This is a genomic window from Streptomyces vulcanius, assembly GCF_042653945.1.
Lineage (GTDB): Bacteria > Actinomycetota > Actinomycetes > Streptomycetales > Streptomycetaceae > Streptomyces > Streptomyces mangrovi.
Map to the genome: position 1 here is coordinate 1 of NZ_JBHSFK010000012.1, position 55,553 is coordinate 55,553.

Here is a 55,553-nt window from a genome sequence, read left to right on the forward strand (position 1 = left end):
CTGGCGTTGATTTTTGGCACGCTGTTGAGTTCTCAAGGAACGGACGCTTCCTTTGTACTCACCCGAGACACTCTCAGGCTTTCCTCCGGGCGCTTCCCTTCGGTCTTGCGTTTCCGACTCTATCAGATCCTTTTCGGTGTCTGATTCCCTGTCGGCGGGGCCTTTCGACATTCACTACGTTAACCGATTCCCTCGGCAACTCATAATCGAGTTCCTGCGAGTTCGAATTCGGGCATGCGGGCACGCCGAATTTGCTCCCGCTGAGGGATGTCGTAGGTAGTGGGTGGCCGCTTCCGGCTGCTGGCGAATGCCGTACCCGGTTCAAGCGGCTCGGGCCACGTTACGCGCCCGTCATGGGCGAGTCAACTTCGGCGACGCCTGGGGACATGGGCCCGATACGGGCTCACTGTGGGGTCGTCGGCGACCCAGTAGCGCCAGGGATGGACGGCTCCGTCGCCGGAGACTCCGGTGCGTGGGCCGTTGCGTACCTGGTCGGAGGGGACCGGGGTGCCGGTCATGACGCGGAGGGGGGTGTCGGTTGTGGTGCACGCGTCCGTGCCGTCGAGGGTTCGGTCGACGTCCAGGGCCGTGGCCAGGCGGGCCGGTCCTTTGGCGAGTTCCTTGTCATTTCGGGCCGAGAGTCGACGTTTGCGGGCCAGTTCGGCACCCTCGGTCACCTCGCCGGCGCGGAGCAGAACGGCGCTCGCCCTGCCTTCGGGACCGCAGACGAGGTTCATGCAGTGCCACATGCCGTAGGTGAAGTAGACGTACACATGACCGGGCGGACCGAACATCACTTCGTTGCGGGCGGTGCGGCCACGGTAGGCGTGTGAGCCGGGGTCGTTCGGGCCGTCGTAGGCCTCGACCTCCGTGATACGGAGGGTGATCGGACCGTCGGGGGTCGTACGGACCAGGAGGCGGCCGAGGAGGTCGGGGGCGACTTCCAGGACAGGGCGGTCGAAGAAGACCCTGGGCAGGAGCGTACGGTCGGGGGTCGCGATCATGGCCTCCGAGCGTAGTGGAGAACGGTCGGTGCGTCGGGGTGTTCAGCGGACGCTCGGCTTGCCAGGGTGTGGGCACGGAACCGGCCAGGGCCGGATCGCGTTTGTAGGGATCAAGGGATCCCGGAAGCAAGAAGTTCGAGTAGGGAGAGTCATGGCGTTCAAGAAGCTGCTCGCGAGTCTGGGGGCCGGCGGGGCTTCGGTGGAGACGGTGCTGACGGAGGTCAACGTCGTACCGGGCGGTGTCGTCCAGGGCGAGGTGCGGATCCAGGGCGGGTCCGTGAACCAGAACATCGAGGGGCTCTCCGTCGGGCTGCAGGCCAAGGTCGAGATCGAGAGCGGTGACCAGGAGTACAAGCAGGACATCGAGTTCACCAAGCAGCGGCTGGGCGGGGCGTTCGAGTTGCAGGCGGGCGCGGTGCACGCGGTGCCGTTCGGCCTGGAGATCCCCTGGGAGACGCCGATCACGATGATCGACGGGCAGGCGCTGCGCGGGATGAACATCGGGGTGTCGACCGAGCTGGCCATCGCTCGGGCGGTGGACTCCGGCGACCTCGACCCGGTCAACGTGCACCCGCTGCCGGCGCAGAAGGCGATCCTGGACGCTTTCCTCCAGCTGGGCTTCCGGTTCAAGAACGCGGACATGGAGCGCGGGCACATCCGCGGTACGCGGCAGAAGCTGCCGTTCTACCAGGAGATCGAGTTCTTCCCGCCGTCCCAGTACCGGGGTCTGAACCAGGTCGAGCTGAGCTTCGTGGCCGACGAGCAGGCGATGGACGTCATCCTGGAGATGGACAAGAAGCCGGGGCTGTTCAGCGAGGGCAGTGACACCTTCCGCTCGTTCCAGGTGGGGCTGCACGACTACCAGGGGACAGACTGGGCGGCGTACCTCAACCAGTGGCTGTCCGAGGTCGGCAGCAAGCGCAACTGGTTCTAGGCTCGGAGTCACTGACTCCACTGTCTCCAGTGGCTCCATTCAGGATCGTTCAGGAGGTACCGAGGTGACCGAGCTCAAGCGGCGGCCGCTCCCCCATGACTTCCACCCGCCCGTGCCGTCGTTCACGGTGACGAGCGAGGACGTCGCGGCGGGCGCGACGCTCAGGAGTGCTCAGGTCTACGCGGAGGGGAACACCTCGCCGCAGCTGCGGTGGGAGGGGTTCCCGCCCGAGACCAGGAGTTTCGCCGTGACGTGCTACGACCCGGACGCCCCGACGGGCAGCGGGTTCTGGCACTGGGTCCTGTTCGACATCCCGGCCTCGGTGACCGAGCTGCCGGCGGGCGCGGGCAGCGGCAAGTTCGAGGGGCTGCCGGAGGGTGCCATACAGGCGCGTAACGACTACGGCAGCAGGGACTTCGGCGGGGCGGCGCCGCCCGCCGGGGACGGGCCGCACCGGTACGTCTTCACGGTGTACGCCGTGGATCAGGAGAAGCTCGGTCCGGATGCGGATGCCAGCCCGGCCTTTGTGGGCTTCAATCTGCGGTTCCACGCCATCGCGCGTGCCCAGTTGGTCGGTGAGTACGAGGTGCCCGCCGAAGACTGACGTTCATTGAACGTTTGCCCGCCTCTGGTCTTGGAAGTGATCAGAGGCGGGCATTTTTTATTTCGTTGTCCATCTCGGCGTGCCCGGCCAGAGTTGATCCCAGCCCGCCAGGGAGTGGGCCGGTGCGCACAGGAGGTGGGCAGGTATGCGGGACACGCTGGTGCTGAACGCGAGCTTCGAGCCGCTGTCGACGGTGACGTTGAACCGAGCCGTCGTTCTGGTGCTTCAGGACAAGGCCGTCGTCGAGCAGGCCCACCCCGAACTGCGTATGCGCGGCGCCGAGGTCGACATACCGGCGCCGCGGGTGATCAGGCTGTGCAGGTACGTACGGGTGCCGTTCCGAAGACAAGCTCCGTGGTCGCGGAGGGGTGTGCTGGTCAGGGACCGGCACCGGTGCGCGTACTGCGGCAGGCGCGCGACGACCGTGGACCATGTCGTGCCGCGGGCGCAGGGTGGTCAGGACTCCTGGCTGAACACGGTGGCCTCGTGCGCGGAGGACAACCACCGCAAGGCGGACCGGACTCCGGAGCAGGCGGAGATGCCGCTGCTGCGGAAGCCGTTCGAGCCGACTCCGCAGGACGCGATGCTGCTGGCGATGGCTGCGGACGACCTGGCGGCGCTGCCGGAGTGGCTGACGGTCGACGCGGCGTGAGCCGTATGTGAAGTGGGGCCCGACTCACGGGAGTCGGGCCCCACTTCACATACGTCGGATCAGTCGATGGACGGCTTCTCGCGGCGTTCCGGTGCCTTGTCCGATCCTCCGCCGTTCGAACCGCCGCCCAGTCCGCCGAAGTTGCCCATGGCGCCGGAGAGGCCCTTGAGGGCGTCGCCGATCTCGCTGGGGACGATCCAGAGCTTGTTGGCGTTGCCCTCGGCGATCTTCGGGAGCATCTGGAGGTACTGGTAGGAGAGCAGCTTCTGGTCGGGGTCGCCGGCGTGGATGGCCTCGAAGACCGTACGGACGGCCTGGGCCTCGCCCTCGGCACGCAGAGCGGCGGCCTTGGCCTCACCCTCGGCGCGCAGGATCTGGGACTGCTTCTCGCCCTCCGCGGTGAGGATCGCGGCCTGGCGCGTACCTTCGGCGGTGAGGATCGCGGCGCGCTTGTCACGGTCGGCGCGCATCTGCTTCTCCATCGAGTCCTGGATGGAGGTGGGCGGTTCGATCGCCTTGAGTTCGACGCGGTTGACGCGGATGCCCCACTTGCCGGTGGCCTCGTCGAGGACGCCGCGCAGGGCCGCGTTGATCTCCTCGCGGGAGGTCAGGGTGCGCTCCAGGTCCATGCCGCCGATGATGTTGCGGAGCGTGGTGACGGTGAGCTGCTCGATCGCCTGGATGTAGCTGGCGACCTCGTAGGTCGCGGCGCGGGCGTCCGTCACCTGGTAGTAGATGACCGTGTCGATGTTCACGACCAGGTTGTCCTGGGTGATCACCGGCTGCGGCGGGAAGGGGACGACCTGTTCACGCAGGTCGATGCGGTTGCGGATGGTGTCGATGAACGGGACCACGATGTTGAGGCCCGCGTTCAGTGTCCGCGTGTAGCGGCCGAAGCGCTCGACGATCGCGGCGCTGGCCTGTGGGATGACCTGGATCGTCTTGATCAGGGCGATGAAGACCAACACCACCAGAATGATCAAGACGATGATGACCGGTTCCATCGTGCTTCCCCGTCCCCTTCTCCGCTTCCGCTGTCGCTTCTCCGCCTCGAGCGCTTTCGGAAGATCCTATGGTGTTGAAGATCTTGCTGGTCGAGTCTGACAGACCGTCGCCTACCTCGGGAGGCCTTCGGTTCACTTGCGCCGTGCGGGAGTTGTGCAAGGTCAGATCACGATCGCCGTGGCCCCCTCGATCTCCACGACATCGACCTCCTCACCGGCTTCGTAGGACCGGCTGGTGTCCAGGGCGCGCGCCGACCAGATCTCTCCGGCGAGTTTGATCCGGCCGTTTTCGGAGCCGTCCACGCGCTCCAGTACGACGGCTTGCTTGCCCTTCAACGCGTCCACTCCGGTGGCGAGTTGGGGGCGTTGTGCGCTGTGGCGGGCCGCGATGGGCCGTACGACGGCGATGAGCGCGACCGAGACGACGACGAAGAGGAGCACCTGGGCCACGACGCCGAGGCCGAGGCCCGCACCGATCGCGGCGGCCACCGCGCCGACTGCGAGCATGCCGAACTCCGGCATCGCGGTGACCACGAGCGGGATTCCGAGCGCTGCCGCGCCGACCAGCCACCACACCCACGCGTCGATGTCGTTCACATCGTCATGGTAGGGCCGTAGGTCCTGCCGGGACAGGGCGCAATGGGTCGGATCGGACGTCAGGACAGCGGGAGGCCCTGGGCGGTCCAGCGGTCGCCGACCTGTTCCACGAGGAGCGGGAGGCCGAAGCAGAGGGAGAGGTTGCGGGAGGTGAGTTCGAGCTCGACGGGGCCGGCGGCGAGGACCCTGCCCTGGCGGATCATGAGGACGTGGGTGAAGCCGGGGGCGATCTCCTCGACGTGGTGCGTGACCATGATCATCGAGGGGGCGATGGGATCGCGGGCGAGGCGGCCGAGGCGGCGTACGAGGTCCTCACGGCCGCCGAGGTCGAGGCCGGCGGCGGGCTCGTCCAGGAGGAGGAGCTCGGGGTCGGTCATCAGGGCGCGGGCGATGAGGACGCGCTTGCGTTCGCCCTCGGAGAGGGTGCCGAACTTCCGGTCGAGGTACTCGCTCATGCCGAGGCGGTCGAGGAAGGCGCGGGCGCGCTGCTCGTCGATGTCCTCGTACTCCTCCTGCCAGCCGGCCGTCATGCCGTAGGCGGCGGTCAGGACGGTCTGCAGGACGGTCTGGCGCTTGGGGAGCTTGTCGGCGAGGGCGATGCCGGCCATGCCGATGCGCGGGCGCAGCTCGAAGACGTCGGTACCGGGCTTGCCGAGGGTCTCGTCGAGTACGGAGACGGTGCCCGAGCTGGGGAAGACGTAGGTGGAGGCGATGTTCAGGAGGGTCGTCTTGCCGGCGCCGTTGGGGCCGAGGATGACCCAGCGCTCGCCTTCCTTGACCGACCACGAGACCTGGTCCACCAGAGCCCTGCCCTCGCGGACCACGGATACGTCCTGAAGCTCCAGAACATCGCTCATGAGCGCGTTGTCTCCCCTTGCAGTGTGGCCGGTCTCGGTTGTCGCGGGTGCCGGTGCTCGAACCGCCGCGCGCGTGGGTGGGCGCGGCCCCTCGGGAAAATCTACGCCACCGGCCGGGTGGGCCGTTCCATCGGTCCGGTCCTTAGGGTGGAGGCATGCTTTCGGAACCGCGCGCTGGTCGCCTTGCCGCTTGGGGAAATGCCCTTTTGGCCGGACTTGTGTCTCCGGACGACGCCGTGCTCGCCGTGGTCGGTGAGGACGCCGTGCACCGGGTGGAGGGGTTGCCCGGTGAGTCGGCGCCCGTCGGACTCACGCTGGCGCTGGGCCGGTTGCGGGCGCTGGCGGTGACGGGGCTGCGGGTGGCGTTGCCGGCGCCGGGGCATCCGCTGGGGCTGAGCGGGCCGCCGGAGTTCAACGCGCGGGCGCTGGAGGCGGAGGAGGCGGTGGTCTGTCACGGGGCCGCGCTGGGGCTGGTGCCGGAGGTGTCCGAGGCCGGGCCCGCCGGGGACGTGCACGTCGAGGTGGTGTGGCACTGTCTGCCGGTGCGGGAGGCTCCGCCGGCCGATGTGCCGTCGCTGAGCGAGGCCGAGCGGGAGCTGGCGGAGGCGCTGCAGGAAGCCACGGCGGTGCTGTCGCGGCTGGACGTGGCGGGGTCGGGGCCGGCGGCGGAGGCGGCGATCGACGCGTACCGGGCGCGGGCCGAGCAGGGGCGGGAGGTGCTCGCGCCGGGGTATCCGCCGCGGGCGGTGCGGGTGCTGGAGCTGGCACGGCGGGTGGGGCTGCTGGTGACCCTCGCCGTGGAGAACGGGCACGGGGGTGCGGTCAGCTCCGCGGAGATGGCGGCGCGTGCCGAGGCGTTGCGGCCGGTGGAGCGGACGGCCCGGCGGGCGCAGGTCGCCGCGTACAACGCGTATGTGGAGGAGCGGGAGCGGGGGTGACCATGCGGAGGGGCTCCGTACGTCGTCCTCGACGTGCGGAGCCCCTGCGCGGATCGACGGGCCTCTCCCGATGGGGGCCGGGGGAAGCCGTGTCCTCAGCGGTTGAGGCCCAGGTTGCCGAAGGCCGGGTTCAGCGCGCCGATCACGTTGACGCTGTTGCCGACGGCGTTGACCGGGACGTGCACCGGGACCTGGACGGTGTTGCCCGAGGCGACGCCCGGCGAGCCCTTGGCCGCGCCGTGGGCCGAGGCGCCGTCGTGCGCGGAGGCCATACCGGCGCCCGCGGCCAGCAGTCCGCCGGCCACCATCGTCACGGCCGCTGCCTTCTTCAGGTTCTTCACTTCTCAAGTCCTCCCAGCGATCGCCGCGGCAGCAGGATCGGCCGCGGCACGCACTGGAGAACGGCGGAGCCCCCGAGAGGTTGCGCCATCCGGGGGATATTCCCACTACGGTATGAATCTCAGCCCGGAAGGGAACCCTCCGAATTGCCGTCTCAGCCGACCACGCCATGGCGTACGGCCCACAGCGCGGCCTGGGTGCGGTCGGCGAGGTCGAGTTTCATCAGGATGTTCGAGACGTGCGTCTTGACGGTCTTCTCGGAGAGGACGAGGGCGCGGGCGATCTCCCGGTTGGAGCGGCCGTCCGCTATCAGGCTCAGTACCTCGCGCTCCCGTTCCGTGAGCGAACCGCCTCTGCCCTGGCCCGAGTTGGCCTCCTCCTGGGAGAGCAGCGCACCGGCGACCTCGGGCTGGAGGAGGATGTGCCCGGCGTGCACGGAGCGGATGGCGCCGGCGAGGGCGTCGGGATCCACGTCCTTGTAGACGTATCCGGCGGCGCCGGCGCGCAGGGCCGGGACCACCGTGCGCTGTTCGGTGAAGCTGGTGACGATCAGCACGCGCGCGGGGTTGTCCAGTTCGCGGAGTCTGCGCAGGGCCTCGACGCCGTCCATGCCGGGCATCTTGACGTCCATCAGGACGACGTCGGGCTTCAGTTCCTCGGCGCGCTCGACTCCCTCGGCGCCGTCGGCGGCCTCGCCGACGACCTCGATGTCGTCCTGGACCTCGAGGAAGGTGCGCAGACCGCGCCGGACGACCTGGTGGTCGTCGACGAGCAGCACCCTGATTGCGTCAGCCACCGGGGGCCTCCATCTCGATCGTGGTGCCCTTGCCGGGCGCCGATTCCACCGTCAGGCGGCCGCCGACGCCGCTCGCGCGGTCGCGCATGGACACCAGGCCGAGGTGGCGGCCGGCCCGGCGTATGGCCGTGGGGTCGAAGCCGGTGCCGTCGTCCGTGATGCGCAGGACCGTGGCGGCGCCGTTCTTGTGGAGGGTGACGTCCACATGCCGTGCGCCGGAGTGCCGCAGGGCGTTGTGCAGGGCCTCCTGTGCCACCCGCAGCAGGGCCTCCTCCTGGGCGGCCGGCAGGGCGCGGACGCCGCGGCCGGTGAAGGTCACGCGCGCGGTGTGGGCGCGGTCGAGGACCTGGACCTGGGTACGCAGGGTGTTGACGAGACCGTCCTCGTCGAGGGCTGCGGGGCGCAACTCCACGACAGCCGCGCGCAGTTCGTCGGCGGCCTCGGCGGCGAGCGCGGCGACCTGCTGCAACTCCCCCTTGGCGCGGGAGGGGTCGCGGTCGACGAGGGCGGCGGCGGCCTGTGCGGTGAGGCGCAGGGAGAACAGCTTCTGGGCCACCGCGTCGTGCAACTCGTGGGCCAGGCGGGAGCGTTCCTCGGCGATCGTCAGTTCGCGGCTGCGCTCGTACAGGCGGGCGTTGGTGAGGGCGATCGCGGCGTGCTGGGCGAGGATGGAGAGCAGTTCCTCGTCGTCCTGGGTGAAGCCGCAGCCACCTTCGGGCTTGTCGCAGTTCTTGTTGGCGAGGAAGAGGGTGCCGATGACCTCGTCGCCGTCGCGGATGGGCAGGCCCAGGAAGTCGGACATCTCGGGGTGGGTGGACGGCCAGCCCTCGAAGCGGGGGTCCTCGCGCACATCGGCCAGGCGCTCGACACGGGCCTCCTGGAGCATCGCCGCCAGGATGCCGTGCTGGCGGGGCAGCGGGCCGATGGCCTTCCACTGCTCGTCGCTGACGCCGTCGACGACGAACTGGGCGAAGCCGCCGTGGTCGTCCGGGACGCCGAGTGCGGCGTACTGCGCGTCGAGCAGCTCGCGTGCGGAGGCGACGATCGTCTTCAGGACGTCGCGCACCTCCAGATGCCGGCTCATGGCCAGCAGCGCGGAACTCACCGCTGCGAGGCCGGACCGGGGAACTTGACTCATGTCCTCACGGTACCGGCGGGGTGTGACAGCGCGGATCGGACCAGTGACGGCCGGGACCGGGACGGAAGACCTAGGACCGAGGTCCCCGGTACGGCGACGTAGGGGCGCGGGCGTACGTCGAAGGGACCCGGTGGTTCCCGTCCGGCGTCCGAGGCGGGGCCGGGAGAGCGTTCCTAGGTTGGGTGCACCGCCGACGGAGGCGGTCGGACGAGGGGACGGTTGTCATGCCGGTAGCGATCATCACGGGGGCTTCCAAGGGGCTGGGGCGGGCACTGGCCGAGGCGCTGTCCGCGCGGGGCTGGGATCTGGTGCTGGACGCCAGGACCGAGGGCGTGCTCAAGGAGACGGCGGCCGTGGTCGCGGGGCACGGGCACGACGTCGAGGCGCTCGCGGGCGACGTCACGGATCCCGCGCACCGGGCGGCGCTGGTCGCGGCGGCCTGGCGGCTCGGCGGGTGCGACCTGGTGGTTAACAACGCGAGCGCGCTGGGTGCCGAGCCGCTGGTGCGCCTCGAGGAACTGCCCCTGGAGGGGCTGCGGCGGGCCCTGGAGGTGAACGTGGTGGCCGCGCTGGGCCTGGTCCAGGAGGCGTTGCCGCTGCTGCGCGGGGCGCGGGCGGGCGCGGTGATCGCCGTCAGCTCGGACGCGGCCGCCGAGGCCTACGGCACGTGGGGCGGTTACGGGGCGTCCAAGGCGGCGCTGGACCAGCTCGCGGCGGTGCTCGGGGAGGAGGAGCCGGCGCTGCGGGTGTGGGCGGTGGATCCCGGGGACATGGCGACGGACCTGTACGCGGCGGCCGTACCGGACGACGGCGATCCGCGTCCGGAGCCGGACAGTGTGGTGCCGGGCTTCCTGCGACTGCTGGACGAGCGGCCGGCGAGCGGCCGGTACGCGGCTCCGGCGCTGCTGGAGGGACGGCTGTGACGCTGGCGGTGAGCGTGCCGGACGAGCTGTCGGCGCGGGTGCCGGCCGAGCAGCGCGGGCCGGGGCGGGGCCGGGACGACGTACGGCTGCTGGTGTCGCGGGGGACGGATGTGACGCATCACGCGTTCCGGGAGCTGCCGTGTCTGCTGCGGGCCGGGGACCTGCTGGTGGTGAACACCTCGCCGACGCTGGCGGCGGCCGTGGACGGGCGGATCGGGCACGCGCGCGTGGTGGTGCACTTCTCCACGCGCGGGGACGACGGGCGGTGGGCGGTCGAGCTGCGGGATCCGGACGGCGGGGGCACCACACACGCGCGTACGGGCGGCCCCGCGGGGACGGAGGTGCACCTTGCCGGAGGAGTACGGCTGACCCTGGAGGAGCCCCTGAGCCCGGGGAGCGGGCGGCTGTGGTGGGCGACGGTGACGGGGGGATCTGTGCCCGCCGGGGCGGCGGCGGTCGGAGCCGGGCCGGACGCGGCGGCGCCCGGCGGGGTGGCGGCGGATGGGGTCGTGGTGTGGCTGTTGCGGGAGTACGGGCGGCCCATTCGGTACTCCTACACGGAGCGGGATCAGCCGCTGTCCGTCTACCAGACGGTGTTCGCGCTGCCGTCGGCCGACGGGGCGGGGAGTGCGGAGATGCCGAGTGCGGCGCGGCCCTTCACGGCGCGGCTGGTGGCGGAGCTGGTGAGCCGGGGGGTGCAGTTCGCGCCGGTGACCCTGCACACCGGGGTGGCCTCGGCGGAGGCGCACGAGCCGCCGTATCCGGAGCGGTTCGCGGTGCCGGAGGCGTCCGCGCGGCTGATCAACGCGGTCGGGGCGGGCGACGGGCGGGTGATCGCGGTCGGGACGACCGCCGTGCGGGCGGTGGAGTCGGCGGCCGGGGCGGACGGGGTCGTACGCGCGCGTGCGGGGTGGACGGACCTGGTGGTCACCCCGGAGCGCGGGGTGCGGGTGGTGGACGGGCTGCTGACCGGGCTGCACGAGCCGGAGGCCTCGCATCTGCTGATGCTGGAGGCGGTGGCGGGACGGGCGGCGGTCGACCGGGGGTACGACGAGGCGCTGCACGGGCTCTACCTGTGGCACGAGTTCGGGGATGTGCACCTCGTCCTCCCGGCGGAGGACCCTCACACAGAGCATTGCTCCAGCAACTAGGGGTGAGAACGGCCCGGGCGCCATGTGAGCCCGCACATAGGGTGCACATCACGTACGAAGGAGCATAGGAGATAAATAGGGCGCGCATGAACGGGACAGACGTGTAGGTCTGTCCCGTTTTGCCCCTCCCGGGTCCACTACCGGGGATCGTACGTCACACCTTTGCGTGGCGATTTTGCGGCCGCTAACAATGGCTGCGTCGCTCAGCGCCGTGGGTTCTTCCGCGGCCTTCGTTCGTGCCCAGCGCACCGTGTCCACCGTCGGACGAGCGACCTCCGTCTATTCGAAGAGGTCCTTCCGCCATGCCCAAGAACACTCACAAGATCGCGATCACCGGCGCCGCTGCCCTCGGTGCCGCCGCCATCGCCTTCTCGGTAGTGCCGGCCGACGCGCAGACGACCGCAACGGACGCCGTCTCGTCCTCCCGCGTCGCCTCGGAGCAGGTGCGGGAGGTGAAGGGCAGTGTGACCGACCAGCTGGCCGGCTCGAGCGTGAAGGTCGACGCGATCGAGGCGAAGAAGAAGGCGGCCGCGGACGCCGCGGCCAAGAAGAAGGCCGCCGCCCAGGCCGCCGCGAAGAAGAAGGCCGCCGCCGAGGCAGCCGCAAAGAAGAAGGCGGCTGCCAAGAAGGCCGCCGCCGCGCACAAGGCCAAGCAGGCCGCGAGCCGCTCCGCGAAGCGTGCCGCCGTCAAGCCGGTCGCCGCCAAGAACTACGCCAACAACCTCGACGGCTGGATCCGTGAGTCGCTCGACGTCATGAAGAAGCACGACATCCCGGGCTCCTACAACGGCATCAAGCGCAACATCATCCGCGAGTCCTCGGGCAACCCGAACGCCATCAACGACTGGGACATCAACGCCATCAACGGCATCCCGTCGAAGGGCCTGCTGCAGGTCATCCCGCCGACCTTCAAGACCTACCACGTCGCCGGCACGTCCTGGAACATCTATGACCCGGTCGCCAACATCACCGCCGCGTGCAACTACGCGGCCGACCGGTACGGCTCCATGGACAACGTCAACAGCGCGTACTGACGGCCTCCCCACGCACGGCCTCCCCACGCACGCCGAAGGGCGGCACCCGTCATGGGTGCCGCCCTTCGGCGTCGTACACGGTGAACTACTTGCGCATGACCTCGGGCTCGTGGCGGCGCAGGAAGCGGGCCACGAAGAAGCCGCAGATCACGCCGAGGGCGATCAGGGCGGCCATGTCCAGGCTCCAGGCGCCGACGGTGTGCTCCCACAGCGGGTCGGTGGCGCCGCCGTCCTTGGGCGGGCTGATCTTGTTGAAGTCCAGCGTGGCGCCCGCGGCGCCGACCGCCCAGCGCGACGGCATCAGGTACGAGAACTCGTTGACGCCGATCGAGCCGTTCAGGGTGAACAGACAGCCGGTGAACACGACCTGGATGATCGCGAACATGACCAGCAGCGGCATGGTCTTCTCGGCCGTCTTCACCAGCGAGGAGATGATCAGGCCGAACATCATCGAGGTGAAGCCCAGCGCCATGATCGGCAGGCACAGCTCCACCAGCGCGTTGCCGATGACGAGGCCCTCCTGCGGGATCTCCCGGCTGGAGAACCCGATGATGCCCACCAGCAGCCCCTGCAGCACGGTGACCACACCGAGCACGAACACCTTGGACATCAGATACGCGGAGCGCGACAGGCCGGTGGCACGCTCCCGCTCGTAGATGACCCGTTCCTTGATCAGCTCACGGACGGAGTTCGCCGCACCCGCGAAGCAGGCGCCGACCGCGAGGATCAGCAGCACGGTGGTGGCCGTGCCGTTGGGGATGATCCGGCCGGTCTTCGGGCTGACCGGGTTGGGCAGCAGGCTGTTGCCGGAGTCGATGAGCAGGCTCACCGCGCCGAGGACGACCGGCAGGATCACCGAGAGGGCGAGGAAGCCCTTGTCGGAGACGATCACCGACGTGTAGCGGCGCACCAGCGTGACGAACTGCGACATCCAGCCCTGCGGCTTCGGCGGCTTCATGCCCTGCATCGGCGACGCGGCTACGGACTGCGGCGCAATGGCGTCGATGTCCGCGGCGTACATCTGGTAGTGCTGCGAGCCCTTCCAGCGGCCCGCCCAGTCGTAGTCGCGGTAGTTCTCGAAGGCGGAGAAGACATCGGCCCAGGTGTCGTAGCCGAAGAAGTTCAGCGCCTCCTCCGGCGGCCCGAAGTAGGCGACGCTGCCGCCCGGGGCCATCACCAGGAGCTTGTCGCAGATCGCCAGTTCGGCCACCGAGTGGGTGACGACGAGGACCGTACGGCCGTCGTCGGCGAGGCCGCGCAGCAGCTGCATGACGTCGCGGTCCATGCCCGGGTCGAGGCCGGAGGTGGGCTCGTCCAGGAAGATCAGCGACGGCTTGGTGAGCAGTTCCAGGGCCACGGAGACGCGCTTGCGCTGGCCGCCGGAGAGGGAGGTGACCTTCTTCTCCTTGTGGATGTCCAGCTTCAGCTCGCGCAGCACCTCGTTGATACGGTCCTCGCGCTCGGCCGCGGTGGTGTCGGCCGGGAAGCGGAGCTTGGCCGCGTACTTGAGGGCCTTCTTGACGGTCAGCTCCTTGTGCAGGATGTCGTCCTGCGGGACCAGACCGATGCGCTGACGCAGCTCGGCGAACTGCTTGTACAGGTTGCGGTTGTCGTACAGGACGTCGCCCTGGTTGGCCGGGCGGTAGCCCGTCAGTGCCTTGAGGAGCGTCGACTTGCCGGATCCGGACGGTCCGATGACCGCAATCAGGGACTTCTCCGGGACGCCGAAGGAGACGTCCTTGAGGATCTGCTTGCCGCCGTCGACCGTGACGGTGAGGTGGCGGGCGGAGAAGGAGACCTCACCGGTGTCGACGAACTCCTCGAGCCGGTCGCCGACGATCCGGAACGTCGAGTGGCCGACGCCGACGACGTCGGTGGGGCCGAGGAGTTGCGTGCCGCCCTTGGGGATCGGCTGGCCGTTGACGAACGTGCCGTTGTGCGAGCCGAGGTCGCGGATCTCCATGCGGCCGTCGGGCGTCGAGTGGAACTCGGCGTGGTTGCGGGAGACCTGGAGGTCCGAGACGACCAGGTCGTTCTCCAGGGCACGGCCGATGCGCATCACCCGGCCGAGCGAGAACTGGTGGAACGTGGTCGGGCTGCGGTCGCCGTAGACCGGCGGCGCCCCCGCGCCACCACCGGGGCCCTGCTGCGGGATCTGCGGCGCGGCGGCCTGCGCGGGCTGCGGCCACTCGGCCTGCGGGGCCTGCCAGGCCGGGGGCGCCGTGTTCGCGGCCTGGGCTGCGGCGTACGGCTGCTGCTGGGGCTGCGCGACGGGCGTCTGCACCCCCGAGAGGCTGACGCGCGGTCCGTCGGTCGCGTTGCCCAGGTGCAGCGCGGTGCCGGGGCCGATCTCCAGCTGGTGGATCCGCTGGCCCTGCGCGAACGTGCCGTTCGTGCTCCCGTGGTCCTCTACGACCCAACTACGGCCGTTGTGGCTGACCGTGGCGTGGCGCCAGGAGACCCTGGCGTCCTCGAACACGATGTCCCCCTGCGGATCGCGTCCGAGGGTGTATGGCCTGGACGGATCGAGCGTCCAGGTGCGTCCGTTCAATTCCAGTACGAGTTCCGGCACTCCATGCCCCACTGAGTAGTCCCCCGAGTTACCCCCATCACAGGGAGTCTAGGGATGTCGAACATCGTCGGGAACTATTTCAGTAGCGGCCCCCTGACCGAAAGTCGGGCCTTGTGGAGACCCTGAGTGAGCGCATCGGCCGTTCCCGTTGACGGGGTTGAAAACGCCCCGGAGAGTGGTAAAAGCACGCGAGGTGGTTGGAAGCGGTGATCTTCGCCGTCCCGCGCCGCGGATCGGGGGGTCTGCATGAGTGCCGGCACACGGGTCGAGAGCAGCAAGGGCGCGGCGTACGGCAGAGGCGTGCCGTGGGTGGACGTCCTGCTGTCCGCGATCGCGGCGGTGAGCTGGGCGTTGATCGGGATGGCCGGGACGGCGGCGCTCGGCCTGCATCTGCTGGGGGCGGACGGGGCGGGCTCGTTGGGCCCGATGACGGCGGCCGTCGTGGCGCTCGGGGCGGGCGGCTCGGTGACACCATCGGGCGATGTGTCGGCCTTCGGACTGACGGGTGCGGCGGCGAACACGGCCATCGAGATCACGCCATTGGGCGTCAGCCTGGTCGGTGCGCTGCTGCTGTCGTGGCTCTTCCTGCGTTCCCTGCGCGCGGCCGGGGTTGTGATCTCGCCGGGTGAACTCCTCGCGCGGGCCGGCGCGGTGGTCGTGCTGTTCGTGGCGATGCTGGGCGGGCTGGCCTGGGCGGGGCACGACGTCCTCACGTTCGACGGGGGCTCACTGGGGCTGGACGACCTTCCCGGCGGCGGAGGAGGGGGCGGGGGTGGTCTGGGGGGCGTCGAGATTCCGGGGCTCGGTGACATCGGGGGGCTGCTGCCCGACCGGCTCGGGGACCTCGTGGGAGCCAAGGCGGGAGTGGGCTTCACCGTCGACACGGTGCCCACCCTGCTCGGCGGACTCGCCTGGTCGGCCGGGATCCTGCTGATCGCACTGCTGGCCTCGCGCCGTACCCCCCTGCCCGCCGGCTGGGACGCGGTGCACCGCGTGGTGCGGCCCGCGGTGTCCGCCGTCGTGACCGTGCTGCTGGTGGCCGTCGCGGCCGGGCTCGCGGCGGCGGGGTACGCGGCGATCGACGACGACCATCCCAAGCTGATCGCGGGAGCGGCGCTGCTCGGCGCGCCGAACGGGGTGTGGCTGGGCGTCCCGATCGGCCTGTTCGTCCCCTGGAACGGCCATGCCTCGGGCGCCCTGACGAAGGTCCTGCCGGATCCCCTGGACGACCTGCTGAGCATGGGGACCGATCAGTCGGTGACGCTGGGGCGGCTGGCCGACCTGGACGAGCGGGTGTGGCTCCTGGGGGTGGCGACGGCGGTGATGATGCTGTTCGCGGGCGTGCTGGTGGGGGTGCGGACGCCGGTGGGGGTGAGGGCGGGGATGCGCCTGGCGGGCGGGGCCGGGGCTGGGGGTGCGGGTGTTTCGCAAGCTGGGGCGCGCGACCTGCGGGGGCCGGGTGTCGGAGGGGCGCGGAGTGTCGGGGTCGGGGGCTTTGTGGGGCGGTGCGCGCTGCGGCTGGGGGTGGCTACCGCGCTGGCGTTGCCGTTGCTCGTCTGGCTGACGGGGGTGTCCGCGGACGCCTCGCTGTCCGTGCTGGGGGTCGACGCGTTCGGGGCCGGGCTCGAATTGCACGGGCAGTCGGGCGTGGCGCTGCTCCTCGGGGCGGCCTGGGGTGCGGGGGCCGGGGCCGCGGGTGCGCTGCTTGCGTGTGCGACCGGGGCGGCCGGGCAGCGGGCGACGGCGCTGGCACTCGGTGTCGGGACGGAGGTGGGCGAGGCGGTTCCGGAGCACGTCGGCGAGAGGGGCGGACGTCCCTCGCACACCGGCGCGGAGTCCGGCCCGTACACGCCGAGCACGCCGTACCGGGCACCGAACCCCGCGACCAATCCCTACCTGCGGCTGCCGGACGACCCGAGCGAGCCACAGGACACGCCTCCGGCGAGCGACGGGTACGGGGCGGGACGGGAGGGACGCGGCGGGGCCGACCGGCCGGGGCCCGGGCGGCCGGGAGCGGGGCGGGACGATGTGTACGGGGCGCCGACCGTCGTTCGGCCGATCGGGAGGCGTCCTCGGTGGCCCGATGGACCGCGGCCCAATGGGGTGCGGCCCGGTGGGACCGGATCGGCGGACGGGCCGCCTCCTCCACCGCCCCCTCCCCCGTCCTCGCCCCCTCCCCCTCCCCCACCGCCTCCGCCTCCGCCTTCGCCGAGAAAGCCGAAAGGGTCGCGGTGACGGACAGGGTGCAGGTGGTCGCAGGGTGTTCGTAAGGCCGTTGTCACTTCCGCTTTATCCACTGTTCCGTGTCCGCTAGGCGGACCTCTGTGCCCAAAGGCACGGGGTGCCGGATACGGTGGATACATCATGAGCACGCAGACTTCGTCCACCGACGTCCCTACTCTCCTCGTCAAGATCTTCGGCAAGGACAGGCCGGGGATCACTGCCGGACTCTTCGACACCCTCGCCGCCTTCTCCGTCGACGTGGTCGACATCGAGCAGGTCGTCACCCGTGGCCGGATGGTGCTGTGCGCGCTCGTGACCGCGCCGCCACGGTCGGTGGAGGGGGAGCTGCGGTCGACGGTCCACAACTGGGCCGAGTCGATCAAGATGCAGGCGGAGATCATCTCCGGCGTCGGCGACAACCGTCCGCGCGGTCACGGCCGCTCCCTGGTGACCGTGCTCGGCCATCCGCTGACCGCCGAGGCGACGGCCGCGATCGCCGCGAAGATCACCAAGGCCGGCGGCAACATCGACCGTATCTTCCGGCTCGCGAAGTACCCCGTGACGGCCGTGGAGTTCGCCATCTCCGGCGTCGCGACCGAGCCGCTGCGCACGGCCCTGGTGACGGACGCCGGCGTGCTCGGGGTGGACGTCGCCGTGGTGGACGCGGGTCTGCACCGGCGGGCCCAGCGGCTGGTCGTCATGGACGTCGACTCCACCCTCATCCAGGACGAGGTGATCGAGCTCTTCGCCGCGCACGCCGGCTGCGAGGACAAGGTCGCCGAGGTGACGGCGGCGGCGATGCGCGGTGAGCTGGACTTCGAGCAGTCGCTGCACGCGCGCGTGGCGCTCCTCAAGGGCCTGGACGCCTCGGCCGTGGACAAGGTGCGCGCAGAGGTGCGGCTGACACCCGGCGCCCGCACGCTGATCCGCACGCTGAAGCGACTCGGCTACCAGGTGGGCGTCGTCTCCGGCGGCTTCACCCAGGTCACCGACGATCTGAAGGACCGGCTCGGGCTGGACTTCGCCCAGGCCAACACGCTGGAGATCGTCGACGGCAGGCTGACCGGCCGGGTCACCGGCGAGATCGTGGACCGCGCGGGCAAGGCGCGGCTGCTGCGCCGGTTCGCCGCCGAGGCCGGCGTACCGCTCTCGCAGACCGTGGCGATCGGTGACGGCGCCAACGACCTGGACATGCTCAACGCGGCCGGTCTCGGGGTCGCCTTCAACGCCAAGCCGGTGGTGCGGAAGGCGGCGCACACCGCGGTGAACGTGCCCTTCCTGGACACCGTCCTGTACCTGCTGGGCATCACGCGCGAAGAGGTCGAGGCAGCGGACACGCACGACGAGGACTAGCCCCCGGTGGCCGCGCAGCCCCCGTCGCGGTCGTTCGTACGGTGGACAGGGCCCGGCATCCTCGCGGTGCCGGGCCCTCACGCGTCCGGGGCTCTCGCAAGTGCGTGGCTCCGGCTCGTGCGGCTGTGCGCTACTCGCTCGGCGTCCAGTAGTCGACCAGCGTGGCCGCGCCCGGCTCCAGGGACTTCCAGGAGCCGTCGAGGGTGAGGACGGCGAAGGCGGCCGTGGAGAAGCCGCTGCGCTTCATCCGGTCGGCGGCGTCGGCGGCGGCCGAACCCGAGAGGACTTCGGCGAGGCCCTGGATGCCCGGGTTGTGGCCGATCAGGAGGACATTGCGCACGTCGTCGGGGGTTTCGTCGAGCAGGGCGATCAGCTCACCCGGGGACGCGTCGTAGATCCGCTCCTCGTAGACCGTTTTCGGCCGGTGCGGGAACTCCTGGACGGCGAGCTTCCACGTCTCCCGGGTCCGTGCCGCGGTGGAGCAGAGGGCCAGATCGAAGGGGATGCCGGTGTCGGCCAGTCTGCGTCCGGCGACGGGAGCGTCCTTTCGGCCCCGCTCAGCGAGCGGTCGGTCGTGGTCGTTCACCTGTGGCCAGTCGGCTTTCGCATGCCGGAAGAGGACGATCCTGCGGGGTTCTGCGACGCTCATGTGTCCCAGCTTCGCATGAAACACGCCATGGGGCGCAGGGAGTTGACATGCGGATTCATCGCTCGCCCGGGGTGTTCGGGCGCGTCCGGGGCGTGATCGTCACGGCAGGCGCGCGAGCAACTGCTGTACGCGCTCGACGAGGTGGGTGATCGCCGGGTCGCCGGTGGCCGCCTGGGCGTCCGACGGGTTCAGTATCAGAACGAGCAGGGTGATGAAGGCGAGAGTCGGGAGGGCGAGGGCCCACCAGGGCAGCCGGATGTCCCCACGCGCCGGGGCGGCGGGGCGGTGCCGGGTGAGCGTAGGGGCCGACATGGATGCCTCCGCTGGTCTTCGAGTGGGCCTCGGTGATCCGTGGCCCGCGTCGCACGGCCACATCTCGAAGGTACGGAGTCCGCGGGCCTCAACCCATCCGGTGATCCACCCACTTGACCCTGAGCCTCACCCCCTAGGGGACAGGGGGGTTAGCCCCACCGTCGCCCCGGAAGCCGGGGCCGACGGTGGCCGTGGGGTCACGGCGAGGCGATCGTCGCAATGATTCCGATGATCACAAAGATGAGGAGGAACGAGCCGAAGACGATCAGCATCTTCTTCTGGCCGTCCTGGGGGTTCGGGTCGAGCACTGGCATACGCCCAGTCTCGCACCCACCGGCCGGCCCCCGGGCGCCGGGGTCAGCCGGGGCCGCGGCGGCGGGCGGAGCTCAGGGCCGAGGACCGGCGTCAACGCGGGCAGAGCGCCAGGCAGGGGTCGGGCCGAGTGCCGGGCGGCAAGCAGCAGACGGCGGGCAGCCGGCGGCAGCAGACGGCAGACGGCAGACGGCAGACGGCACGCGGCACGCGGCAGGGGAAGCAAGCGCCGGAACCTGTCGGCGCCGGGGTCACCGGCCCGCGGCCTCGTCCTCCACGGTGCGGGCGCGGCCTGCCAGGACGCCCATGACCATCTGCGGAACCATCAAGGCCGCCATCAGGGCGAGGGGCAGACCCCAGCCGCCACTGTGCTGGTAGAGCACGCCCACCAGGAGCGGTCCGGGGATCGAGATGAGGTAGCCGGTGCTCTGCGCGAAGGCGGACAGCCGGGCCACCCCCGCACCGGTCCTGGCGCGCATGCCGACCATGGTGAGGGCCAGCGGGAAGGCACAGTTGGCGACGCCCAGCAGCAGGGCCCACGCCAGGGCGCCCTCGGCGGGCGCGAGGTACAGGCCGGCGTACCCGGCGAGGCCGCAGACGCCGAGCGCGACGGCGATCGGGCCCTGGTGCGGCAGCCGGGCGGCGACGCGCGGGATGACGAAGGCGAGGGGTACGCCCATCGCCATCGTGACGGCGAGCAGCAGCCCGGCCTCGCTCGCGGGCACCCCCGCGTCCCGGAAGATCTGCGCCATCCAGCCCATGGTGATGTAGGCGGCCGTGGCCTGGAGCCCGAAGAAGACGGCGAGCGCCCAGGCGGTGCGGCTGCGGGCGATGCGCAGGTCACCGGACGGCTCCACGCGTGCGTGGACCCGTGCGACGGACTCCGCCTCCCGACCTGACCCAGCGCCTGGCCGAGCGCCTGACCAGGCACCCGGCCGAGCGGCCCCGCCCTCGACCGCCGCTTCCCGTGGCCGCAGGGGTCGTCCGGCCCTTCCGGCCCCGTCGGCGATCGCCCGGGGTCGCGAGGACGTACCGGCCGCGCCGGGCGTCTCCCCTGGCCGCGAGGGCGTCCCGGTGCCGTCCGGCGCCCGCCGCTCCCGGGCGAACGGCACCCACGGCAGTACGGCCACCGCGGCCAGGCCGGCCCATACCGCGAGGCCCGACTGCCAGCCGCCGCCGAACGCCTCGGTCAGGGGGACGGTGACCGCGGCGGCTGCCGAGGTGCCGAGGGCCAGGGCCATCGAGTACAGGCCGGTCATGGAGCCGACCCGGTCGGGGAAGTGGCGCTTGACGATGACCGGCATCAGGACGTTGCCGACGGCGATGCCCATGAGGGCGAGGGCGCTGGCGGCCAGGAAGCCGGCCGTACCACCGACGTACGGCCGTATGAGCAGGCCCGCGGTGATGGCGACCATGCCCGCGCACACCACCGCGCCCGCGCCGAAGCGGCGGGCGAGGCGGGGTGCCGTGACGCCGAAGAGGGCGAAGCAGAGCGGGGGCACCGAGGTGAGGAGCCCGGCCATGGTGCCGCTCATGCCGAGGCCGTCGCGGACCTCCTCGAGGAGCGCGCCGAAGCTGGTGATCGCGGGCCGGAGGTTGAGCGCGGCCAGCACGATGCCGGCGACGAGCAGCCGGGTGCGCCACGCGTGCGTGGCCGTTCGCGGGGGTTCGGCCGCCGCTGCCGTACGGATCGGCATGGGTGTGGTCGTCCGGGTGTCCTCGCCAGCCATGCCACCCATCATAGAATCATAGGATGATTACTGGCCAGACAGCCGCCCAGGCTCCTGGGTGCCCCTCCCCCGCCCCGTCCCGCCCGTGCGAAGGTGTGCCATGCCCTTGAGCCATCCCCGTCGCTCGGTGCTCTCCGAGCAGGTCATCGCCGCGCTGCGCACCCAGATCACCTCGGGCGAGTGGCCGGTCGGAGCGCGCATCCCCACGGAGCCCGAGCTGGTCGAGCAACTGGGCGTCGCCCGCAACACGGTCCGAGAGGCGGTCCGCGCGCTGGCGCACAACGGTCTGCTGGCCATCCGGCAGGGCTCGGGGACCTACGTCGTGGCGACCAGCGAGCTGGCCGGCGTGATGCACCGCCGCTTCGCCGACGCCGACCCCCGGCACATCGCCGAGCTGCGCTCCAACCTGGAGTCGGGCGCGGCGCGGCTGGCCGCCGGGCGGCGCACGGAGAAGGACCTCAAGCAGCTCGACGCGCTGCTGCTGCGGCGCGAGGAGGCGTGGGAGTCCGGGGACGCGGAGGCCTTCGTGACGGCGGACGCGACCTTCCACCTCGCCGTGGTGGCCGCCTCGCACAACGACGTCATGACCGCGATGCACGCCGACCTCGGCGAGGTGCTGCGGGACTGGCTGCGCGACGACGTCGGCGCGGAGCTGACGCCGGAGACGTACATGGACCACACACGGCTGGTGGACGCGATCCGCGAGGGCGACGCGGAGACGGCCGCGGCGGAGGCGGCCGGCTATCCCGTCTCCTGCCGCCCTGGACGGCCCACCGCACCCCGGGAGAACCGGGATGGCCGGGAGAACCGGGATAGCCGGGATAGCCGGGATAGCCGGGAGAACTGAACCGGCGGTCACACCTTCTGGTGGCTGACCCAGGCCCCCCTGACTTCCTTCCAGCACCGGCCGGTGAGCCGTACGGTCATAGCGGGTCCGGCGTCGGCGGGGGTGCCGTCGGTGTCGAGGTCCCACCACAGGTCGCACTCGATGTGCAGGGTGACCCGGTCGGTGTCGACGTAGGGGTTGTGGCAGTAGGCGACGACATGCGAGCCGTCGATGCTCGTCCGGCACTCGGAGCCGAACGGATCGGGGCGTTCGGACCGCGCCGACGAATCCACGCGCGCGTGGGAGAGCGCCTCATGGGGCGCGCAGAGCGCGAGCGCGGCGGCGACGGTCACTGGGGCGAGGAATCGGAACAGGCGCACAAGGGAACCTCCTCGGCAGAGCTGGGGAGGGCAGCGCGTGGGGGAACGCGCACTTCATCGTGCCTGGTCGGGGACCTCGCCCGCCCGGCCGGGTAGGCCGGACGGGTGACGGGTGTGCGGCAGCGTCACGCGCCGATGGCGTGCAGACCGCCGTCCACGTGGATGATCTCGCCCGTGGTCTTCGGGAACCAGTCGCTCAGCAGGGCGACGACACCGCGGCCGGCCGGCTCCGGGTCCTTGAGGTCCCACTCCAGCGGGGCGCGGTTGTCCCAGACGGCGGCCAGCTCGTCGAAGCCCGGGATGGACTTGGCGGCCATGGAGCCGATCGGGCCGGCGGAGATCAGGTTGCAGCGGATGTTCTGCTTGCCCAGGTCACGGGCCATGTAGCGGCTGGTGGCCTCCAGGGCGGCCTTGGCGGGGCCCATCCAGTCGTACTGCGGCCAGGCGAAGGACGCGTCGAAGGTGAGGCCGACGACCGAGCCGCCGTTCTGCATCAGCGGCATGCAGGCCATGGTCAGCGACTTCAGGGAGTACGCCGAGACGTGCATGGCCGTGGCGACCGACTCGAACGGGGTGTTGAGGAAGTTGCCGCCGAGCGCGTCCTGCGGCGCGAAGCCGATGGAGTGCACGACGCCGTCGAGGCCGCCGAGCTCCTCGCCGACGATGTCGGCCAGGCGGGCGAGGTGCTCGTCGTTGGTGACGTCGAGTTCGATGACCTTGGTGGGCTTGGGCAGCTTCCTGGCGATGCGCTCGGTCAGCGTGGGCCGCGGGAACGCGGTCAGGATGATCTCCGCGCCCTCCTCCTGGGCCAGCTTGGCGGTGTGGAAGGCGATGGAGGACTCCATCAGCACACCGGTGATCAGAATGCGCTTGCCCTCGAGAATTCCGCTCATGGTGATCAGTGACCCATTCCCAGTCCGCCGTCAACGGGAATGACGGCTCCAGTGATGTACGAGGCGTCGTCCGAGGCGAGGAACCGCACCGTCGCGGCGATCTCCTCGGGCTGCGCGTACCGGCCGAGCGGGACCTGCGAGACGATGCCCGCGCGCTGCTCGTCGGTGAGCACCTTGGTCATGTCCGTGTCGACGAAGCCGGGCGCCACGACGTTGAAGGTGATGTTGCGCGAGCCCAGCTCACGGGCGAGCGAGCGCGCGAAGCCGACCAGGCCGGCCTTGGAGGCGGCGTAGTTGGCCTGCCCGGGCGAGCCGTAGAGCCCAACGACCGACGAGATGAGGACGACACGGCCCTTCTTGGCGCGCAGCATGCCGCGGTTGGCGCGCTTGACGACCCGGAAGGCGCCGGTGAGGTTGGTGTCGACGACCGAGGTGAAGTCCTCCTCGGACATCCGCATCAGGAGCTGGTCCTTGGTGACGCCGGCGTTGGCGATCAGGACCTCGACGGGGCCGTGCTCGGCCTCGATCTCCTTGTAGGCCTGCTCCACCTGCTCGCTGTCGGTGATGTCGCACTTGACGGCCAGGCAGCCCAGCTCCGTCAGGGCGGCCGGCGGCTCACCCGAGCGGTACGTGATCGCGACCTTGTCGCCGGCCTCGGCGAACGCGCGGGCGATGGCGAGGCCGATGCCCCGGTTTCCTCCGGTGACGAGAACCGAGCGGCTCAACGGATCACCCTTTCGATAGGGGTCTTACACGCCTGCCCGGGACCTGGACGGCAAGCGGCTTACCTCGAAACCTATCGGTCCGCTCCCTCAGGCGGGCATTGGGGCACCGACAGTGGGTTACGGGGCTGACTGTGGGGTCCCTACAGAAAGCTCGCGGAAGCCCCGCCGAAAGGTGTGGTCCGCGCACCGCTCGGCGCGACATGATCGGAGCCATCACGCACGACGACATCAGGGAGATACGTAGGTGCCTCATACGATCGACGAAAGTTTCACGGCCCTACCCCTGCGCGCCCTCGCCGACGCCGCTCTCGCACGCGCGCGTGCGCTCGGGGCCGACCACGCGGACTTCCGGGTCGAGCGGGTGCGCAGCGCGTCCTGGCGGCTGCGGGACGCCAAGCCGGCCGGGTCGTCGGACACGACGGACCTCGGGTACGCGGTGCGGGTGGTGCACGGCGGGACATGGGGGTTCGCGTCCGGGGTGGACCTGACGATGGACGCGGCGGCAAAGGTGGCCTCGCAGGCCGTGGCGATGGCCAAGCTGGCCGCGCGGGTGATCAGGGCGGCCGGGTCGGAGGAGCGGGTCGAGCTGGCCGACGAACCGGTACACGCCGAGCAGACCTGGGTGTCGTCGTACGAGATCGATCCGTTCACGGTGCCCGACCAGGAGAAGACGGCGCTGCTCGCGGACTGGAGCGCGCGGCTGCTGGCGGCCCCCGGGGTCAACCACGTGGACGCCTCGCTGCTCACGGTGCACGAGAACAAGTTCTACGCCGACACGGCGGGCACGGTGACCACGCAGCAGCGGGTGCGGCTGCATCCGGCGCTGACCGCGGTGTCGGTGGACGAGTCCAGCGGCGAGTTCGACTCGATGCGGACGATCGCCCCGCCGGTCGGGCGGGGCTGGGAGTACCTGACCGGGACCGGCTGGGACTGGGACGACGAGCTGGAGCGGATCCCCGGGCTGCTCGCCGAGAAGATGCGGGCGCCCAGTGTGGATCCGGGGCTGTACGACCTGGTCGTCGACCCGTCCAACCTGTGGCTGACCATCCACGAGTCCATCGGCCACGCCACCGAGCTGGACCGCGCGCTCGGCTACGAGGCGGCCTACGCCGGCACCTCCTTCGCGACCTTCGACCAGCTGGGCAAGCTCAGGTACGGCTCCGAGCTGATGAACGTCACCGGTGACCGCACCGCCGAGCACGGCCTGGCGACCATCGGCTACGACGACGAGGGCGTCGCGGGCCAGTCCTGGGACCTGGTGAAGGACGGCACGCTCGTCGGCTACCAGCTGGACCGGCGGATCGCGAAGCTCACCGGGCTCGGACGGTCCAACGGGTGCGCCTTCGCCGACTCGCCCGCGCATGTGCCGGTGCAGCGCATGGCCAACGTGTCGTTGCAGCCGGACCCGGCGGGGATGTCGACCGAGGATCTCATCGGCAGCGTCGACCGGGGCATCTACGTCGTCGGGGACCGGTCGTGGTCCATCGACATGCAGCGGTACAACTTCCAGTTCACCGGGCAGCGGTTCTTCCGGATCGAGAACGGGCGGATCACCGGGCAGCTGCGGGACGTCGCCTACCAGGCGACGACCACCGACTTCTGGGGGTCGATGGAGGCGGTGGGCGGGCCGGGGACCTACGTCCTCGGTGGCGCGTTCAACTGCGGCAAGGCCCAGCCGGGGCAGGTCGCGGCGGTCTCGCACGGCTGCCCGTCGGCCCTGTTCAAAGGCGTCAACATCCTCAACACCACGCAGGAGGCCGGTCGATGAGCGCCCGTACCAACAAGCCGCACGAGGTCGTCGAGCGCGCCCTCGAGCTGTCGCGGGCCGACGGGTGTGTCGTCATCGCGGACGAGCAGTCGACGGCGAACCTGCGCTGGGCGGGCAACGCGCTCACCACCAACGGTGTCACGCGCGGGCGTACGCTCACCGTGATCGCGACGGTCGACGGCAAGGAGGGCACCGCCTCCGGCGTCGTCTCGCGCGCCGCCGTGACGGCGGACGAGCTGGAGCCGCTGGTGCGGGCCGCCGAGACCGCCGCGCGCGGCGGCGGTCCCGCCGAGGACGCCCAGCCGCTGGTCACCGGGGTGGCCCCGGCACCCGGGTTCACGGAGGCGCCCGCCGAGACCTCGTCCGACGTGTTCACCGACTTCGCTCCCGCCCTGGGCGAGGCGTTCGCACGCGCGCGTGCGGGCGGACGCGAGCTGTACGGCTTCGCCAACCACGAGATGGTGTCGACGTACGTGGGGACCTCGACGGGACTGAGGCTGCGGCACGACCAGCCCAACGGCACGCTGGAGCTCAACGCCAAGTCGCCGGACCGTACCCGGTCGGCGTGGGCGGGGCGTTCCACGCGGGACTTCAAGGACGTCGACCCGGAGGCGATGGACGCCGAGCTCGCCGTACGCCTGGGCTGGGCCGAGCGGCGGATCGCGCTGCCCGCCGGGCGGTACGAGACGCTGCTGCCGCCGACCGCGGTGGCCGATCTGCTGATCTACCAGCTGTGGTCGGCGTCGGGCCGGGACGCGGCCGAGGGGCGGACGGTGTTCTCCAAGCCGGGCGGCGGCACCCGGCTCGGCGAGAAGCTGTCCGAGCTGCCGCTGACCCTGCGCAGCGACCCGAACGAGCCGGGCCTGGAGGCGGCGCCCTTCGCGCTCGCCCACTCCTCCGGGGGCGACTCCTCGGTGTTCGACAACGGGCTGCCGCTGACCGCCACCGACTGGATCCGCCAGGGCGAGGTGAAGAACCTGATCACCAGCCGGCACAGCGCCGCCCTGACCGGGCTGCCGGTCGCCCCGGCGATCGACAACCTGATCCTGGACGGCGGCGCGGACCGCTCCCTGGAGGAGATGGTCGCGAGCACCACGCGCGGGCTGTTGTTGACCTGCCTGTGGTACATCCGCGAGGTCGACCCGGCGACCCTGCTGCTGACCGGTCTGACCCGGGACGGCGTGTACCTCGTCGAGGACGGCGAGGTCGTCGGCGAGGTGAACAACTTCCGGTTCAACGAGTCGCCGGTCGGACTGCTGGGCCGGGCCGCGGAGGCGGGGCGCACGGAGAAGACACTGCCCAGGGAGTGGAGCGACTACTTCACCAGGACCGCGATGCCTGCGCTGCGGGTGCCGGATTTCAATATGAGCTCTGTCAGTCAGGGCGTATAACCTCATACGTGTTCGCGAGACCACCCAAGGAGACATGAGAACCGTGACGGACATCGTCGACGAGCTGAAGTGGCGGGGCCTGATCGCCCTGTCCACTGACGAGGACGCATTGCGCAAGGCGTTCACGGACGGTCCCGTCACGTTCTATTGCGGTTTCGACCCGACCGCGCCCAGCCTGCACCTCGGCAACCTGGTGCAGATCCTCACGATGCGCCGCATCCAGCAGGCGGGGAACCGTCCGCTGGGCCTGGTCGGGGGTGCCACGGGTCTGATCGGCGACCCGAAGCCGAACGCGGAGCGGACGCTGAACGCGCCGGAGGTCGTCGCCCAGTGGGTGGAGCGGCTGCGCGGACAGATCGCGCCGCTGCTCGACTTCGAGGGCCCGAACGCGGCGGTCATGGTCAACAACCTGGACTGGACCCAGGGCATGTCGGCCATCGAGTTCCTGCGGGACATCGGCAAGCACTTCCGCGTGAACAAGATGATCGCGAAGGAGGCCGTCGCCCGGCGTCTGGAGTCGCAGGAGGGCATCAGCTACACCGAGTTCAGCTACCAGATCCTGCAGGGCATGGACTTCCTGGAGTTGTACCGGCGCTACGGCTGCACACTGCAGACCGGCGGCAGCGACCAGTGGGGCAACCTCACCTCAGGCACGGACCTGATCCACAAGGTCGAGCCGGACGCCGTGGTGCACGCCCTGGGCACCCCGCTGATCACCAAGGCCGACGGCACCAAGTTCGGCAAGACGGAGTCCGGCACGGTCTGGCTCGACCCCGAGATGACGACGCCGTACGCCTTCTACCAGTTCTGGCTGAACGCGGACGACCGGGACGTCTCCAAGTTCCTGCGCATCTTCAGCTTCCGGTCGCACGACGAGATCGAGGAGCTGGAGAAGCAGACCGAGGAGCGGCCTCAGGCGCGGGCCGCGCAGCGGGCGCTGGCGGAGGAGCTGACGACGCTGGTGCACGGCGCCGAGCAGACGGCCGCCGTCATCGCCGCGAGCCGTGCCCTCTTCGGGCAGGGTGAGCTGGGCGAGCTCGACGACCGGACGCTGGCCGCGGCGCTCTCCGAGGTGCCGCACATCCAGGTCGCCGAGCTGGGGCCCGTAGTGGATCTGTTCGCCGAGGTGGGGCTGGTCGCCAGCAAGTCCGCGGCGCGGCGGACCGTGAAGGAGGGCGGGGCCTACGTGAACAACGTCAAGGTCACGGCCGAGGACGCGGTGCCCGTGAAGGAGGATCTCCTTCACGGGCGGTGGCTGGTGCTGCGGCGGGGGAAGAAGAATCTCGCGGCCGTCGAGGTCACTGGTTCGTAGCTTCGTAGCCTCGTAGCCGAAAAGGCGTCCCTTCGGGGACGCCTTTTCAGCTCACGCGCTCTGCTGTTTGCGTTTGCCCAGGGTCGCCATGTACGCCATGTCTCCCAGGGCGACGATGACGACCGCGGCGACCAGTTGGAAGATGTGGCGCCACCAGTCGATGCCGGATGTCGCCTCGACGCCGAAGCCGCGGGCGATCGCGTTGCCGACGATCGCACCCAGGATGCCGAAGATGGTGGTCAGCCAGAGCGGACTGTGCTGCTTGCCCGGCAGGATCGCCTTGGCGAGCACGCCCAGCACGAATCCGACGATGATCGCCCACAACCAGCCCATGGCTGCCTCCTCGTACGGCTCGACGTGAGCATTGCCCTCAGTGTGGTTCCGCGCACCGTACGGCGCATGTCGGGTACGGCCGTACGCGGTACGGCGCAGGACGTCCACCCAGACTGGACACAACCCGGTCTCGAACGCCGCGCAGGCCCGGCGTAACGTGGGGAGCCGGGGAGAGTCCGAAGCGGGCGGATGGTGGAACGTGATACGGAAGCATGGTGGCGGCGGAAGCGTCGAGGTGTTCCGGATCACCGGCGCCCGGCAGGGACTCCAGGACGATGTGCGCGGCCGGCAGCGGCGGTACGTGATCTCGATGGCCGTCCGTACGGTGGCGGTGATCCTCGCGGCGACACTCTGGAACGTGGAGCGTCATGTCGCCCTCGTGGCCCTGGTGTTGGGGGCGCTGCTGCCGTATGTCGCGGTGGTGATCGCCAACGCGGGGCGGGAGAACGCGCCGGGGCTGCCGTCCACGTTCATCAGTACGCCGGTGCGGCCGGGCATCGCTCCGCCGCGGGCGGACGGAGCGGGCGGAGCGGACGGGTCGTCGGCGTCTTCGCCTTCGACGGCCTCGTCGGCGGAATCCGTTGCGGAAGAGGAGCCTTTCGAGGAATCCCGGCATCGGGACGCGGGCCCTGAGCGGGCTGAGCACAGACCATGAGCGGGCTGTGCGCCAAGCTCAGGAAAAGCTCAGATCAATCATGCTGTTCCAGTGCCGTGCCAAGGGTCGGCCGTGACATACTTCGTACGCGCTCCGCATCCCCCGTCGGAGCGACGGACCGACGCCGGGCAGCTCCCCCCGTGGCTGCTCGGCGTCGCCTTTTTGCGCACAACCGCGAGTTGGATCTGTGACTGACGAGACCCCCATCTGTTCCGCCAAGGGCTGCCGCGGCGATGCCGTGTGGGTGCTCGCCTGGAACAACCCCAAGATTCATACGCCTCAGCGGCGCAAGACGTGGCTGGCCTGCGAGGAGCACCGGGAGCATCTGTCGCAGTTCCTGGGGGTACGGGGTTTCCTCAAGGATGTCGTGCTCCTGACGGAGTGGGAGTCTCCGGAAGAGGCTTAGCCGCCGATCGCCGACATCGGGCGGTCCGGCTGGACGAACGACGGGTCGTCCAGGCCTGCGCCCGCCTTCTTGCCCCACATCGCCAGCCGCCAGATGCGGGCTATCTCCTCGTCGGGGGCGTCGGAGCGGAGGACCGCGCGCAGGTCGGTCTCCTCGCGGGCGAAGAGACAGTTGCGGACCTGGCCGTCGGCGGTGAGGCGGGTGCGGTCGCAGGCGGCGCAGAACGGGCGGGTGACGGAGGCGATGACGCCGACGCGGTACGGGCCGCCGTCCACCAGCCAGCGCTCGGCCGGGGCGGAGCCGCGCTCGTCCTGTCCCTCGGGGGTGAGGTCGAAGCGGGTGCGGAGGGAGGCGAGGATGTCGCCCGCGGTGACCATGCCCTCGCGCTTCCAGCCGTGCTGGGCGTCCAGGGGCATCTGCTCGATGAAGCGCAGTTCGTAGTCCTGCTCGATCGCCCAGGCCAGGAGGTCCGGGGCCTCGTCCTCGTTGAGCCCCGGCATCAGTACGGAGTTGACCTTGACCGGGGTCAGGTCCGCGTCGCGGGCGGCCTGGAGTCCTTCGAGGACGTCCTTGTGGCGGTCGCGGCGTGTGAGGGTCTTGAAGACGTCGGGGCGGATGGTGTCCAGGGAGACGTTGACCCGGTCCAGGCCGGCCGCCTTGAGGGCGGTGGCGGTGCGCTTGAGGCCTATGCCGTTCGTCGTGAGCGACATCTGGGGGCGTGGCGTCAGGGCCGCCACCCGCTCCACGATGCCGGCCAGGCCGGGGCGCAGGAGGGGCTCGCCTCCGGTGAAGCGGACCTCTTCGATACCGAGCGAGGTGACCGCTATGTCGATCAGGCGGACGATCTCGTCATCCGTGAGCAGGTCGGGCTTGGCCAGCCACTGCAAGCCCTCCTCAGGCATGCAGTACGTGCAGCGCAGATTGCACCGGTCGGTCAGCGAGACCCTCAGGTCGGTGGCCACTCGGCCGTAGGTGTCGATGAGCACGTGGGCCCCCTCCCTCGTAGTTGAATCGCACAACTCTTCTGTCACTCGCGAGCCTACGTGACGCCACTGACATCGACGGGCCCGATCCCGACAGACCTGATCCCGGCAGACCCGATCCCAACAGGCCGAGCTCGACAGACACGACACGGCCGCGTCGTAGGCAACTACGACGCGGCCGTGGCCCGGAGGGGGTCAGTGGGCTCCGGTGCCCGTCAGGGAGCGGACCTCCAGCTCGGCGTACTTGCCGGTGTCGGGCTCCTCCTTCGACAGGAAGGTGCCGACGATGCCGAGGAGGAAGCCGACCGGGATCGAGATGAGGCCGGGGTTCTCCAGCGGGAACCAGTGGAAGTCGACGTCCGGGAACATCGAGGTGGGCTTGCCGGAGACGACCGGCGAGAACAGCACCAGACCGACCGCCGTGACAAGGCCGCCGTAGATCGACCAGAGCGCTCCGGAGGTGGTGAACCGCTTCCAGAAGAGGCTGTAGAGGATCGTCGGGAGGTTGGCGGAGGCGGCGACCGCGAAGGCGAGGGCGACCAGTCCGGCGACGTTCAGGTCGCGGGCGAGGGCGCCCAGGAGGATGGAGACGGCGCCGATGCCGACCGTGGCGTAGCGGGCCGCGGCCATCTCCTGCTTCTCGGTGGCCTCGCCCTTCTTGATGACGTTGGCGTAGATGTCGTGGGCGAACGACGAGGACGAGGCCAGGGTGAGGCCCGCGACGACCGCGAGGATCGTGGCGAAGGCGACCGCTGAGATGGTGGCCAGCAGGATCGCGCCCCAGTTGGAGTCGACGCCGCCGAGATGCAGCGCGAGGAGTGGGGCCGCCGTGTTGCCCGCCTTGTTCGACGCGATGATCTCCTCGGGTTTGATCAGCGCGGCGGCGCCGAAGCCGAGGGCGAGGGTCATCAGGTAGAAGGCGCCGATCAGGCCGATGGCCCAGATGACCGACTTACGGGCCGCCTTCGCGGTGGGCACGGTGTAGAAGCGGATCAGGATGTGCGGCAGTCCGGCGGTGCCCAGGACGAGGGCGATGCCGAGGGAGATGAAGTCCAGCTTGGTGGTACCGGTGGCGCCGTACTTCAGGCCGGGCTCCAGGAAGGCCGATCCCTTTCCGGCGTTGTCGGCGGCGCTGCCGAGCAGGTCGGAGACGTTGAAGTCGAACTTCAGCAGCACCAGGAAGGTCAGCAGCAGGGCGCCCGCGATCAGCAGCACCGCCTTGACCATCTGGACCCAGGTGGTGCCCTTCATGCCACCGATGGTGACGTAGACGATCATCAGTACGCCGACCAGGGCGACGATGCCGATCTTGCCGCCGCCGCTGGTGATGCCGAGGAGCAGCGAGACCAGGACGCCCGCGCCCGCCATCTGGGCGAGCAGGTAGAAGATCGAGACGACGATGGTGGACGTGCCGGCGGCCGTACGGACCGGGCGCTGGCGCATGCGGTACGCGAGTACGTCGCCCATGGTGTAGCGGCCGGAGTTGCGCAGCGGCTCGGCGACCAGGAGGAGGGCGACCAGCCAGGCGACCAGGAAGCCGATGGAGTACAGGAAGCCGTCGTAGCCGAAGAGGGCGATGGCACCCGCGATGCCGAGGAAGGAGGCGGCGGACATGTAGTCGCCGGAGACGGCGAGGCCGTTCTGGAAGCCGGTGAACTGGCGTCCGCCCGCGTAGAAGTCGGCGGCGTCCTTGGTCTGGCGGCCCGCCCAGACGGTGATGACGAGGGTCGCCACGACGAACACCGCGAACAGGGTGATGATCAGGGTGCGGTGCTCACTGGCCTCGCCGGCGGCGAGCAGGGTCTGCTGTGCGGGGCTCATGCGCCGCCCTCCATCCGGGACTTGATGGCCTCGGCCTTGGGGTCGAACTTGGCGGCGGCGGTCCGCGCGTACCACCAGGCGATGAGGAACGTGGTGAGGAACTGGGCGAGGCCCAGCGCCAGGGCCACGTTGATGTTGCCGAAGAGCTTGGTGCCCATGAAGTCGCCCGCGTAGTTGGAGAGCAGGACGTACAGCAGGTACCAGGCGATGAAGGCCACGGTCAGCGGGAAGGCGAACCCGCGGTAGGCGCCGCGCAGTTCACCGAACTCCGCGCTCTCCTGCACCGCGACGAACTCCTCGGTGGAGGGGAGTTGGGCTTGGGTCTTCGAGGGTGGCGGTGTCTCGGTGGCCACGGGGTCTCCTCGCGTTGCGGACGGCGGGTCGAAGCGGGGGCTCGATCGTCCACGGGCTCCCTGCCCAAGGTCACGGCGGCGCGCTAGGGCGGGTTCAACCCGATCGGGTTCTTTCGGAAGTCACCGCCTTGATCGCCCGAAGGTCATTGCTGGCCGGTCAGTCGGGGAGATAGCTTCGGCTCAGCACCACCCGTCATGTACCTGCCCAGACGCCATCTGCGCCCTGGGCCGGACCTCGTTTCCGGATGATGTGGAGACCCCATGGCTCATCTGCCTTCCAGACGCCGCCTCGCGCTCGCGGTGCCCGTCGTGCTGTCGCTGACCGCCTCCCTCGGCTTCCTGCCGGCGGCGGCCTCGGCGGCCCCCGGCGCGGCGTCGGCCGCCTCCGCCGCGTCGGCCACGCAGTCGGCCGCCGCCGGGACGCTGGCGTACGTCGTCAACACGAAGGTGGACCACCGCACGATCCGGTCGGTGAAGAAGGCGGTGGCCGCGGCCGGCGGCACGCTGGTCACGTCGTACGACAAGATCGGTGTGCTGGTCGTGCACTCCGCGAACCCCGACTTCGGGCCGCGGATACGCGCGGTGCGCGGGGTGCAGTCGGCGGGCGCGACGCGTACGGCGCCGCTGAGCGCCGCGGGAACCACCGACGAGGGGGCCGTACAGGTCCTGTCGAAGGCGCAGGCGGCGAAGGTCGAGAAGGCGTCCGACGCGGCGGGCCAGAGCGAGCCGCTCGAGGCCGACCAGTGGGATCTGCGGGCGATCGGCGCCGACAAGGCCGCCGGGATCAACCCGGGCAGCAAGAAGGTGACCGTCGCGGTCATCGACACGGGCGTCGACGACACCCACCCGGACCTCGCGCCGAACTTCTCCGCCTCTCAGTCCGCCAACTGCGTCGGCGGCGTCCCGGACACCAGTGAGGGCGCCTGGCGGCCTTACACCGCGGACGACTACCACGGCACACACGTCGCCGGTGAGATCGCGGCGGCCCGCAACGGCATCGGCGTGGCCGGTGTCGCCCCCGGCGTCAAGGTCGCCGGCATCAAGGTCAGCGACCCCAACGACGGCCTCTTCTACCCGGAGAGTGTCGTCTGCGCTTTCGTGTTCGCCGCCGACCACGGCGTGGAGATCACGAACAACAGCTACTACGTCGACCCGTGGCTGTACAACTGCATGGACGACCCCGACCAGAAGGCCATTGTTGACGCGGTCAACAGGGCCCAGCTGTACGCCCAGCACAAGGGCACGCTCAACGTCGCCTCGGCGGGCAACTCCAACCACGACCTGGACGCCGACTCGCTCGTCGACTCCTCCAGCCCCGACGACTCGACACCGGTGACCCGTACGATCGACCCGCACGAGTGCTTCGACGTGCCGACCCAGCTGCCGGGCGTGGTCACGGTCAGCGCGACCGGCGTCAAGGGTGCCAAGTCGTACTACTCCACCTACGGTCTCGGCGCGGTGGACGTGGCGGCCCCGGGCGGCGACCGGTACCAGATCCCGGACACCCCCTCGGCCAACGGCCGCATCCTGTCGACGCTGCCGAACAACACGTACGGCTTCCTCCAGGGCACGTCGATGGCGTCCCCGCACGTGGCGGGCGTGGCTGCGCTGCTGAAGTCCACGCACCCCTGGGCGTCGCCGGCACAGCTCCAGCGCCTGCTCAAGGCCCAGGCGGACAACCCGGGCTGCCCGACCGAGCCGTACGACGGCAACGGTGACGGCATCGTGGACGCGACCTGCGTGGGCGGCAAGCACGTCAACGGCTTCTTCGGCGCGGGTGTGGTGAACGCGCTGCGTGCGGTGAAGTAGCCGTCGCGGCTGCGCAGCGACCATACATTGATCGAGTCAATACTTGACTAAGTCAATACTGCACAATGCAGTCATGACTTCCATCAAGTACGCATGGTCGGAGCTGGGCGGCGACCCCGCCCGGCTCGCGCGCGTCTCGACCGTCGCGCGGAAGGACGCACTGCCCGCGCGGCTGCCGGTACGGGAGCTGGCGCGGGCCTGTGTGGGTGTCTGCGCGCTGGCCGGGGCGGAGCTCGGGGCACGGCGGGCGGGGCTCGCGCGGGTGCCTGTGGTGCGGGTGGACGACGGGGCGGTGGCGGCCTCGTTCACGAGTGAGCGGCAGTTGCTGGTCGAGGGGCGGGCGCCGGTGGCGTTCGCTCCGCTGTCGCGGTTCTGGCGGACCGCCGACGGCTGGGTGCGCACGCACGCCAACTATCCGCACCACCGGGAGCGGTTGCTGAGGGTGCTGGGCACTCCGGAGGATCCGGACGCCGTGGCGGCGGCCCTGGCCGAGCGGTCCGCGACGGAGGTCGAGGACACGGTGTACGCCGCCGGGGGCCTGGCGGTCGCACTGCGCACGCCCGAGGAGTGGGCGGCGCACGAGCAGGCGGCCGCGGTGGCCGCGCGCCCCCTGGTCGAGCGCGTCCGGCTGGACGGGACACGCGCGCGTGCGTTCACGCCGCTTCAGGGCGCACCGCTGCTGCCCGCCGCCGGACTGCGGGTCCTGGACCTCACCCGGGTCCTCGCCGGGCCGGTCGCCACCCGCACGCTCGCCCTGCTGGGCGCGGACGTCCTGCGCGTCGATCCGCCCGGGCTGCCCGAACTCCCCGACCAGCACGCCGACACCGGTTTCGGGAAGCGTTCGGCCCTGCTGGAGCTGACCTCCGCCACCGGCCGGAGCACCTTCGAGGACCTGCTCGCGTCGGCGGACGTCGTGGTCACCGGCTACCGGCCGGGCTCCCTCGACCGGTTCGGGCTCTCCCCCGAGGCGCTGGCCGAGCGCCGCCCCGGGCTGGTCGTGGCGCAGGTGTCGGCGTGGGGCGCGGACGGGCCGTGGAGCGGGCGGCGCGGCTTCGACAGCCTGGTCCAGGTGGCCACGGGCATCGCGGCCGTGGAGGGCTCGGCGGAGCGTCCCGGCGCCCTGCCCGCGCAGGCCCTCGACCACGGCAGCGGCTATCTCCTGGCGGCGGCCGTGCTGCGGGCGCTGACCGAGCAGTCGTACGACGGCGGAAGCCGGTTGGTACGGGTGGCGCTGGCACGGACGGCGGCGTGGCTGATGACGGGGGTCGGGACGGACGAGCGGGGTGGTGATCCGGGCGCGGCGGCCGACGCCGGGGCAGGCGCCTGGCTAGCGGAGACCGGTAGTGCCCTCGGGCGGCTGCGGTATGCCCTGCCGCCGGTGTCCTTCGAGAGCGGGCCGGGTGACTGGGCGCGTCCGGCGGGGCCGTGGGGGGCGGATGCGGCGGCCTGGATCGATCAACCTCGTCAACACGCTCAAGGTGATCAAGGTGATCAACCTGCTGACGTCAATTCATGACGAGCATCTTGAGGGCGGTGCGATCGTCCACCGCCATCGAGAGCGCCCTTGACCAGCAGGAACTGCGCGGTGGCGTAGGTGAGCATGATCCACAGGTCGGGGCGGGGCGGTTGGGGCCAGTCGGCGACGCCGGTCGCGATGAGGGTGTCGGAGAGCAGGAACAGCACTCCCCCGGCGCCGGCTACCCGGGCCGAGCCGGGTGGCGGCGCTGTATGCCATGGCCGTGAGAAGGGTGCTGTAGGCGGCGACCGGGGCCCGCAGGTCGGCGGGGACGTCGGGCAGGAGGAGGGCAAGGGTGGCGACCAGAACGGCGGCGTAACAGGGAGCGAGGGCGGTGCCACGCGCGCGTGGACGTCCGCCTCCGTTTCGCGGCCAGGGAGTGGGTGGACCGCCAGATCGCCACGCACGCGGCAACCCGTCGGTCCTGGGCCGCGGCCGACGCCTACGACGCGCTGTTCCCGCGCGAGCCGATCCCACCCGCCGGCGCCCAGCCCGGCGAGCACGGCCAGGGCCGAGCCGAGAAGTGCCGAGCCCACTCCACGGCGCCGGGCCTCCGGGAGCACGCTGATCCACGACAACAGGCCGATGCCGTCGACGGGGAGGCGGACGGTCGCCTCGGCGATCGGCCGGCCGTCGTCGTGGATCTCCAGGCGGCGGCCGGGGGGATCCTGGCATTCGCCGACCGTGACGGCGGGCGCGGGCGAGAGCCCGGGGACGGGGAGCGGGGCATGCAGGTAGCGCCACAGATCACGAGGCGCGAATCCGGCTGCTTCGAGGGAGCGTCGCGTCACCGGCCGATGGCGCACGGGCAAGCCCTCCAGTCCCAGGGTGAGCGCGGAGGCGAACTCGAAGGCGTGCACGGTGCGATGGCCGAGCCGGTCGACCGCGCGAGCGATCAGGGCATCGGTGACGGCCCGTTCCTCCCCGGAGTGCAGCCACAGGAGGAAGCCCTCCCCGTCCCGGCGCCGGACGGCGTAGGAGACCACGCCGAGCACCCGGGCATTGGGTCCGCACACCACGTCCGTGACGGGCGGGTCCAGCGCGGCCCACCAGTCGCCGTCCACCGGGGAACGGCCGCCCAAGGCCTCTCCGAGCATCTCCCGGGCCGTCCGGGGCTGTCCCGGCAGGCGATCGGTGTCGATCAGACCGAGGACCGCCTGCTCGTCGCCCACCTCGTAGGGCCGTACCAACAGCGGAGTCATGGGGTCGAACGGCGTCTTACCCACCCGGTGTTCCGCCTCCCGCGTCGTCAACCGCTCTCCCTCGAGCCTGCCTCACACCCCCGCCGCCCCCAACAAAGCCCCCACCCCGTACGTCACCGCCATCGCCAGCGCCCCACCCGCCACGTTTCGCAGTACCGCGCGCCCCGGTGGTGCCGAGCCCAGGTGGGCGCTGGTCCAGCCTGTGCAGGTGAGGGCGAGGAGGACCGAGACGACGGTGACCTGGAGGCGCCAGGACGTCGGGGGGAGCACGATCGCGAGGAGGGGGAGCAGTGCGCCCGCCGTGAAGGCGAGGAAGCTCGCCCAAGCCGCGTGCCAGGGGTTGGTGAGGTCGTCGGGGTCGATACCGAGCTCCACGCGTGCGTGGGCCTTCAGGGCGTCGCGTCGGGTGAGTTGGAGGGCGGCCTCGCGAGCCACCTGGCGGGTCAGGCCCCGGTCCTCCAACAGCTCGGTGAGTTCCTCGAGTTCGGCCTCGGGCTGGTCGCGCAGTTCGCGGCGTTCCAGGTCCAGCGCGGCCTTTTCCGAGTCGCGTTGGGTGGACACCGACACGTACTCCCCCGCCGCCATGGACATCGAGCCGGCCAGCAGTCCGGCGAGGCCGGCCGTCAGCAGGGCCGAGCGGTCGTCCGTCGCACCGGCCACACCGACGACCAGGCCCGCGGTGGAGACGATGCCGTCGTTGGCGCCGAGGACCGCGGCGCGCAGCCAGTTCAGGCGGGAGCCGAGGGTGCCCCCGTGGGCCTCGGCGTGGTCGGGTTCCGTCACGGACGGAGGATCGCATCCCCGGCGCCGTCCCGGGGAGTAATTCGGTGGCGGGGCGACCGGCGTGCCGCCTACTGTCGTCGGCACGGGGGCGGCTCCGCCGGTGTGCTTCCTTCTTCCTTCCTGAGAATCCCGTAGCGCACCCACTCTCCGCCCCCGTTTCCGCTCCCTTGTCGCCTCGTTCCGGGGGATTCCGCTTGTCCGTACTGGCGTCCGTGCTGCTCCGCCGACTCCGTACCGTCTACGTCGACCAGGCCGGGCCGCGCCCGGACGACCCGTCCACGGACCTGGGGCTCTGCGCGCTGGAGGCCGAACTGCTGGACCGGGGCTTCGCACCGAACGCGCAGCTGCGGGCCGCGCTGGCCTGGCTGGGGCCCGCCGGGCTGGCCGACGCCGGACGGCAGCTGGTCGCGCACATCGACATCGAACTCGGCGCCGACCGCACCCACATGCCGCTCTTCCGCAGCTTCCCGGCGTCCGTGCCGGACGACACCTTCCAGCTGTGGGTCGACCGGGTGTTCACGCTGCTGCTGCAGTGGCCGAAGCAGCCCTGTGTGCTGTGCGGCACGGTCGGCAGTGTGCAGCCGGTGGCGCCGTGCGCGCATCTGGTGTGCCGGGAGTGCTGGGACGGCGAGGACTACTCGGGCTGCCCGATCTGCCACCGCCGTATCGACCCCGCCGACCCCTTCCTGCGGCCCGCGCCACCGCGCCACGCGCGCGAGACGGGCGTGGGACCGCTGAAGCTGCTCGCGCTGGGCCGGGACGCCCGCGCGGACGCCGTGACCGCGCTGCGGACGTTGCTGGCCCGTCGTACGCCGCTGCCGCCGCGCGACCGGGCCGACCTGGAGGTGCTGCTGGCGCACGCTCCGGCGGGCGTGGCGTGGTTCCTGGAGGACATTCCCGTCCGGGAGACGAAGGCCGTGGTGCTGGGGCGGATGCTGCGGGTGCGTGACCGGCGGGCCGACGCCCTGGAGTTGCTGGACCGTCAGCTGACGACCGCGACGGATGTGCTGCGGCTGCTGTGCGTGTGGTCCGGCGGCGCGGCCGATCTGATCGAGCCGCCGCGGATGCGGTCGCTGCCGCGCGGGCTGCGGCGCCGGCTGCTCGCCGTCCTAGACGGGCTGCCGACCGGGGCGCTGGTCGAGGACGTGCTGCGGCATCCGGTCGTCTGGAAGCGGGCCGCCGAGATCCTGCACCCCTTCGAGCAGCACGCCCGGCATCCCAAGGCCGCGCTCGCCTTCGCGGTCCTGCGCGGAACCGATCTCGACGGAACCGGCGGCCACAACGGGCCCGACCCCGCCCGTACGCGACTGGCCGCCGCCCTGCTGCGGACGGCCGCCGCCCACCCCGACGCCGTACGCGTCGACGGCGCGCGCGTGCGTGCCGTCACCTGGAGTGGCCGGGTCGAGCAGGCGCTGGCCGAGAAGGATGTCGCGGGCGCCCTCGCGCTGTTGGCGCGGCGGCCCGGTGAGCTGCTGCGGCGGCTGGATCATCTGCTGCGGCTGCGCACGTCCGACTCGCTGCCCGAGGAGTTCGCGGCCGTGCTGCGCGATGCCCTGCCGCAGGCCGGGCCCGCTCCCCTGCTGGCCGCGCTCGGCCGGATGCGGATCCGTCATCTCCCGGCCGAGCGCCGGGTGTTCTTCCCGCGCGGTCGGGTCACGCACGCGTACACCCTCGACGACACCCGCGCCCCGCTCTCCGCCGCGCTGACCGGCGCGGTGTGCGCGCTGCTGGAGGCCGAGGCGGTGCGCCGGCTGTCCGCCGGGCCGCGCGTGGACCTTGCGGTGCTCGACCCGGCGCTCGCCGGCCTCGCCGTGCCGGCCACCGAGCGCGCCGACACCGGGAGCCTGGTCGCGGTGCCCCGGGGCAGCACCCAGCCGCTGCCCGAGGGCGAGGTCATGCGGCTGTTCCTGCACTGGACGGAGCCCGCGAAGACCCGTGTGGACCTCGACCTGTCGGTGGCGCTGTACGACGAGAAGTGGGAGTTCGCCGGTCTGTGCGACTACACCAACCTGGTGTACGGCGACCGGTGGGCCGTGCACTCCGGCGACCTGACGTCGGCGCCCGCGCCTCTCGGGGCGACCGAGTACGTCGACCTGGACCTGACCGCGCTCGGGGGCCTCGGTGTGCGCTACGCGCTGCCGGTCGTCTTCAGCTTCAACGACATCCCGTTCGAGCGGCTTCTGGACGCCTTCGCCGGCTTCATGACGCTGCCGTCGAGGGCCGAGGAGGCGCGCGACGCGTCGTACGACCCGCGTACCGTCCGGCAGCGGTACGACCTGGTCGGCGACTCCCGGGTCCATGTGCCGCTCCTGGTCGACCTGCGCGCACGGACGTTCCTGTGGACCGACCTGCATCTGTCGGCCGCCGAGGGCTACCACAGCGTGCACCGGCACGCCGCCGACCTCGGCCGGGCCGGACGGGACCTGTACCAGTACTTCGCCTCCGGCCGGACCACCCTGTGGGACCTGGCGGTGTGGCACGCCGCCGCGCGGGCGGACGAGGTGGCGGTCCTACGGCGCGCGCCCCACCCGGGCGCCCCCGACGAGCTCTGGCACTACCGGCGGCACACCGGCGAGGCCGACACGGCGTTCGCGGCCCGCGTGCGCACGCTGGAGGCACCCGAACTGCGGGAGGCCCCCCTGTTCGCCTCCGTCGAGGAGCGGGCCGCCGAGGCCGCCGCCAAGAAGCGGGTACTGCTGGCGCTGGTGGACGGCGGTGTCGCGCCGGAGGGCGCGAGCGGGGAGGTGTACCGGCTGCTGCCCGGGCCCGTCGACGGCTGCGGACTGACGGCGCTGGCCGCGGGGGACCTGGTGGCCGCGCTGGGCTGACGGTCTGGTACACGCGCGCGTGCAGACGAACTCCCGTACGGCCGCGGCGCCTTCGAAGGCCCATCGCGCGGGGCACCCTCGACGGGGTGTCAGTGACGGCCCGTATCCTCAGTGACCATGCTCGAAGACCTGACGACCGTAGGGTCCTCCCCCGTGGAGTGGCCGGCCGCGTATCCCGAGGGGTACGCGGTCGTCGACGTGGAGACCACCGGACTGGCCCGGGACGACCGCATCATCTCCGCCGCCGTCTACCGGCTGGACGCGCGCGGCGTGGTCGAGGACCACTGGTACACCCTGGTCAATCCGGAGCGGGACCCGGGGCCGGTGTGGATACACGGTCTGACGAGCGACGTGCTGGAGGGCGCGCCCCTCTTCCAGGAGGTGGCCGAGGAGTTCGCGGCGCGGCTCGCGGACCGGGTGCTCGTCGCGCACAACGCGGTCTTCGACTGGCAGATGATCGCGCGGGAGTACGCGCGCGCGGAGCGCGAGGCCCCGGTGAGGCAGCGGCTGTGCACGATCGCGCTCTCCAAGGAACTGCGGCTTCCGCTGCCCAACCACAAACTGGAGTCGCTGGCGGCCCACTTCGGCGTCGTACAGCAGCGGGCGCACCACGCGCTGGACGACGCTCGGGTGCTCGCGGAGGCGTTCCGGCCGAGTCTGCGGGCCGCGGCGGCGGGTGGCGTACGGCTGCCGCTGCACGAGTGCCGGCCGCTGACGGAGTGGCAGGACCGGCCGGCGCCCCGGATCGGGCAGCAGCCCGGCGGCCAGGGCGGCTACGGCGGCGGTTATCGGCCGAGCAGTTGGCGGCCGTCCCGGAAACGGCCCGCCTGCCCGTATCCCAACCCCGGGCGGTACGAGGACGGCAAGCGGCTCAAGCAGGGCATGCGGGTCGCCTTCTCGGGAGACACCTCCGTCGACCGCGAGCTGCTGGAGGACCGCGCGACCGAGGCGGGGCTGCATGTGGCGACCAGTCTGTCCCGGGTGACCAGTCTGCTGGTCACCAACGACCCCGACTCGCACACGTCGAAGGTGGTCAAGGCGCGGCAGTTCGGGACTCCGGTCGTGGACGAGGCGGCGTTCGGACAGCTCCTGCGCGATGTCGAGGCCGCCGACGGGTGAACCGTAGGCCACGACCCGTAGGCCACGGTCCGTAGGCCACAACCCCGTAGTCGCGACCCGCACGTCGCGCCCCGTACGTCGTAACCCGTACGTCCGGGTGATTGCCGCGCGACTCGCCCAGCGGCCGCTCGCCGGTGCGGGGGCGAGCGCTCACCCTGTGGCGCATGGCGAGATGCGAAGTTTGCGGCAATGACTACGGAATGACCTTCGAGGTGCACGCCCAGGGGGCGGTACTCCTGTTTGACTGAGATGGCTACTGCTGCCTAGAGTCCCATCTCCAAGCCGCTGGTACACATCAGTGCTGTTCAGAGGAGGGAAACCGCGTGCTGGCCAAGCCTGTCGGGGGGTACTGCCGCATCTCGGATGCGGACCTTGCAGACATACGCAGAGCCGTGAAAGCGGGGGTGCTCACACCCGAGGAGGCTGCCGAGGAGGAGCGCAAAGGCGTCCTGCGTCAGCGTGAGGACATCGAGGCCTTAGCCGATGGTGCACCGATCAAGTGGTACGAGGACAACAACCTCAGCGCCTTCAAGCGCAACGTTCGGCGTCCCGACTTCGAGCAGATGGTTAAGGACCTGAAGAACGGCCGCATCAGCGGAGTCCTGGCTTACGACATTGACCGTGTGTACCGGCAACCGAGGGACCTTGAACGGGTCATTGACATCTACGAGACCTCCAAGGCACCCCTCGTCTTCAGGACGTTGTCGGGGCAGAACTTCGATCTCACCACGTCTGATGGTCGCTTCTCTGCCCGCCTCTTCGTGAACATCGCGAACAAGTCTTCAGAGGACACCCGGCGTCGGGTCATCAGGGCGAACGTCGCCAAGGCTAAGAAGGGGATGACTCACGCAACGGGACTCGTTTACGGCTGGCTGGACGATGATCCGAGCAGGCTCAATCCCGAGACCTCGATTATCAGGAAGGAAGCCGTACTCAAGTACCTAAAGGGTGACAAGGTGGCCACAATCATGAAGTGGCTTGCCAGCGACAAGAGCGTTGTCAATCCTGCCACAGGGAAGCATTTCACGTGGGGCGGGACCAAAGCCATGATCCTTGCTCCGAGAAACTGGGGTATCCGCACCTACAACGAAGACATCATTTATGACGACGCCAATGAGATCGTCATGGGTGACTGGGACCCCATCTTTGACAGCCTCGATACCTGGTACAAGGTTCAAGCCAAGAAAGCAGAGACTGCGCGGCAGGAGGCTGGAACAGCTAACGTTCAGTACTTCTTGACTGCCATCGCACGTTGCGGCCGATGCGGGGCGGGGCTGAAAGGCCACCCGAAGTGGGCGAAGGGGAAGCGCACCCAGACGTTCAACTACAACTGCAACAAGCAGCGCCCGGAGCACTGCGGCGCACTAAGTATCGACGGACCGAAATTGGATGAGATAATACGGGATCTCGTCTGGGCTCAGGTACTCAAAGCCAGCCAGCAGAAGCACATTCCCGAGGATACGGGGCCGTGGGCGCGTGAGGCTGAGCTGAAGGACGTGGAAGAGCAGATCTCGGAGCTTCAGGCTCTATGGGAAGCAAAGAAAGTCCGCGCCGCCTCGTACGTTGTGGCGCTGGACGACCTGAATGGCCGGAAGAACGAACTACTAGTAGACAAGGCTGATCACACAGTCCCGGCCGGAACTCGATCCATTACGGAAGAACTGTTGTCGAGCGGCTGGGGGAACCTGTCGATAGAGCGTCAGCGGATCATCGTCAGAAAAGTGCTTAGAGCCGTGGTAATCCACCCTGCCAAGTCCCGAGGCGGCCGGTTCGATCCGGCCCGAGCGGAACCGGTCTTTCAAGCAGTCTGACCAAGCTCAGAGGGCCCCTCCCACGTGGGAGGGGCCCTCTGTTATCCAGTGGAGCCGGACACACTTCCTACCTTGTCTACGATGCCCGCCTTCCCCTCCGCCCGCGCGCAGTGGGCGCCGCAGTACCAGTGGCCCTCGACCTCGACGCCCTGGCCGATGATCTGCACCCGGCAGTGCTCGCAGATGGGGGCCATGCGATGAATCGCGCAGGCGAATGAATCGAAGACGTGACGGGCACCGTCCTGGGTCTCCACAGTGAACGCGAGCGCATAGTCATTGCCGCACACTTCGCAACGTGTCATACGTGGCATCGTTATGGGCGGAAGGGGGTCGAGCAAGCTGACAGCACGCTTTCGCCCGGAGGTTCTACCTGGTCGGCGTAGCGATACGTTGCGCTGCCGTCACTTCAGTTCCATCAGTTCCAGAATCTCGTCTGCCTGCTCTTCGGTCAGGACTGGCGCCTCAGCCATCCACTTCTCAAGCCACTCCTCCTTGCTCATTTCCGCGATGCATCCCCCTAGACCTAGTTTCCGGTCCCCCTCGGTGGCCCGAACGAATCACTCACAGTCCATCTCCATCTCTTCGCAGTCAGTCACCCTTCCTCCAGGGAAGGTCTTCCGGCAGAGTCCCCGCCTCAACTCGGTAAAGAAGCTTCCAGGTACGGCCATCACGCTCGTAGATCTCGCCGCCCCTGACTCCCCCGTACCCCAACCTTTGGCCCCTGTGCATGTAACAGGGCTCCCGCTCATACCCCACAGCCGACTTGGCACGGTGGAGTCCGTTGTGGTACTTCAGCTCTGGACTCCGGTCAGGAACGATGGAGGCATAGGGCAAACCCCCTAGCCCTGCTCTCCATGGCTCGCAACGCTCTTCCATCTCGAAAGCCACCAATCCCCCTCTGTAAAAACGTGTGTTGGTATGCCAGCCCTCATGGCTAGGCAAGCAGTCATAGAGGCCCCGCGGCTTCCGCCCCTGATGAAGGCCAAACAGACGTCAGCGCCAAGGCTGACCATGTGCGCATTGCGCCGAAACCCTGCCGCTTTCCCCCGCCTATCCCAGTCAGCAGGATGGCGCTCGATCTCCAATCCGACGTCCCGTGCGAAACGGTCCGCTAGAGCGTCGGCCCCTTTGGGGCAGGCCCCGTGAACGAGTAGAACGTCACAAGACCTGCCGGCTAGCCGGATGACCCGGGCTAGCTCTCCCTCGATTAGGGCTATGTCCGTCCAGGTCCGAGAGCCTGTGACGAGGACTCTCAAGGGGACGGAGAGGGACCCGCGTACCCGTCACAGACCGAGGTCCACACGTAGGTCACACGGCCTCTCACGGCTTCTCCTTCAGGAGGAGTGCCAGCCGGTCATGAACCTTGGCGAGGGCCGGAAGCTGCTGACCCTGCCGCCAAGCCGCGTGGACGGCTCCCGATGCCTCGGCCAACAGCTCGATCAGCTCATCTGACCTGAGGTACAGGCAGTACGGGTGCCGGGTGCTCTTTTTGTAGGCCCGCATGCTCAGCCCTCGCCGCCGGTCTCCTGGGCCTCGACCTGTGGACTCTGGATCCCCATGACAGCCATCCATGTGTCGGTGGCCATCTCCTGTGCCAGGGGGGCCGGTACGCCGCCGGCAACGGCCTCCGTGTAAACGGCGCCGGTGACTCGTGCGGACGCGATGGCGTGGGTAGCCCGCTTCTCCAGAAGCTTGGTGTTCAGCTCGTCCTCCAGGCCCTCCACGAGGTCCCCAAAAAGGTCGCCGTCCTTCTGATCGTCCTCGTTCACGCCTTACCCCCTGTGCTCTGAAGTGAGTTGTTGTGTGTCTCGGCGATGTGGATAGCTGTTTCCTCGTCAGTGAAGTTCGCCAATTCGCGGGCACCTTCAGCCGGCGTCCGCTTATCAGCTTCGAGCGTCACGCACCATCCGCCGATTAGGTCGTCTTCCTGGGCACGCCATCGCTGCGTAAGGAAGTTCACGATTGCCCCCACGGGCCCCCCTTAGTGCTTGCTTTCTTCAAGTTCCAGCACGCTTCCCCAGGACCGTCTACCGATTTCCGCATCAGCCGGAATCAACAGGCCCTGTACCGGAAACTGCATGATCCGCACCGCCTCACGAGCCATCTCGCATGCTTCCTTCTCCGGGAAGCTGAAGATCAGTTCATCGTGAATCGGCAGGCGCATGAAGTCATCGAATCCAGCTTCTGAGAGCTTTAGGATTGCCCGAGCCGTTACATCCCGACTTCCACCCTGAATGAAATAGTTCAAGGCCCGGAACCACTTACCGGGGTCAACCGGAAGGCGACGTCCGGTAGCCGTCCACACATATCCCGTCCGCTTAGCCTCCTCTGCAAGACTCTTCCCGAAGGCCCCGACGCCCGGATAGGTCTCGTTGAACGCTTGCAGGACTCGGCGGGCTGTCTCTTCATCAACGTTTGCTTGCTCCATGAGAGCAGCCCAGCCGCCCCCGAACACAGTCAAGAAATTCGCCATCTTGCCGACCTTGCGAATTACCCCGGCTGCATCAGCGGTGATCTGGTGCAGATCTTCACCGTTAAGGAACGCCCTCAACATCGTTGGGTCACGAGAGAAGGCCGCCAGATAGCGAAGCTCCATGTTGGCAAAGTCGACTGTGGCTGTGACGTGACCCTCTTCAGCGAGGAAGGTGTGTCGTACGTAACCGTCACCGGATGGGAACGTCTGCGCCGGGATGCTCCCGGAAATGGACATCCTTGATGTTCTGGCTTGGAGCGAATTAATGCTCGCATGCACCCGGTCTTCCGAGTCACGCCCATTCAACGCTCGCTCAAACCACGTCTTACGCCACTTGCCAGCCTTACGCGACTTGATTACCGCATCGGCCATTGGATGGTTAAGGCCTGACAGTACGTCGTCATCCATAGCCAACTGGCCATTGGGGTGATTCTTGCTGGGCTTGGTTCGCTTCGTGAGCTTGACGCCCAGGGCCTCAAACGCCTCTACAAGCTGCTGTCCCGAGTTGGGGTTCTCGACACCAAATGACTTGGCTACGGTCTCCCATTTCTCCTGTTCGGCAGAAAGCTCAGCACATCGCATCTCCGCATACCCAACGTCAATCAGGTATCCGGTTCTTTCCATCTTGGCCGTGACATGGGCTAGCCGGTGTTCCCAGCCGATCAGTCCCCGCTCTTTCGATCGCCACGGAACAATCTTGTAGAGCAGCTGGAATAGCCTGTACGCCCAAGCCGGATCCATTCCGGCGTACAGCAAATATTCCTCGTCGAACAGGTCGACCAAGGCCCATATTTTGTCTTTGGTGGTCTTGTACCGCTTAGCAATAGCGGTCATGGACCCCTTTACTTCATCGGCCGCCTTCTGGTCGAGGTAGAACCGCACCAGTTCTTCGAGTTTGAGACCCGGCCCAAACTCTTTGACGCCTCTCGGGTCAACTAGGTGAGCAAGAAGGGAGGTGTCCCATGTCTTAGGTGCAAGCTCCTCCATGGGAATGTGCAGACAGGCCTCAACGGCGTGAAGGTCGAAGGTGCCGTTGTGGGCCACCAGCCATCTGAGGCGGCGGAGGGCTGTCCGTACGGCGTCCTCAAAGGCATGCCCTAGTTCAACTGGAATGACCCATGTCTCGGATCCGTTGCCGAATTGAGCAAGCCGGATCCTGAAACCTCTGTCAGAATCCCACCAGTTGAGGCCCGTTGTCTCGGTGTCGAATCCGGCTATCTGGTGCCGGCTGATCCAGTCTTCAAACGCTCTGAGGTCTGCCTCAGCCTCGACCACCCGGATGTCAACCGGGCTCCCTTTGATCTTGTATGAGAGACGCAGCAAATAGCCCCCTTTCTATCCATCCTGTTCGATGAACGACCTACCTATGTATTCGGTGTAAGCGGGAGGGATGCACTCGCGGATTCCCTCACGGCTCATCCACGGGACTCCAAGGTCTTCTCGGGCATCATCGACTCCGACAAAGTTGCCGACATAAATTCCCATCTCGTCGGGCTTGCGTCGGCGGCCCATTTTCGTCTGCCGACGAATATGTTCCGGGTGCTCTGGCTCCTTAAGGTCCCACGCACCTGCCTCGAAGAGGCGATGGCGATAGGTGCGGAGGCCGAAATGGGCGCCACAGAGGAGCACAGGATTTCTCATCTCTGGGGCTGCGCCCATCACGTTCTCGATCACCCACGGAACGCCCACTGCGTTAAGTGCGTCCCGAGTGGGCCCCAAGAGGTCCGGGTGTTCGTTCTTCATGATGCGTTGCGTCCTGCTATATCGTCGGCAGGGCGGGGACGCGTGGATGAAATCAAATTGGTGTCCGTACGCGAGTAGAAACGGAATCGCTTCGTGCTGTACGAACTGGTACGGGTATCGGGGCTGGTGGCCAATGTCCACGCCCACGACCTCAAAACCTGCGTCGCAGTACCCTTTACTTGCTCCTCCCTGGCAGCAGTAAAGGTCGAGCACCTTTAAAATCCCGCAAACCCCTCAAAAATTGCTGCTAGCGCCAGCGCTTGCCATAGAAAAAAGGGGGCCGAGGAAACCTCGGCCCCCTGAGGGACCCTGACTAACCGGCTACCCTTTAGCCGAATTCGCCGGTCTTCTGGTCCTTCCACAGCGGGGAACACTGTTCGGACTTGTCGCGGGAGTTGCAGAACAGGGCGGCCCACGCGCCGTTCTTGCCATTGCCCTCACGGAGGGTTCGGCCGTGCTGGCAGGAGTCGCCGGCGGTAGCGGTCGGAGGCTGCTGCGACTGAGGCTGCACCTTGCCGTTCTGGAAGGTCTTGGGTGCCGCCGCTCCCCCACGAGCGGCGTTACCGCCCCCGGACGGCTTGTGGGCGCCCCGGACGGCCACGGCCGCGTGAGAGGCCAGCTCAACGACACCCTTGTCTGCCAGGGCCTTGATGAGGGCGATGGTGTTGTCCGCCAGTTCCTCGGCCGTGGCTCCGTACACCTTCGGTGTGAGCCACTCGCACTCAAAGCCGGAACCGGCCTTGAGCGTCAGGCCAAGCATGAACTTGTTCGGAGCAGTGGCAATGGACTCGGACATGGGAGCCTCCTTGGGCTGTTCCTTCTCGCCCCACGGGTTGGGGCCGTCAAAGGGGCTGGGAAAATTCAATGGTCCTCCGGGATAGAGCGGGGCAACCGTTATGCGGTCGCCCTTCGTAGGTCGCGGTTCATCTGGCGGGCCAGGGCGTCGACGGCTCGATTGGCCGCTTTGCGCTCGGTGTCGTCTGCTACAGGAAGGCCGTACACATATCGCTTCGTCAAAACGGCCTTGGTCTGCTTTGGCAGCTTGTCGAGAGCGACAGAGGCATCCATGCGTGCCGACATAAGGTTGTCGGTTATCCGCGCCCTCAGAAGGTCATCCCGCTTGCCGAGCAACCGGCCCATCTCTTCGTCGCTGTACACAAGGGTCTCTAGAGCCTGGCGAACTTCCTTCGGCGTGTAGAAGTACTTCCCGTCCTCCAGGTCCCGGGCGTCTCGTTCCGCTGAAGCGAATTGGTTTCCGATCTTCTTGCAGAAGGCATACACAAAGGCCTCTTCGCCCCAGTGGTCTTCGAGCGACTTTTTGCGTTCGTAGGCATTCATGAGAATGTGCTGTTTGACGTCGTCCTTCTCAACAATGCTCCAGTTCAGAGCAATGGATCGAGCGACCTTGTCAGCCACCTCCGCCATGTGGGCCCAGTCGACTTGGGTCATGCTGTTTCTCCCCGCTTTACGAAGCGCCCCCGAGCGCCTCGTGTGATCCGGCCGTACTCCTGCCCTTCCACGACGAACGAGCCATCCCGCCGGATATCAATGGGAACCGGTGTCACTGCCTTCTCCGTGACGTACAGAATCCCGAAGCCGGCCTGCCAATTCGCTACGGCTCCAGGGCCCAGGTATTGGGCGGCTCTGGGATTCATCATGTGCCCGACTTCGAAACCCCATCGCATTCCCCCGAGATGAGAACCGCCCTGCCGTCTGACTCCGAGCCGGTGAGTGTGGCCCATGATCACATTCTTGACGGCCTTGTGGGCGTGTCCGTATGCCGTGGAACCCGCAACCGCGGATATCCCTTTGATCTCGTGTCCGTGCAGAAGAACCGTGTCAGGACCGACCGAATGGAAGGGCGGAGTTAGCTCGATTCCGAATGAGTCGAACTCCAGCAACCTGGAGAAGTGGAAGTCGTCGGCGTACTCTGCCAGGGCTGGAGCTTTGGTGGACAGGTACGTGCGCGGCCGAAGGTCGTGGTTGCCTTCCAAGATTCCGAAGGGGCCGTCGTAGACGGCGCGGATCGGCTCCAGGACGCGCTTCTTCGTGACTTCCGAATCGCTACGTACCTGCTGCCGGTATTCGTAGCGTGTGCCTTCATTCCACCGGCTTGGGGTTTCGTAATCGTTGAGATCGCCGATCTGGTACAGCTCGTCCGGTTGCCGTTCGCCGATGAAGTGGATGACGTTCTTGAGTGCCTTCGGATCGTGATAGGGGACCTGAAGGTCACTGATAACTACGACTGTCTTCAAATGGTTTCCCCCGTAGCCTTTGCGTACGCCTCGCCCCAGGGAACTCCTCCGTCCTGCATGAACTGAAAGGCACGAAGCTTGTTGGCCGTAGAGCGAGATACGCCTTCGATTACTTCCCTCACCATCTGTATGGCCGTCTTGCCTTCGTGCTGCATCAGCTCTTTCAGAGGGACGCCCAAACGGTGAAGTACGACGCCCACAGCGCATCCTGCGCCTACAGGACTGCGGTCCTCGTCTACGTGCACGTAGAAGCACGCCCCGCCGGATCCGGCCATGTATTCCGGCGCCGAATAGGTGTACTCGGGGCGCTCGGAGACAACAGCCCTGAGTGTTTCCATCACCTTGGCGTCAGTCGTGGTGATCACTTGGCGTTTCCTACCTTCTATGTGAGTGTGTAGTTCAAAGACCTATCCTTTCCCGGAGAGCCTTCGGGCCCTCAAGCAGGAAGGTGGAGTTGCTGTCCTGGTTCCCCGCCATTTCGATGATCTTGGCGTTGGGCATCTGCGCTGCCAGCGATTCCATGAACTTGAATCCGGCGGCATCCTCAGATATGAGGTAGACGGTCTGATAGCCCAGCAGAGCCGGTGACCAGTAGTCCCGCCATGTCCCAGTCCCCGGAGCCCCGATCCCGGGGACGCCTGCGGCCTCCCATGTCATGGCGTCGAATTCGCCTTCAACCACTACCAGGACCGGTGAAGGGCGGATGAGTGCCGGCGTGTTGAAAAGTCTTGGTGGATCACCGGGCAGGGTCAGGTATTTCCCGGTCTTGGAGTGGAATTCCGAGTGCCGCTCTTTCTGTCCGGTCTCGAAGAAATACCGGCCGTCCGCATCCTTGACGCACTTGTCGGCAATGCAGCGAAACCGGACCGTGGCAACGCTGTCTTCTCCGCCTGCCGGCCGTAGGTAGGGGATGGCCAGATGCCCCGCGTAGCGCTCATGCCCAGGTATCGCCGAAGCGACGAACCCCAGGCCGAAACTTGGTGCCACGTCGTCCAGGCCCCGAGCCTTGACGTACTTCTGGGCGGGACTCCCCTGATACATCTCGTGGTATGTGCGGGCTATCTGGACGGAGTTCTTGATGCGCAAATTCTTTGGCTTCAAGGAAGCCACAGTTCTTCTCCCTCATGATGACCGCGTAGGAGTCCTCCGAGAGGTTGCAGCCGAAGCAGTTCCAGCGGTTTCGGTCCAGGTCCACCGACGCTGAGGGGTTTGAGTCCGGGTGGTCAGGCAGAGGGCAGGGAATCTTGACCCTGCCCTCTGCCTTCGCTGTTTCAAACCCGTAGAAGTGGCGGAGAACCATTGCTATCGACGGTTTCGATTCGGTCGCCATCGGGTCTGCCCCTCGGCTCCTCTGTCCGGAGCCCTCTAGCCCTAGAAGGCCGGGTAAGAGCTGATCTTCGGGCTGTTGGTCAGCCGAAGGGAGCCACTCAGGTGGGCCTGAAACGTGGGCTTCACGCCGGCGGCGTTGAGGGCGTAGTACACCTTGTCGGCAAACTTGCGCGGGCTGCTGACCCGATCGCCCTGGAGGTTTCCGGTGAGGGTGAGGACGATCTCTGCCTCTTCCGGGGTCAGCGTGAGAGTGATGCCCTTGACAACGGTCTCGGTGATCTTCTTCGCATCAGCCATGGTTGTTCTCCTTGTCGAAGGTGTGTCTAGGTCCGAGGACTTTCCAAGCCGGATAGTCCTCCAGGTAATTGGCCGCCCGCCGTAGAATTTCTGGGCGGTCCCTGGCTCCCCGTGCGAGGAGCTGCGAGTTGCAGCGGGCACAAAGAAGGCCGCGAACCGCCTCTGTCCGATGACAGTGGTCCACGGCCAAATTTGTTCTGCGTGTCTCCTGACAGATTGCGCACCGTCCGCCCTGGAAGTCCAAGAGTTTTCGGTATTCCTCGGCAGTGAGGCCGTAGGTGTTCAGGATTCTCGCGTTTCTTGTCGCCGCCCGCCTTGATGACTTGCGGCAGGAAGAACAGGTCTTACCCCGAGGAGTGAAGAACTTGTCGGCCCTGTTCTTACCGCACTTCCGGCACTGCCGGTACCCTTTTCTGGGCTCGGCCATCAGCCTCCCGATCTCAACGCCCTTTCCAGCCGCGCCATATCCTTGAGCTGAGCGCTTTCGTCAACCATCAGAAACAGATTGAAGAGCGGGACGGCCGCCAGTAGGCCCCGTGAGGGGACGCTGAACACCGCCGTCTTTACACCCCCCGTGGCGGCCTTCGTAAGAAATCGGGCCAGCTTGTGAAGGTGCAGAGCCCTCGGATTCGTCACCGTGACTACGACGGCCGCACCATCGGTGTCGACGTCGGAGAGGTCGAGGTCCGGAAATTTTTCGGCAAGGTCGAAGCCGAATTCCCGAGTTGTTTCGAACCCGCCGGTATGTCTCTTGCCGGCCCTCATCTCCGGTTCCGTGCATCCGATGCCCATCGTTCCTCCCCAGTTGCCCGAAACTCAAGTGACTTTTAGACGAGGGCCGACAGGTCTTCGTCAATCTCTTCCAACCGAAGGTTGCCGCGGTTCAGCCGGAAGCTGGCAAACGTGTTTCCACTCGAATCCTCGAACCCGTCCCTGTTCTTCACCGGACTCACATGGAGGACACGACTACTCATGCCGTCGATCTCCTTGTGAATAGTGAGGATAAGATTCGGAACCCGGCTAATCTGCCCCTTTACCCCGGAGAGGGGGATCGGGCTCAGGCCGTCCGCGAATTCGCCCTTTACATGGTGCAGGCCTAGCACATGCGCGTTGGTGACCCTTGCCATCTCGGAGAGGTATTCACAGAGCCCCTCAAGGCCGAATGTGTACGCCTCCGCGTCACCCACCGTCCCCGTGTCCACGTTCGTGATGTTGTCCACGATGATGAGGTGAGGACTGATGTTGTAGACCTCGTAATAGCACAGGAGGTCTCGCTCAATTTCGCTTGGCTTGGGCCGCGCGTCGAAGTTGTATCGCATCCACCAGCGAGCCCCCAGCAATTTTTCGTAGGCGCTGAAGTTGCCGTCGAGAAGGGCGTGCTTAACGGCCTTTACATCCTCGCCGGTAATCATGGCAGTGGCTCGTGCCGTCTGGGTCGCTGCGGAGGAGTCTGCCGAGAAGTAGAAGACGGGCATGTTTCCCTGCGTCGCCAGCATGGCGGCGAACAGCGATTTACCTGTGCCGGGCCCTGCGACGACCAACGAAAACTCGGCCCGCCTGAACTCAACCTCAAGTCGTGAGAGGCTCTTGAAGCTGTGGGGGATCGGCTCCCCTGCCGCACCTCGAATATCTACTGACTGAACCAGTGAGTACACCGTGTCCCCTCCTTTCTGTACCAACCAACCACATCACCGCAACCTCACTTCCAAGGGATAAAAAAAGCCGCCTGATCAGCGGTCGATCTCCTCGGAGCATATGACGGCGACACCGTCACCGCAACATCACGGCTACCTCCTTTTGAAGGTGCAGGCACGCGCAACGTCACAGAAACGGCAACTAAATCCAGGATTGGGAGGGAAGTCCCCTCGTTTTACTCCTTCATCCATTTTTGCGTACTTCTGACCCACTTCATCCTCTGAGACCGTCGAAAGGTCAAGAGGTCGGGACAGGGCGCCCTTCTTGGCCATGTACCAATCTCCCTTGCGGACTTTCAGCCCAAGAGCCTTGCGCACAAGGACCGCGTACGTCTCCAGCTGGAGCCGGCTCCTGGTGCTGCCGGTCTTGAGGTCCCTGATCCTCACCGATTCGTCCGGCTCATTGACCAGTTGGTCAATGATGCCTTGCACTTCCACCCCACCGATGTTGGCCTGTAGACGCAACTCGATTCCAGGTCGGCCGTCGGCGTCCTTCCAGAGTCGCGGACCGTGGTCCTTGGCCCACTCCACATAGGCGCCGGTCTGGGCACGGCCCAGGACGTAGCGGGCCTCAATGTCAGTACCGCCGTCCGGCCCGGCCGTCAACCAGTTATTCAGATCCGGCTCCCTCGCCAGCTCCTTCCTCGCTCGGGCCGAATAGTCCTCGCTGAACAGCTCGACTGTGGAATCTCCATTAAGGCGTCTGCCTTCCAGCTCGAACACCTCGATGGCAGAGTGGAAGGCAGTGCCCTGTAGAGACCAAGCAGCCGGGCTAGGGGTAACCCCCTCGACCCGGCGTAGGTAGTAGGCCCATGCGCATTTGTCTAGGTACTGCTCCGCTTGCGAGACGGAACGCGTCATGGTGCGTATTCGGTTGTATCGATCAGACAAAAACTGTCCTCCTAGGTCTGCCGTCCGGGCATGCGGGGTGGACGACGTGGACTTCGAACCAGCTTGACATTGCTAAGGCCGGATGAGGCCTCAGCCAGGTCGTGGACTCCAGGATTCGAGCGCGCCAGGGCTCCCCAACTTCAGCACCAAGTTTCTCCAGCGCTTCTATGTCCTCAGGGAACATGCAATCGGTCTCCACCACAACGAAATAAACACCGACCCGACGTGCCACAATTCGCGTGATGATCAGGCACTCAGAGTGGTATACGTCCACACTCTCTACGATCTGCGCCGCGTGAATCACCTTGCTCGCCTGCTCGCGCGTAGACCAGCTGGACGCGACCCCCCTTCGCATATCAGCAGCACCCCCCTGCTCGAACGCTCTCGAACGCCCGTACGAGCGTTCTGCCGATCGACTGTAACCAAGAGTGGTCGGAACTCATGACTCCTTTTTGGTGTGACTCATGTCACAGCTTCACAAGTCCTTCACGGTGCAACCAAAAACGGCCCGGACAGGTCGACCTGCCGGGCCTTGTCTTGCCTGCTCCTGCCACGCCTCTCAGGCGGCTCTCAGGACGGTGCCAACTACCAGAATCCGGGGCTCAACTCGCAATCCCCCGGCCTCCCTCTTGGGCGGGCGCCCCCTCTGCCGGTGACTGACAGTCCACGAAGAGTGTCGCCCGAGGGTCGTCCTCCCTGATGCGCGTCGGCCAGCGGACCACAAGGTTGCCGTCGCGGTCCTCCCTCGGCACGTAAGCGAAGCCGACGTCGTCCTGGAGTGCCAGGACGTAACCGCTGCGGACCTTGTTCAAAAACGCCCGCAGGTCGAGTTCCG

General features: G+C 68.4%; 57 protein-coding genes and 3 pseudogenes (1 of these 60 running past the window's edge). 20 read left to right on the top strand and 40 right to left on the bottom strand.

Going from position 1 to position 55,553, the window contains the following annotated elements:
* Positions 1-362 precede the first annotated feature (362 nt).
* Positions 363-1,004: a DNA-3-methyladenine glycosylase gene (locus ACFPIH_RS19445; RefSeq protein WP_381173885.1), complete on the bottom strand. Its 642-nt coding sequence runs from the start codon at positions 1,002-1,004 to the stop codon at positions 363-365.
* 151 nt (positions 1,005-1,155) lie between these two features.
* On the opposite strand from ACFPIH_RS19445, the gene ACFPIH_RS19450 reads away from it, so the two are divergent.
* The 3 genes from ACFPIH_RS19450 to ACFPIH_RS19460 all read left to right on the top strand — a co-directional run bounded on the left by ACFPIH_RS19450 (position 1,156) and on the right by ACFPIH_RS19460 (position 3,194).
* Positions 1,156-1,938, top strand: coding sequence for a sporulation protein (locus ACFPIH_RS19450; protein ID WP_381173883.1), 783 nt, complete (start codon positions 1,156-1,158; stop codon positions 1,936-1,938).
* 64 nt (positions 1,939-2,002) lie between these two features.
* Positions 2,003-2,542, top strand: coding sequence for a YbhB/YbcL family Raf kinase inhibitor-like protein (locus ACFPIH_RS19455; RefSeq protein ID WP_381173881.1), 540 nt, complete (start codon positions 2,003-2,005; stop codon positions 2,540-2,542).
* Positions 2,543-2,687: 145 nt separating this feature from the next.
* A complete protein-coding gene (locus ACFPIH_RS19460) occupies positions 2,688-3,194 on the top strand; it encodes an HNH endonuclease (protein WP_381173879.1) in 507 nt (168 codons plus the stop codon).
* A 59-nt stretch (positions 3,195-3,253) separates the two neighbouring features.
* Here the strand turns inward: ACFPIH_RS19460 and ACFPIH_RS19465 are convergent, their stop codons facing one another.
* The 3 genes and pseudogenes from ACFPIH_RS19465 to ACFPIH_RS19475 all read right to left on the bottom strand — a co-directional run.
* Positions 3,254-4,198, bottom strand: coding sequence for an SPFH domain-containing protein (locus ACFPIH_RS19465; protein WP_381173877.1), 945 nt, complete (start codon positions 4,196-4,198; stop codon positions 3,254-3,256).
* 162 nt (positions 4,199-4,360) lie between these two features.
* Positions 4,361-4,795 carry an NfeD family protein gene (locus ACFPIH_RS19470; RefSeq protein WP_381173875.1) on the bottom strand — a complete coding sequence of 145 codons (435 nt, stop codon included), beginning with the start codon at positions 4,793-4,795 and terminating at the stop codon, positions 4,361-4,363.
* Between the two features lie 326 nt (positions 4,796-5,121).
* Positions 5,122-5,652: pseudogene (locus tag ACFPIH_RS19475) on the bottom strand (ABC transporter ATP-binding protein); the annotation flags it as partial.
* Positions 5,653-5,807: 155 nt separating this feature from the next.
* Here ACFPIH_RS19475 and ACFPIH_RS19480 point away from each other — a divergent pair.
* Positions 5,808-6,590, top strand: coding sequence for a hypothetical protein (locus ACFPIH_RS19480; RefSeq protein ID WP_381173871.1), 783 nt, complete (start codon positions 5,808-5,810; stop codon positions 6,588-6,590).
* A gap of 95 nt (positions 6,591-6,685) precedes the next feature.
* On the opposite strand, the gene chpE is transcribed toward ACFPIH_RS19480, so the two are convergent.
* The 3 genes from chpE to ACFPIH_RS19495 form a co-directional block, all read right to left on the bottom strand.
* Positions 6,686-6,931 carry a chaplin ChpE gene (gene chpE / locus ACFPIH_RS19485; protein WP_381173869.1) on the bottom strand — a complete coding sequence of 82 codons (246 nt, stop codon included), beginning with the start codon at positions 6,929-6,931 and terminating at the stop codon, positions 6,686-6,688.
* A gap of 152 nt (positions 6,932-7,083) precedes the next feature.
* Positions 7,084-7,725, bottom strand: coding sequence for a response regulator (locus tag ACFPIH_RS19490; protein ID WP_381173867.1), 642 nt, complete (start codon positions 7,723-7,725; stop codon positions 7,084-7,086).
* Positions 7,718-8,863 carry a GAF domain-containing sensor histidine kinase gene (locus tag ACFPIH_RS19495; RefSeq protein ID WP_381173865.1) on the bottom strand — a complete coding sequence of 382 codons (1,146 nt, stop codon included), beginning with the start codon at positions 8,861-8,863 and terminating at the stop codon, positions 7,718-7,720. The genes ACFPIH_RS19490 and ACFPIH_RS19495 overlap by 8 nt, the downstream gene beginning before the upstream one ends.
* A 224-nt stretch (positions 8,864-9,087) precedes the next feature.
* Between ACFPIH_RS19495 and ACFPIH_RS19500 the strand changes: the two genes are divergently transcribed.
* From ACFPIH_RS19500 to ACFPIH_RS19510, 3 genes are all read left to right on the top strand, one after another.
* Complete coding sequence (locus tag ACFPIH_RS19500) at positions 9,088-9,786, top strand: SDR family NAD(P)-dependent oxidoreductase (RefSeq protein WP_381173863.1); 699 nt, start codon at positions 9,088-9,090, stop codon at positions 9,784-9,786.
* The gene (locus ACFPIH_RS19505) at positions 9,783-10,937 is read left to right on the top strand and encodes an S-adenosylmethionine:tRNA ribosyltransferase-isomerase (RefSeq protein ID WP_381173861.1); all 1,155 of its coding nucleotides are present in this window, start codon (positions 9,783-9,785) and stop codon (positions 10,935-10,937) included. Before ACFPIH_RS19500 ends, ACFPIH_RS19505 begins: the two co-directional genes overlap by 4 nt.
* Positions 10,938-11,239: 302 nt before the next feature.
* The gene (locus ACFPIH_RS19510; protein WP_381173859.1) at positions 11,240-11,971 is read left to right on the top strand and encodes a transglycosylase SLT domain-containing protein; all 732 of its coding nucleotides are present in this window, start codon (positions 11,240-11,242) and stop codon (positions 11,969-11,971) included.
* Between the two features lie 85 nt (positions 11,972-12,056).
* On the opposite strand, the gene ACFPIH_RS19515 is transcribed toward ACFPIH_RS19510, so the two are convergent.
* Positions 12,057-14,543, bottom strand: coding sequence for an ABC transporter ATP-binding protein/permease (locus ACFPIH_RS19515; protein WP_381173857.1), 2,487 nt, complete (start codon positions 14,541-14,543; stop codon positions 12,057-12,059).
* 246 nt (positions 14,544-14,789) lie between these two features.
* On the opposite strand from ACFPIH_RS19515, the gene ACFPIH_RS19520 reads away from it, so the two are divergent.
* Both ACFPIH_RS19520 and serB read left to right on the top strand, forming a co-directional pair.
* Positions 14,790-16,778 (top strand): streptophobe family protein, encoded by a 1,989-nt coding sequence (locus ACFPIH_RS19520; RefSeq protein ID WP_381173855.1) that lies wholly within the window; start codon positions 14,790-14,792, stop codon positions 16,776-16,778.
* Positions 16,779-16,907: 129 nt separating this feature from the next.
* The gene (gene serB, locus ACFPIH_RS19525; RefSeq protein WP_381173853.1) at positions 16,908-18,119 is read left to right on the top strand and encodes a phosphoserine phosphatase SerB; all 1,212 of its coding nucleotides are present in this window, start codon (positions 16,908-16,910) and stop codon (positions 18,117-18,119) included.
* Positions 18,120-18,249: 130 nt separating this feature from the next.
* Here serB and ACFPIH_RS19530 read toward each other — a convergent pair whose 3' ends face one another.
* The 4 genes from ACFPIH_RS19530 to ACFPIH_RS19545 form a co-directional block, all read right to left on the bottom strand.
* Positions 18,250-18,768 (bottom strand): SixA phosphatase family protein, encoded by a 519-nt coding sequence (locus ACFPIH_RS19530; protein ID WP_381173851.1) that lies wholly within the window; start codon positions 18,766-18,768, stop codon positions 18,250-18,252.
* A 99-nt stretch (positions 18,769-18,867) separates the two neighbouring features.
* Positions 18,868-19,080 (bottom strand): hypothetical protein, encoded by a 213-nt coding sequence (locus ACFPIH_RS19535; protein WP_381173849.1) that lies wholly within the window; start codon positions 19,078-19,080, stop codon positions 18,868-18,870.
* A gap of 197 nt (positions 19,081-19,277) precedes the next feature.
* Positions 19,278-19,394 carry an SGM_5486 family transporter-associated protein gene (locus ACFPIH_RS19540; protein WP_381173847.1) on the bottom strand — a complete coding sequence of 39 codons (117 nt, stop codon included), beginning with the start codon at positions 19,392-19,394 and terminating at the stop codon, positions 19,278-19,280.
* A gap of 249 nt (positions 19,395-19,643) precedes the next feature.
* On the bottom strand, positions 19,644-21,134 hold the full coding sequence (locus tag ACFPIH_RS19545) for an MFS transporter (protein WP_381173845.1): 1,491 nt from the start codon (positions 21,132-21,134) through the stop codon (positions 19,644-19,646).
* Positions 21,135-21,222: 88 nt separating this feature from the next.
* On the opposite strand from ACFPIH_RS19545, the gene ACFPIH_RS19550 reads away from it, so the two are divergent.
* Positions 21,223-21,969 (top strand): FadR/GntR family transcriptional regulator, encoded by a 747-nt coding sequence (locus ACFPIH_RS19550; RefSeq protein WP_381173843.1) that lies wholly within the window; start codon positions 21,223-21,225, stop codon positions 21,967-21,969.
* A gap of 8 nt (positions 21,970-21,977) precedes the next feature.
* Here ACFPIH_RS19550 and ACFPIH_RS19555 read toward each other — a convergent pair whose 3' ends face one another.
* The 3 genes from ACFPIH_RS19555 to fabG form a co-directional block, all read right to left on the bottom strand.
* Complete coding sequence (locus tag ACFPIH_RS19555) at positions 21,978-22,328, bottom strand: hypothetical protein (RefSeq protein WP_381173841.1); 351 nt, start codon at positions 22,326-22,328, stop codon at positions 21,978-21,980.
* Positions 22,329-22,453: 125 nt separating this feature from the next.
* The gene (gene fabI / locus ACFPIH_RS19560; RefSeq protein ID WP_381173839.1) at positions 22,454-23,221 is read right to left on the bottom strand and encodes an enoyl-ACP reductase FabI; all 768 of its coding nucleotides are present in this window, start codon (positions 23,219-23,221) and stop codon (positions 22,454-22,456) included.
* A 5-nt stretch (positions 23,222-23,226) separates the two neighbouring features.
* Positions 23,227-23,946 (bottom strand): 3-oxoacyl-[acyl-carrier-protein] reductase, encoded by a 720-nt coding sequence (gene fabG / locus ACFPIH_RS19565; protein WP_381173837.1) that lies wholly within the window; start codon positions 23,944-23,946, stop codon positions 23,227-23,229.
* 244 nt (positions 23,947-24,190) lie between these two features.
* On the opposite strand from fabG, the gene ACFPIH_RS19570 reads away from it, so the two are divergent.
* The 3 genes from ACFPIH_RS19570 to tyrS are packed head-to-tail and all read left to right on the top strand — an operon-like array spanning position 24,191 to position 28,417.
* Complete coding sequence (locus tag ACFPIH_RS19570) at positions 24,191-25,714, top strand: TldD/PmbA family protein (protein ID WP_381173835.1); 1,524 nt, start codon at positions 24,191-24,193, stop codon at positions 25,712-25,714.
* On the top strand, positions 25,711-27,105 hold the full coding sequence (locus ACFPIH_RS19575) for a metallopeptidase TldD-related protein (RefSeq protein WP_381173833.1): 1,395 nt from the start codon (positions 25,711-25,713) through the stop codon (positions 27,103-27,105). The genes ACFPIH_RS19570 and ACFPIH_RS19575 overlap by 4 nt, the downstream gene beginning before the upstream one ends.
* Before the next feature lie 43 nt (positions 27,106-27,148).
* Entirely contained in the window at positions 27,149-28,417 is a 1,269-nt protein-coding gene (tyrS, locus tag ACFPIH_RS19580) for a tyrosine--tRNA ligase (RefSeq protein ID WP_381173911.1), read from the top strand.
* Positions 28,418-28,468: 51 nt separating this feature from the next.
* Here tyrS and ACFPIH_RS19585 read toward each other — a convergent pair whose 3' ends face one another.
* Positions 28,469-28,750: a GlsB/YeaQ/YmgE family stress response membrane protein gene (locus ACFPIH_RS19585; RefSeq protein ID WP_381173831.1), complete on the bottom strand. Its 282-nt coding sequence runs from the start codon at positions 28,748-28,750 to the stop codon at positions 28,469-28,471.
* Positions 28,751-28,952: 202 nt separating this feature from the next.
* On the opposite strand from ACFPIH_RS19585, the gene ACFPIH_RS19590 reads away from it, so the two are divergent.
* Entirely contained in the window at positions 28,953-29,405 is a 453-nt protein-coding gene (locus ACFPIH_RS19590) for a DUF3099 domain-containing protein (protein WP_381173909.1), read from the top strand.
* A 187-nt stretch (positions 29,406-29,592) separates the two neighbouring features.
* The gene (locus ACFPIH_RS19595) at positions 29,593-29,811 is read left to right on the top strand and encodes a hypothetical protein (protein ID WP_381173829.1); all 219 of its coding nucleotides are present in this window, start codon (positions 29,593-29,595) and stop codon (positions 29,809-29,811) included.
* On the opposite strand, the gene moaA is transcribed toward ACFPIH_RS19595, so the two are convergent.
* From moaA to ACFPIH_RS19610, 3 genes are all read right to left on the bottom strand, one after another.
* Entirely contained in the window at positions 29,808-30,797 is a 990-nt protein-coding gene (moaA, locus tag ACFPIH_RS19600) for a GTP 3',8-cyclase MoaA (protein WP_381173827.1), read from the bottom strand. The genes ACFPIH_RS19595 and moaA overlap by 4 nt on opposite strands.
* Before the next feature lie 192 nt (positions 30,798-30,989).
* Positions 30,990-32,615 carry a solute symporter family protein gene (locus tag ACFPIH_RS19605; protein ID WP_381173825.1) on the bottom strand — a complete coding sequence of 542 codons (1,626 nt, stop codon included), beginning with the start codon at positions 32,613-32,615 and terminating at the stop codon, positions 30,990-30,992.
* A complete protein-coding gene (locus ACFPIH_RS19610) occupies positions 32,612-32,968 on the bottom strand; it encodes a DUF485 domain-containing protein (protein WP_381173823.1) in 357 nt (118 codons plus the stop codon). The genes ACFPIH_RS19605 and ACFPIH_RS19610 overlap by 4 nt, the downstream gene beginning before the upstream one ends.
* A gap of 261 nt (positions 32,969-33,229) precedes the next feature.
* Here ACFPIH_RS19610 and ACFPIH_RS19615 point away from each other — a divergent pair, with 261 nt between their 5' ends.
* Positions 33,230-34,777, top strand: a complete 1,548-nt coding sequence (locus ACFPIH_RS19615) for a S8 family peptidase (RefSeq protein WP_381173821.1) — start codon at positions 33,230-33,232, stop codon at positions 34,775-34,777.
* 73 nt (positions 34,778-34,850) lie between these two features.
* The gene (locus ACFPIH_RS19620) at positions 34,851-36,293 is read left to right on the top strand and encodes a CoA transferase (protein ID WP_381173819.1); all 1,443 of its coding nucleotides are present in this window, start codon (positions 34,851-34,853) and stop codon (positions 36,291-36,293) included.
* Here ACFPIH_RS19620 and ACFPIH_RS19625 read toward each other — a convergent pair.
* From ACFPIH_RS19625 to ACFPIH_RS19635, 3 genes and pseudogenes are all read right to left on the bottom strand, one after another.
* Positions 36,269-36,650, bottom strand: a pseudogene (locus tag ACFPIH_RS19625) (lysoplasmalogenase family protein); the annotation flags it as partial. The gene ACFPIH_RS19620 and the pseudogene ACFPIH_RS19625 overlap by 25 nt on opposite strands.
* A 137-nt stretch (positions 36,651-36,787) precedes the next feature.
* Positions 36,788-37,495: pseudogene (locus ACFPIH_RS19630) on the bottom strand (GNAT family N-acetyltransferase); the annotation flags it as partial.
* Between the two features lie 72 nt (positions 37,496-37,567).
* Positions 37,568-38,278 carry a VIT1/CCC1 transporter family protein gene (locus tag ACFPIH_RS19635; RefSeq protein ID WP_381173817.1) on the bottom strand — a complete coding sequence of 237 codons (711 nt, stop codon included), beginning with the start codon at positions 38,276-38,278 and terminating at the stop codon, positions 37,568-37,570.
* Positions 38,279-38,472: 194 nt separating this feature from the next.
* Between ACFPIH_RS19635 and ACFPIH_RS19640 the strand changes: the two genes are divergently transcribed.
* From ACFPIH_RS19640 to ACFPIH_RS19650, 3 genes are all read left to right on the top strand, one after another.
* Positions 38,473-41,106, top strand: a complete 2,634-nt coding sequence (locus ACFPIH_RS19640; RefSeq protein ID WP_381173815.1) for an MXAN_6230/SCO0854 family RING domain-containing protein — start codon at positions 38,473-38,475, stop codon at positions 41,104-41,106.
* Positions 41,107-41,223: 117 nt separating this feature from the next.
* Entirely contained in the window at positions 41,224-42,225 is a 1,002-nt protein-coding gene (locus ACFPIH_RS19645) for a DEDDh family exonuclease (RefSeq protein ID WP_381173813.1), read from the top strand.
* A 323-nt stretch (positions 42,226-42,548) separates the two neighbouring features.
* On the top strand, positions 42,549-44,036 hold the full coding sequence (locus ACFPIH_RS19650; protein WP_381173811.1) for a recombinase family protein: 1,488 nt from the start codon (positions 42,549-42,551) through the stop codon (positions 44,034-44,036).
* Positions 44,037-44,077: 41 nt separating this feature from the next.
* Here the strand turns inward: ACFPIH_RS19650 and ACFPIH_RS19655 are convergent, their stop codons facing one another.
* From ACFPIH_RS19655 to ACFPIH_RS19740, 18 genes are all read right to left on the bottom strand, one after another.
* Positions 44,078-44,338: a hypothetical protein gene (locus tag ACFPIH_RS19655; RefSeq protein WP_381173809.1), complete on the bottom strand. Its 261-nt coding sequence runs from the start codon at positions 44,336-44,338 to the stop codon at positions 44,078-44,080.
* Positions 44,339-44,875: 537 nt separating this feature from the next.
* A complete protein-coding gene (locus tag ACFPIH_RS19660; protein WP_381173807.1) occupies positions 44,876-45,292 on the bottom strand; it encodes a DUF2493 domain-containing protein in 417 nt (138 codons plus the stop codon).
* Positions 45,293-45,356: 64 nt separating this feature from the next.
* Positions 45,357-45,539 carry a hypothetical protein gene (locus tag ACFPIH_RS19665; protein ID WP_381173805.1) on the bottom strand — a complete coding sequence of 61 codons (183 nt, stop codon included), beginning with the start codon at positions 45,537-45,539 and terminating at the stop codon, positions 45,357-45,359.
* 2 nt (positions 45,540-45,541) lie between these two features.
* Positions 45,542-45,805, bottom strand: a complete 264-nt coding sequence (locus tag ACFPIH_RS19670; RefSeq protein ID WP_381173803.1) for a hypothetical protein — start codon at positions 45,803-45,805, stop codon at positions 45,542-45,544.
* A 212-nt stretch (positions 45,806-46,017) separates the two neighbouring features.
* A complete protein-coding gene (locus tag ACFPIH_RS19675) occupies positions 46,018-47,832 on the bottom strand; it encodes a DNA polymerase (RefSeq protein WP_381173801.1) in 1,815 nt (604 codons plus the stop codon).
* A gap of 12 nt (positions 47,833-47,844) precedes the next feature.
* Complete coding sequence (locus ACFPIH_RS19680; RefSeq protein WP_381173799.1) at positions 47,845-48,252, bottom strand: hypothetical protein; 408 nt, start codon at positions 48,250-48,252, stop codon at positions 47,845-47,847.
* 328 nt (positions 48,253-48,580) lie between these two features.
* Entirely contained in the window at positions 48,581-49,117 is a 537-nt protein-coding gene (locus ACFPIH_RS19685; RefSeq protein ID WP_465270376.1) for a hypothetical protein, read from the bottom strand.
* 29 nt (positions 49,118-49,146) lie between these two features.
* Positions 49,147-49,701: a hypothetical protein gene (locus ACFPIH_RS19690; protein ID WP_381173795.1), complete on the bottom strand. Its 555-nt coding sequence runs from the start codon at positions 49,699-49,701 to the stop codon at positions 49,147-49,149.
* The gene (locus ACFPIH_RS19695) at positions 49,698-50,507 is read right to left on the bottom strand and encodes a metallophosphoesterase (RefSeq protein WP_381173793.1); all 810 of its coding nucleotides are present in this window, start codon (positions 50,505-50,507) and stop codon (positions 49,698-49,700) included. Before ACFPIH_RS19695 ends, ACFPIH_RS19690 begins: the two co-directional genes overlap by 4 nt.
* On the bottom strand, positions 50,504-50,872 hold the full coding sequence (locus tag ACFPIH_RS19700; RefSeq protein WP_381173791.1) for a hypothetical protein: 369 nt from the start codon (positions 50,870-50,872) through the stop codon (positions 50,504-50,506). Before ACFPIH_RS19700 ends, ACFPIH_RS19695 begins: the two co-directional genes overlap by 4 nt.
* Before the next feature lie 34 nt (positions 50,873-50,906).
* Positions 50,907-51,548: a topoisomerase gene (locus ACFPIH_RS19705; RefSeq protein WP_381173789.1), complete on the bottom strand. Its 642-nt coding sequence runs from the start codon at positions 51,546-51,548 to the stop codon at positions 50,907-50,909.
* Complete coding sequence (locus ACFPIH_RS19710; RefSeq protein WP_385877210.1) at positions 51,442-51,837, bottom strand: CHC2 zinc finger domain-containing protein; 396 nt, start codon at positions 51,835-51,837, stop codon at positions 51,442-51,444. The genes ACFPIH_RS19705 and ACFPIH_RS19710 overlap by 107 nt, the downstream gene beginning before the upstream one ends.
* A 41-nt stretch (positions 51,838-51,878) precedes the next feature.
* Positions 51,879-52,133, bottom strand: coding sequence for a hypothetical protein (locus ACFPIH_RS19715; RefSeq protein ID WP_381173787.1), 255 nt, complete (start codon positions 52,131-52,133; stop codon positions 51,879-51,881).
* On the bottom strand, positions 52,126-52,560 hold the full coding sequence (locus tag ACFPIH_RS19720; protein ID WP_381173785.1) for an endonuclease VII domain-containing protein: 435 nt from the start codon (positions 52,558-52,560) through the stop codon (positions 52,126-52,128). Before ACFPIH_RS19720 ends, ACFPIH_RS19715 begins: the two co-directional genes overlap by 8 nt.
* Entirely contained in the window at positions 52,560-52,925 is a 366-nt protein-coding gene (locus tag ACFPIH_RS19725) for a hypothetical protein (protein ID WP_381173783.1), read from the bottom strand. The genes ACFPIH_RS19720 and ACFPIH_RS19725 overlap by 1 nt, the downstream gene beginning before the upstream one ends.
* A gap of 35 nt (positions 52,926-52,960) precedes the next feature.
* On the bottom strand, positions 52,961-53,788 hold the full coding sequence (locus tag ACFPIH_RS19730; RefSeq protein WP_381173781.1) for an AAA family ATPase: 828 nt from the start codon (positions 53,786-53,788) through the stop codon (positions 52,961-52,963).
* A gap of 132 nt (positions 53,789-53,920) precedes the next feature.
* On the bottom strand, positions 53,921-54,688 hold the full coding sequence (locus ACFPIH_RS19735; protein ID WP_381173779.1) for a PD-(D/E)XK nuclease family protein: 768 nt from the start codon (positions 54,686-54,688) through the stop codon (positions 53,921-53,923).
* Between the two features lie 632 nt (positions 54,689-55,320).
* On the bottom strand, positions 55,321-55,553 hold the end of the coding sequence (locus ACFPIH_RS19740) for a hypothetical protein (protein WP_381173777.1). It continues 283 nt past the right edge of the window; only the last 233 of its 516 coding nucleotides appear in the window; its start codon lies beyond the right edge, outside the window; the stop codon is at positions 55,321-55,323.

Coding starts and splice junctions, on each gene's coding strand:
- ACFPIH_RS19575 (WP_381173833.1), top strand. CDS start 25,711: ATGAGCGCCCGTACCAACAAGCCGCACGAGGTCGTCGAGCGCGCCCTC.
- serB (WP_381173853.1), top strand. CDS start 16,908: ATGAGCACGCAGACTTCGTCCACCGACGTCCCTACTCTCCTCGTCAAG.
- ACFPIH_RS19605 (WP_381173825.1), bottom strand. CDS start 32,615: ATGAGCCCCGCACAGCAGACCCTGCTCGCCGCCGGCGAGGCCAGTGAG.
- ACFPIH_RS19690 (WP_381173795.1), bottom strand. CDS start 49,701: ATGACCCAAGTCGACTGGGCCCACATGGCGGAGGTGGCTGACAAGGTC.
- ACFPIH_RS19480 (WP_381173871.1), top strand. CDS start 5,808: ATGCTTTCGGAACCGCGCGCTGGTCGCCTTGCCGCTTGGGGAAATGCC.
- ACFPIH_RS19495 (WP_381173865.1), bottom strand. CDS start 8,863: ATGAGTCAAGTTCCCCGGTCCGGCCTCGCAGCGGTGAGTTCCGCGCTG.
- ACFPIH_RS19705 (WP_381173789.1), bottom strand. CDS start 51,548: ATGTATCAGGGGAGTCCCGCCCAGAAGTACGTCAAGGCTCGGGGCCTG.
- ACFPIH_RS19665 (WP_381173805.1), bottom strand. CDS start 45,539: ATGCGGGCCTACAAAAAGAGCACCCGGCACCCGTACTGCCTGTACCTC.
- ACFPIH_RS19545 (WP_381173845.1), bottom strand. CDS start 21,134: ATGATGGGTGGCATGGCTGGCGAGGACACCCGGACGACCACACCCATG.
- ACFPIH_RS19550 (WP_381173843.1), top strand. CDS start 21,223: ATGCCCTTGAGCCATCCCCGTCGCTCGGTGCTCTCCGAGCAGGTCATC.
- ACFPIH_RS19510 (WP_381173859.1), top strand. CDS start 11,240: ATGCCCAAGAACACTCACAAGATCGCGATCACCGGCGCCGCTGCCCTC.
- ACFPIH_RS19445 (WP_381173885.1), bottom strand. CDS start 1,004: ATGATCGCGACCCCCGACCGTACGCTCCTGCCCAGGGTCTTCTTCGAC.
- ACFPIH_RS19615 (WP_381173821.1), top strand. CDS start 33,230: ATGGCTCATCTGCCTTCCAGACGCCGCCTCGCGCTCGCGGTGCCCGTC.
- ACFPIH_RS19725 (WP_381173783.1), bottom strand. CDS start 52,925: ATGGGCATCGGATGCACGGAACCGGAGATGAGGGCCGGCAAGAGACAT.
- ACFPIH_RS19585 (WP_381173831.1), bottom strand. CDS start 28,750: ATGGGCTGGTTGTGGGCGATCATCGTCGGATTCGTGCTGGGCGTGCTC.
- ACFPIH_RS19735 (WP_381173779.1), bottom strand. CDS start 54,688: ATGACGCGTTCCGTCTCGCAAGCGGAGCAGTACCTAGACAAATGCGCA.
- ACFPIH_RS19500 (WP_381173863.1), top strand. CDS start 9,088: ATGCCGGTAGCGATCATCACGGGGGCTTCCAAGGGGCTGGGGCGGGCA.
- ACFPIH_RS19655 (WP_381173809.1), bottom strand. CDS start 44,338: ATGACACGTTGCGAAGTGTGCGGCAATGACTATGCGCTCGCGTTCACT.
- ACFPIH_RS19645 (WP_381173813.1), top strand. CDS start 41,224: ATGCTCGAAGACCTGACGACCGTAGGGTCCTCCCCCGTGGAGTGGCCG.
- ACFPIH_RS19720 (WP_381173785.1), bottom strand. CDS start 52,560: ATGGCCGAGCCCAGAAAAGGGTACCGGCAGTGCCGGAAGTGCGGTAAG.
- ACFPIH_RS19520 (WP_381173855.1), top strand. CDS start 14,790: ATGAGTGCCGGCACACGGGTCGAGAGCAGCAAGGGCGCGGCGTACGGC.
- ACFPIH_RS19710 (WP_385877210.1), bottom strand. CDS start 51,837: ATGGCGACCGAATCGAAACCGTCGATAGCAATGGTTCTCCGCCACTTC.
- ACFPIH_RS19530 (WP_381173851.1), bottom strand. CDS start 18,768: ATGAGCGTCGCAGAACCCCGCAGGATCGTCCTCTTCCGGCATGCGAAA.
- ACFPIH_RS19465 (WP_381173877.1), bottom strand. CDS start 4,198: ATGGAACCGGTCATCATCGTCTTGATCATTCTGGTGGTGTTGGTCTTC.
- ACFPIH_RS19450 (WP_381173883.1), top strand. CDS start 1,156: ATGGCGTTCAAGAAGCTGCTCGCGAGTCTGGGGGCCGGCGGGGCTTCG.
- ACFPIH_RS19460 (WP_381173879.1), top strand. CDS start 2,688: ATGCGGGACACGCTGGTGCTGAACGCGAGCTTCGAGCCGCTGTCGACG.
- ACFPIH_RS19680 (WP_381173799.1), bottom strand. CDS start 48,252: ATGAAGAACGAACACCCGGACCTCTTGGGGCCCACTCGGGACGCACTT.
- fabI (WP_381173839.1), bottom strand. CDS start 23,221: ATGAGCGGAATTCTCGAGGGCAAGCGCATTCTGATCACCGGTGTGCTG.
- ACFPIH_RS19715 (WP_381173787.1), bottom strand. CDS start 52,133: ATGGCTGATGCGAAGAAGATCACCGAGACCGTTGTCAAGGGCATCACT.
- ACFPIH_RS19620 (WP_381173819.1), top strand. CDS start 34,851: ATGACTTCCATCAAGTACGCATGGTCGGAGCTGGGCGGCGACCCCGCC.
- ACFPIH_RS19535 (WP_381173849.1), bottom strand. CDS start 19,080: ATGTCGGCCCCTACGCTCACCCGGCACCGCCCCGCCGCCCCGGCGCGT.
- ACFPIH_RS19540 (WP_381173847.1), bottom strand. CDS start 19,394: ATGCCAGTGCTCGACCCGAACCCCCAGGACGGCCAGAAGAAGATGCTG.